We start from the raw sequence: 57,340 nt of genomic DNA, 5'->3' as shown, positions 1-57,340 counted from the left end.
GGACGGTGGCGGCCGGAGTCGAGGGGTCGAAGACCGTGACGTTCGGGCCGAGGTCGGGGGTCCCGGGCGGAGGCGTCGCGTCGACCGGGTCGACGCGGAAGGACTGGGCCGCCGTGCCGTTGCAGGTGTACTGCTGGAGCTGCACGCTGTCCGCGGCGGAGGCGCCCGGGACGTCGAGGCACTTCCCGCTGTTGCGGTTGACGAAGCGGTAGGTCCCGCCGGCCTCGGCCACGGCCTGCCACTGCTGGTTGAGGCCGCCGCTGTACGTCCACAGCTGGACGAGGGCGCCGTCGGCCGTCGAGACGTCGGTGACGTCCCAGGTCCTGGTGCTGTCGGCGCGGTTGCCGATCTGGCTGTAGCCGCCCGAGGTGGCGCTGACGCGCCACTGCTGGGCCTGGCTGCCGTTGCACGCGTACTGCTGGACCGCGGTGCCGTTCGCCGTCCCGGCGGCACGCGCGTCGACGCACTTGCCGCTCGCGGCGCTTACCACGGTGGCCCATCCGGTGGGCAGCGCCGCGGCCTGGGCGGTCGCCTCGCCCGGCGCGGCGACCGCCACACCGGACACCGTCGTCGCCAGGAGGGCGAGGACGGGCAGCACCTTCGCCGTACGGTGGCGGCCGGAGTGTCTGCTGGATCTGGACACGGGTGTTCTCCTGCGGTGGTGGGGGGTGGGAAGGTCAGCCGGTGTACTGGGCGAACACGCGCGTGTAGTCCCAGTCCTGCTGGCTCACTCCGGAGCAGCTGTCGGCGACGCCGCCCGTGCAGGGCCGGTCACGGTTGACGGACCAGAAGGTCAGCCGGGCCAGGTGGTGCTGCTGCGCGTAGCCGAGGATGGTGCGGAAGTCGGCCACGGTGACGGTCTCGTTCTGGTCGGTGACACCGTTCATGGAGGAGATGCCCATGCCGCGGTACGCCTGGTCGTCGCTGTAGCCGTACGCGTTCTTGAGCGCCGTCTTCAGGCCCTCCGCGGCTCGCGTGGTGAGCGTCCCCATGTTCTGGCCCGCGCCGCCGAAGTCGAACGGCATGATGGTCCAGCTGTCCACGGACAGACCGGAGTTGGCCGCGCGGTTGATCAGGCTCGTGTCGGGCCCGCTCTGGCCGGTGCCTATGGTGACGTACACCTTCAGGCCCGGATTGCTCGCCTTGACGGTCTTGAGGGCGTCCACCGTGCGCTGCTGGACCGTCGGGTTGCTGTAGGCGTCGGCCTCGATGTCGATGTCGATCGCCTTGAGGCCGTAGGCGTTGATGACCTTCTGGTAGGCGCCCGCGAGCTCCCCGGCGCTGGAGCACGAGCTCTCCAGCTTGTTGCCGCTGTAACCGCCGAAGGACGGGATGACGTCGCCACCGTTCGCCCGCACGGTGTTCACGGTCTGCTGGTCGACGCCGCCGGCGAGCGGACGGCTCCCGTCCCACTGCGGGTTGCAGTAGCCGTTGCTGAGCACGAAGGCCAGGGTGAACCACTTGACGCCGGTGGCGTTCATGACGGTGGTGGGGCTCGGCGGGTTGCCCCAGCCGTTGTACAGGTACGGGGCGACGGCCATCGGCGCGGCGGGGGCGGGGCCGCCGGCGCCCGGGGCGGTCCACTTCTGGTTGGCGGCACCGGTACAGGTCCACAACTGCACCGGTGTGCCGTTGGCCGAGGTGTTGCCGGTGACGTCGGCGCACTTGTCGGCCTGCGGATTGACGAGGTCGTGGGCCGCGGAGACGGTCCACTTCTGGTTCGCGCCGCCCGTGCAGTCCCACAGCTGGAGCCTGGCGCCGTCGGCGGTCGAATTGCCGGTGACGTCAAGGCACTTGCCGAGCGCACGGACGGTGCCGTCGGAGCCCACGGTCCACTGCTGGGCGGCGGTGCCGTTGCAGTCGTAGAGCTGGACGGCGGTGCCGTTGGCGGAGTTCGCGCCGGCCACGTCGAGGCACTTGCCGGCCAGGCCGGTGATGGTGCCGGTCGCGGCGGAGGCGGGTGCCGCGCTCAGGGCGCCGGCGGAGAGTGCGAGGGCTGCGGTGGTGAGGGTGGTGCGCAGCGCGGTGGAGCGCAGGAGGGATCGACTGGCCATCAGCGGGATCACAGCCCTTCACGGGTGGCGGTGGGGGGTGTACGGGCATGCGTACGCGGATGCGCACGCATGCCCGTGGGCGCGCGGCGAGGCGCGAGCGTTCATGCACTTGAACGTGGGGCGTATGTATGGAGCGCTGGTGATCGGTGAACCTAAAGGTCTGAACCAGACACGTCAAGACATGAAGCAGAAACGCTCTCCAATTCCTGAACTTGCGCAAGGAGTTGAAGAGCGGTTTCGTCGCGGCGCACATCCGGCTCGGGTGAACGGACTGCTCAGCGGGTCACACTCGTGAGTCAGGGCGAAGAGTGGGAGGTGCGGGCGAGTGAAGGGGGGCGCCATTCACTTCTTGAACATCGGGCAGAGCCCGTCCGCCGGTGAGCCGTTGACACGATTCAGTCGCCTGCCCGGGCGCTGCACGAGGGCCGGGGGTGAGGCAGGGCGGCAGGCTTCGCGGACGCGCAGGCTCCCTCCCGCACCATCGCGCGGACGCGCTGACGGGTGGGTGTTCCGGCGTCCCAGGGGCGAGGTGTCAGACTGGCGGCATGGAAGAGCGCGAATTCGGCAGGTCGGGTCAGCATGCTTCGGTCATCGGCCTCGGCACGTGGCAGCTGGGGGCCGACTGGGGCGAGGTGAGTGAACGGGACGCCCTGGCCGTGCTGGAGACGGCGGCCGAGTCGGGCGTCACCTTCTTCGACACGGCCGACGTGTACGGCGACGGGCGGAGCGAGGAGATCATCGCCACGTTCGTGCAGAGCAGGCCCGACCTCCATGTGGAGATCGCGACGAAGATGGGCCGCCGCGTCGAACAGATCCCGGAGAACTACGTCCTCGACAACTTCCGTGCGTGGAGCGACCGTTCCCGGTGCAACCTGGGCGTCGACCGCCTCGACCTGGTGCAGCTGCACTGCCCGCCGACCCCCGTCTACTCCTCCGACGCGGTGTACGACGCCCTCGACACCCTCGTCGAGGAGGAGCGCGTCGCCGCGTACGGCGTGAGCGTCGAGACGTGCGAGGAGGCGCTGACGGCGATCGCCCGCCCGAACGTGGCGAGCGTCCAGATCATCCTCAACCCGTTCCGCATGAAGCCACTGCGGCAGGTGCTCCCGGCGGCGCGGGAGGCGGGCGTCGGTATCATCGCCCGCGTACCGCTGGCCTCCGGCCTGCTGTCCGGCAAGTACACCAAGGACACGGTGTTCGCCGCGGACGACCACCGGACGTACAACCGTCAGGGTGAGTCCTTCGACCAGGGCGAGACGTTCTCCGGCGTCGACTTCGTGACCGGAGTGGAGGCGGCGGCCGAGTTCTCCGCGCTCGCCCCGGAGGGCTTCACGCCCGCTCAGCTGGCGCTGCGCTGGATCATCCAGCAGCCCGGCGTGACCACCGTGATCCCGGGCGCCCGGTCACCCGAGCAGGCCCGTGCGAACGCGGCCGCCGCCAAGCTCCCGGAGCTGACCGCACAGACGCTGGAGGCGATCGACGACCTCTACGAGCGGCGGATCAAGGACCAGGTGGAGAGCCGCTGGTAGGGGCGCCGCCGACCGGCGATCGGGTGGGACGGGCCGGGCTGCCCGGAACCCGTCCCACCGTGTCCGCCGGCGCCCCGCTCAGCTGCCGACGTAGGCCGCGAGGTGCTCACCGGTGACGGTGGAGCGCGTGGCGACCAGGTCGGCGGGCGTGCCCTCGAAGACGACCTGCCCGCCGTCGTGGCCCGCGCCGGGGCCGAGGTCGATGATCCAGTCGGCATGGGCCATGACCGCCTGGTGGTGCTCGATCACGATGACCGACTTGCCGGAGTCGACGAGCCGGTCGAGCAGACCGAGCAGCTGCTCGACGTCGGCGAGGTGCAGACCGGTGGTCGGCTCGTCGAGAACGTAGACACCGCCCTTGTCCGCCATGTGCGTGGCCAGCTTGAGCCGTTGCCGCTCGCCTCCGGACAGCGTGGTCAGCGGCTGGCCGATGGTGAGGTAGCCGAGCCCGACGTCGACGAGCCGTTCCAGGATGCGGTGCGCGGCCGGAGTGTGGCCCTCACCGCTGCCGAAGAAGTCCTCGGCCTCGGTCACCGACATCGCGAGGACCTCGCTGATGTCGCGGCCACCGAGGTGGTAGTCCAGCACCGAGGCGTCGAACCGCTTGCCCTCGCAGTCCTCGCACGTGGTCGCGACGCCGGCCATCATCGCCAGGTCCGTGTAGATGACGCCCGCGCCGTTGCAGGTCGGGCAGGCGCCCTCGGAGTTGGCGCTGAACAGGGCCGGCTTCACGCCGTTGGCCTTCGCGAACGCCTTGCGGATCGGGTCGAGCAGTCCGGTGTACGTCGCCGGGTTGCTCCGCCGTGAGCCGCGGATCGGGCTCTGGTCGACCGACACCACACCCGCTTCGGCGGGGATCGAACCGTGCACGAGCGAGCTCTTGCCGGATCCGGCGACACCCGTGATGACGGCGAGCACCCCGAGCGGGATGTCGACGTCGACGTCGCGCAGGTTGTTCGTGCTCGCGCCGCGGACGCCCAGCTTGCCGGAGGGCGTCCGCACCGTCTCCTTGAGGGCGGCCCGGTCGTCGAAGTGGCGGCCGGTGATGGTGCCGCCGGTCCGCAGCCCCTCGACGCTGCCCTCGAAGCAGACGCTGCCGCCCGCCGTCCCGGCACCGGGGCCGAGGTCGACGATGTGGTCGGCGATCGCGATGACCTCCGGCTTGTGCTCCACGACGAGCACCGTGTTGCCCTTGTCCCGCAGCCGGAGCAGCAGATCGTTCATCCGCTGGATGTCGTGGGGGTGCAGGCCCGCGGTGGGCTCGTCGAACACGTACGTGACGTCGGTGAGCGAGGAACCGAGGTGGCGGATCATCTTGACGCGCTGGGCCTCACCGCCCGACAGGGTGCCCGCCGGCCGGTCGAGCGAGAGATAGCCGAGCCCGATCTCCACGAACGAGTCGAGGGTCTGCCCGAGCGCGGTGAGCAGCGGCGCCACCGACGGCTCCTGCAGTGCGCGGACCCATTCGGCGAGGTCCCTGATCTCCATCGCGCAGGCGTCGGCGATGCTGATCTTCTTGATCTTCGACGCCCGGGCTCCCTCGCTGAGGCGGGTGCCGTCGCACTCCGGGCAGGTGGTGAAGGTCACCGCCCGGTCCACGAAGGCCCGGATGTGCGGCTGCATCGACTCCTGGTCCTTGGAGAGCATCGACTTCTGGATCCGCGGGATCAGGCCCTCGTAGGTCATGTTGATGCCCGCGATCTTCATCCGGGTGGCCTCGTGGTGGAGGAAGTCGTGCAGCTCCTTCTTGGTGTACTTGCTGATCGGCTTGTCCGGGTCGACGAAGCCCGACTCGCTGTAGAGCCGGTGGTTCCAGCCGCCCGCCGTGTAGCCGGGGATGGTGAGCGCGCCCTCGTTGAGCGACTTGGAGTCGTCGTAGAGCTGGGTCAGATCGAGATCGGTGACCGAACCCCGCCCCTCGCAGCGCGTGCACATGCCGCCGGTGCGGGTGAAGGTCGCCTTCACGGCCTTCTTCGCACCGCGCTCCACGGTGATCGCACCGCTCGCCCGGACCGAGGGGACGTTGAAGGCGTACGCGCTGGGCGGCCCGATGTGCGGCTTCCCGAGCCGGCTGAAGAGGATGCGCAGCATCGCGTTGGCATCGGTGGCGGTGCCGACCGTGGAGCGGGGGTCGCCGCCCATCCGCTGCTGGTCCACGGTGATCGCCGTGGTCAGGCCGTCGAGGACGTCGACCTCGGGCCGTGCCAGGTTCGGCATGAAGCCCTGCACGAAAGCGCTGTAGGTCTCGTTGATCAGCCGCTGCGACTCGGCGGCGATCGTGTTGAACACCAGCGAGCTCTTGCCCGAGCCGGAGACGCCGGTGAACACCGTCAGCCGGCGCTTCGGGATCTCGATGCTGACGTCCTTGAGGTTGTTCTCGCGCGCGCCGTGCACGCGGATCACGTCGTGGCTGTCGGCGGTGTGCTGGGCAGGCGACGGCGTGTCCGTCCTCGTGGCCTTGCTCATGGTGTCTCCATCTGTCGGGCGGAGCCGCCTGCGCGGTCTCCGTCGGCGTCGCCCGGCTCGATCCGACCGTCTTCGGGCAGCACGTCCGGTGGTCCTCCGCCGGCGTGGTCGCGGCGACGTCCCCCTGTCTACCTGATCCGCGCCGTCCGCGGGGGCGCTACGGGGCGGGCCGCGATCGCCGGGCGGCTCGGCCGGCCCGCCGCAGCGCCTGGGGTCACCGGCCGTGTCGCGGACGGCACGGCCGCGGACACCGCACGGCTGCCCGGTCGGCTCCGCGTCGGATCCGGCCGGTCGTCCGGACCCGCAGCAAGACGTCGTCCAGGTGCGCGACGGCCATGGCGATCACGCTATCCGCACCACTGTGACCGGGGCTTCTCCATTCCTGACCGGTTCGGCCGGCTGCTCCCGAAGGCCCGCTCCACGATCCGTACGGCTCCGTCGCCGGCCCCGGGCGCTGTGGCACACTCATCGGGTGAAACGGCAGGATCTCGACGACCTCGTCCGGCTGCGGAGGGCGCGCGACCGGATGGACCGCGACTATGCCGAGCCGCTCGACGTCCCGGCGCTCGCACGCGACGCCCTGATGTCGTCGGGTCACTTCTCCCGAAGCTTCCGCGCCGCCTTCGGTGAGACTCCGTACAGCTACCTGATGACCCGCCGCATCGAGCGGGCCAAGGCACTGCTGCGGCGCGGCGACCTCACGGTGACGGAGGTCTGCTTCGCGGTCGGCTGTACCTCGCTGGGGTCGTTCAGCTCGCGCTTCACCCAGCTGGTCGGCGAGAGCCCGAGCGCCTACCGCGGCCGCAGCCACGATCACGCGGCACCCATCCCGGCGTGCATGGTCAAGATCCACACGAGGCCCGTCAGGAACGGAGAAGCGAGCCCCGCCACCCGGCCGTAGCGTGAGCGCCATGGATATCAGGCTCTCCCAATGCTTCATCGCCGTCGACGACCACGACAAGGCGATCGCCTTCTACCGCGACGTTCTCGGCCTGGAGGTGCGCAACGACGTCGGGTACGAGGGGATGCGCTGGGTGACCGTCGGGGCGCCCGCACAGCCGGACGTGAACATCGTCCTGGAACCGCCCGTCGCCGACCCGAACGCCTCACCGGCCGACAAACAGGCCATGGCCGAGCTGATGGCGAAGGGTCTGCTGCGCGGCGTCATCTTCGCGACGGACGACTGCGACGCCACCTTCGAGCGGATCAGCGCCGCGGGCGGCGAGGTGCTGCAGGAGCCGATGGACCAGTTCTACGGCGTCCGCGACTGCGCGTTCCGCGACCCCGCAGGCAACCTCCTGCGGTTCACCCAGCCCATCGAGAAGTAGGCCGTACCGACGGTCCGCCGTCCGCCCGGTCGCCCTTGCCGTTCCCAGGGCCGTGCGCGGGCGACGGGCCGGCCGCCCGGTCCCCCTCACCGTCCCCGCGGCTTCGCGAGGGCGGTGAGCCGGCGGTCGTGCAGCCCGCTCAGCGCCAGGACCGAGACGGTGGCGCCGATCAGGGCGCAGAACATGTCCCACTGGGTGTCCCACGCATCGCCCTGGGTGGCCAGGAAGCCGTCGGCCGCGTGCCCGCCGATCACGGCCGCCGCCCACTCGAACATCTCGAAGACCGCGCTGAAGGCGAGACAGGCGCACACGGTCAGCGGCGCCAGCCAGCGACTGCCGCGCAGCGGTGACGTCCGGCTGAGCAGCTCCCGCACCAGGACGGCCGGCACGAAGCCCTGCATGAGGTGCCCGAACCGGTCGTACGGGTTGCGGTCGAGGCCGAGCGCGTCCCGGACCCAGTCGCCCAACGGCACCTGCGCGTAGGTGTAGTGGCCTCCCACGGCGAGCACCAGCGCGTGCGCCGCGAGCAGGCAGTACAGCAGGTTCGTCAGCGGGAACCGGCGCCGGGTCAGCACCACCAGCGGCAGCCCGACCAGCACCCACACCGTCTCCAGCAGCCAGGTCGTGCGGTCGTGCGGATGCAGGCCGGACACGGCCAGGCCGGCCACGACGACCGCGACGAGCACGGCGGGGAGCGTGCCGCGCGGCTCGCGTTCGCCGGATTCCGGTCGTCGGGCGGGCAGGGCGAGAAGCGAACCGCGCATGCGTGGGCCCCTTGGGTTCCAGGTGGCCCCATGGTGGTCGAGCGCGGGGGCGGGGTCATGAGTACGGCTACTCAGCGCGTAAGCAGAACGAACATGTTCGCCCCGTACTTGTTCGTGACGAACATGTTCGCTACCTTGGCGGAGTGACAGGACAGAACAGGCCTCGCCCCAGCCGTCGCGAGCGCCCGGCGAAACCGGCTCTCACCCGGGACGGGATCATCGAGACCGCCGTCGCGCTGATGCGGGCCGAAGGCCTCCAGCGCGTCACCATGCGCCGGCTGGCGCAGGAGCTCGACACCGGACCGGCATCGCTCTACGTCTACGTGCGCAACACCGCCGAGCTGCACGCGGCGGTCCTCGACGATCTGCTGGGCGCCGTCGACCTGACCCCCGTGGGCGCGAACGGCGACTGGCGCGACCGGCTCGTGCGCGTACTCACCTCCTACACGAACGTGCTGTTCGAGCACCCGGGCCTGGCCCGCTCGGCGCTGGTGGCCCGCCCGTCCGGTGTGCGCTACCTCGATCTGCTGGACGCTCTGCTCGCCCTGCTGGGCGAGGGCGGAGTTCCCCGCGAGCGGGCCGCGTGGGCGGTCGATCTGCTGCTCCAGTTCGCGACCTCGACAGCGGCCGAGCATGCTGCGGGGGAGAAGGGCCCCGCGGACGCGGAGGGCGAATGGGCGGCGCTGGCCGCGGCGCTGCGGGGCGCCTCGGGGGAGCGTCACCCCCATGTCGCCGCGCTCGGCGCCGAGTTGCTCTCCGGACCCGGCGAGGCCCGCCTGGACTGGGGCTTCCAGGTCCTGATCAACGGCGTCCTGCACACGCCCAGGCCCGGGACGCCGGACACGCCCTGACGGCCCCCGGCCGTCGTCGCCCTTCGTCACGTCTCACCTTCGCCTCGTTGCGACGATCACCCCACACAAGGAGCTTTGTCATGCCCGCACTTCGCCATCACCCCATAGCCGTGATCGGCGCCGGCCTCGGCGGCCTGACGCTCGCCCGCGTCCTGCACCTGCACGGCATCGCCGCCGCCGTCTTCGATCTCGACGCCTCGCCCACCGCCCGCACACAGGGCGGGATGCTGGACATGCACGAGGAATCCGGACAGGCCGCACTGCGGATCGCGGGTCTCCACGAGGAGTTCCTCGCCGCCGTGCACGCCGGCGGCGAGGCGATGCGCATCCTCGACAAGCAGGCCACCGTCCACATGGAGGACGACGGTGCGCAGGGCGAGCGGCCCGAGGTCTCCCGGGGCGTCCTGCGCGACCTTCTGCTCGGCTCCCTGCCGGAAGGCGCGGTGCGCTGGGGCGCCAAGGTCACCGGCGCCCGGACGCTCGACGACGGCCGCCACGAAGTGACGCTCGCCGACGGCGAGTCGTTCACCGCCGACCTGCTGGTCGGCGCGGACGGCGCGTGGTCGAGGGTGCGCCCCTTGCTCTCGGGTGCCGTCCCCGAGTACGCGGGGGTCTCGTTCGTCGAACTGCACCTCCTCGACGCCGACGTCCGGCACCCGGAGAGCGCCGCCGCCGTCGGAGGCGGCATGCTCATCGCGCTCGGCGACGAGAAGGGCTTCCTCGGCCACCGCGATCCCGACGGCTCGCTCCACGTCTACGCCGCCCTGAGGGCACCTGCCGACTGGGCCACCGCCGGTGCCCTCGACTTCGCCGACCCCGCGGCGGCCAGGAAGGGTCTCCTGGAGCACTTCGACGGCTGGGACGACCGCCTGCGGGCATTCATCGAGGACGCGGACGGCGCGCTCGTCCCGCGGCCGATCCACGCGCTGCCCGTCGGCCACCGCTGGGAAAGAGTGCCCGGTGTCACCCTGCTCGGCGACGCCGCGCACCTGATGTCCCCGTTCGCGGGCGAGGGCGCCAACCTCGCCATGCTCGACGGCGCCGAACTCGCCCGCGCCCTCGCCGCCCACCCCGGCGACGTCGAGAAGGCGCTGACCGCGTACGAGGCGGAACTCTTCCCGCGCTCCGAGTCCGCGGCCCGCGAGTCCGCGGCGAACCTCGCGCTCTGCTTCGGCCCGGACAACCCGCACGCCCTCGTCGCCCGGATGAACTCGTACCGGCACGAGTCAGTGTGACGGTGCGCCAACTCCCGCTCACACAGCGGGACATGCCGGTGCGCGGCTGATTTTCCGGACTGAAGAAAAGTTCCCCGAAACGGGAACTGTTCTGGGAGGGCGCTGCGTTCATGTCACTGAGGATGAAGCTTTGGCCGAAGGTTTGGGTGTGGGAAGCGCACGCGCAGACCGGATCCGGGCGGACCTCCGAGTGACAAGCAAGCGGCAAACCCAGCAAAACGGAAACGAGCAAGCCGGAATCGACGCGATGTGATGGCCTTCACCCCGATGTGGCAGAAAGTGATGAATTCCTTACGGTCATGACACGTACGGGTGGGCGTCGAGCATTGTGAAACGGCGGGAGGATCTTTCGTGCGACCGTTCACCCTCAACTACGCCTTGCCCACAGGACAGTCGGCCGCAGTGCCCCCCTACCACTTCGACGTGTCCCTGCAGTTGAACGTCCTGCCCGACGGCCGCCCCGCCGTCAGCGACCGCGCGCTCCTCATGGCCACCGGAACCACCACGTCCACGGCCGGTTCACAGACTCATTTCGACGACTGACGGCCGCCCGCGAGCATGACGGTCCTCATTCTCACGGCAGAGCAGGACGTCACCGCCGACATGGTGGTGGCCAGACTGCACGAACGGGGCGTACCGATGGTGCGCCTCGACCCCGCCGACGTGCCCGGCAAGGCGGTGCTGTCGGCCGACTACGCCCACGGCGACTTCGACGGTTATCTGTCGGTCAACGGCCACGTGCTCAGCATGGGCGGCCTGCGGTCGGTGTGGGTGCGCAGGCCGGGTGAGCCGGCGGCGCACGCGCCCGAACCCTCGGCGTGGCTCACCGCGGAGACGCGGCAGGCGCTGTTCGGCATGCTCTACTCCGCCTCGACCCGGTGGATGAACCACCCGCGCCGGGCCGAGCAGGCCCGGCACAAGCCCTGGCAGCTCAGGGTCGCCCACAGCAGTGGCTTCGCGGTGCCGGCCACCATCATCACGACGGCACCGAAGGTGGCGAAGCAGTTCGTCGAGCAGTACCGGGACGTGGTGGTGAAGTCCGCCTCGGGCCCGCCTCCCGGCGAGCCGCCGGTGGCGCTGCCGACCACCCTCGTCGGACCCGGCGCGGACTTCACCGGAGTCGCGGCGGGACCGGCGTTGTTGCAGCAGTACATCCCCAAGCGGGCCGACATCCGGCTGACCGGGGTGGGCACCCGGCTGTTCGCCGCCCGCAAGGCGGCGGTGCCGGGACAGGTCGACGGGCGGTTCGGCGAGACCGGACACACCTGGGAGACCACTGCGGTACCCGAGCGCATCGCCCGGTCGGTCCACGACTACCTGGCCTTCACCGGACTCGCCTACGCCGCCTTCGACTTCGCCGAGGACGAGGACGGCGTCTGGTGGTTCCTGGAGTGCAACCAGGGCGGTCAGTTCGGCTTCGTCGAGCTGGAGAGCGGTCAGCCCATCGCGGAGGAGGTCGCGCTGTGGCTGTCGCAGCGACGACCCGATCCGCGTACGTCCAAGGCGCGTTGAGCCACCTCGGACGTGGGCCCCGGCCGGGACTTCTCGGACAGGGGCCACGTCCGAGGAGCACCGGCCGGGGCCCACGTGCCGGGAGTGTGCCGCAGGACCCGGGTCACGGTGAAGCCGGCCGGAAGGACTGGAGGAAGACCTCCAGCGCCCGCCGGTTGGCTTTGCTCTCCCAGTCGTCCGCGGGGGTCGTCCACCTCAGGGAGAAGCCCGTGCGCCCGCCGAGGAGGAAGCCCCGGCCGAACGTGCGCTCGCGGACCCCTTCGGACTCCGAGAACCACTCCATGTCGGCGCCTCTTCGGCCGCGGTAGTCCACGGCCCGGATGTCACCCACGCGGGCGTAGCCGCTGGAGTCGCCGCGCAGCGACGGCTCCAGTGCGCTCCACACCGCGACGGGATCGGGACCCAGGCGGGTGCTGTAGGTGACGGCCAGGGTGCGCGGATCCCCGCTCGCACCGAAGGTGACCCGGTAGGACCCGTCGCTGGACTTCTCGGTGCCGCGCGGCTTCCAGCCCTCGGGCAGATCGACGGCGAACCCCTGGGGCGCCCGGTAGGTGGCGAAGCCGGCCGGTTTCTTCCCGTCGGCCGTGGCGGACGAGGACGGCGAGGCCGGCCGGGCGGGGAGCGAGGAGCGTCCCGTGGGTGTCCCCGACGGGTCGCCGGGCGTGGACCGGGAGGTGCCGGCACCGGACGCCGACGTGCCGCCGCCGGGCAGACCGCCCGCCGCGGTCAGCGCGGCGAAGCAGGCGACGGTCACGGCGAGCGCCCCGCCCAGCAGGACCGGCCGGCTCACCCACCGACCGCGTACGGTCCACCCCGTACCGCCGCGGGGCGGGCCCGGTGGGTGGAACACGGCCGGCGGGGCCGAATGTGCCGCCGCCGCGTCGCCCTCGTCCTTGAGGACGCGGGTCAGGGACGCGCGTACGACCGGCTCGGGAACTCGTTCCAGCGGATCCCTGCGCAGCAGCCCCTGGATGGCAGGTCCGAGCGGGCCGGCATTGAGCGGGGCCCTGATCGGGAGCCGGTCCACCGCACGGAGCGTGGCGTCGAGCCGTCCGCGGTCCCGGATCGCGGGCCGCCCCTCGACCAGGGCGTACATGATCGCGCCCAGGGCCCACAGGTCCGCGGCCGGCCCGGTGCCCTCACCGCGGGCCTGCTCCGGAGAGGCGTACGACGGTGCCGTGACACGCGGCGAGCCGGTGGCGCCCATCAGCCCGAACCCGCTGAGCGTGACGGTGCCGCGCTCGTGCAGGCACACCTGCCCGGGGCTGAGATCCCCGTGTGTCACGCCCTCCCGGTGGGCGGCCGTGAGGACGTCGAGCAGGCCCAGTCCGATGCGGGCCGCCCGGACGTAGTTCACGGGCCCGTGGCCGAGCAGCGCGGACAGCACGGTGCCCTCGGTGCGCTCGGTGACCGTCCACACGCAGTCGTCCTCCTCGAACACGTCGAGGACCGTGGCGACCCGGCCCGGACAGACCATCGCCAGCTGTTCGGACTCGCGCAGGATGCGACGGGCGGTGAGGTGCTCCGCCTCCTCGCGCCGGTGTTCCGGCAGCCGTGACCGGGTCAGGGTGACCGGCCTTCGGAACTCGACGTCCTGGCCGTGCCAGCCGACGCGGCCCTCCTCCTCGTGGGCGACTTCGATCAGCCTGTACCGTCCGGCCACCAAGTCGCCCGTGGAGTCCTGTACCTCGACCATCGTCATCCCTCGCTGCACACCGGGCTGTCGCTTTCCCGGAAGTACGGCGGGTGTGACATGGAGTGTTCAACGGTCAGCGGCTTCGGAGCCCGGATTTCTCGCGCGGACCGCTGCCGCCGTCCGTGCGTGCGAAGAGTTCAGGCCACGGCCGCACGGTGGTTCACCGTCCCACGCCCTTGCCGATGTAGGAGTTCGCGAAGGCGGTCGCGGCGGCGGGCGAGCCCAGGATCCGCTTCAGCCGCGCGCCCGCGGATCCGGCCCGGTAGGGGTCGCCGGACGACGGCCCGTGGAGCAACTCCGCGAACCACTGCGAGAATTCCTGGTACTCCCAGACCCTTCGCAGGCTCGCACCCGAGTACGCGCTCAGCCCGCTGTCGTCGCCCGCCGTGAAGTGGGCGACGAACGCGTCCGCCAGGAGCAGGGCGTCGTGCAGAGCCAGGTTCATGCCCTTCGCGGCGATCGGCGCCACCAGGTGCGCGGCGTCGCCCGCCAGGAACAGTCGGCCGTACGTCATGGGTTCCACGACATAGCCGTGCATGTCCAGCACCCGCTTCTCGATGAGCCGGCCCTCGGCGAGCGCCGGCGCACCCGCCACCGACAGCCGGGTCCTGAGCTCCGACCACACCCGTGCGTGCGGCCAGTTCTCCGGATCCTCGCCGGGCCGGACCTCCAGGTAGTAGCGGGTCACCTCGGGGCTGCGGGCCATGTGGGCGGCGAAGCCGTTCGGATGGATGCCGAAGACGACACAGTCGCAGGACGGCGGCGCCTCGGCGAGCAGCGCCAGCCACCCGACGCCGTACTCGTACCGGGCGAGCGATCCGTGCTCCTGCGGCACACTGGCCCGGGTCACCCCGCGTGCGCCGTCGCAGCCGGCGACGAACTCGCAGTCGACGCGCCGGCGTTCGCCCGTCTCCGGGTCCGTGTAGAGCACCGAGGGCCGGTCGCCGTCGAGGCCGTGCAGGGCCACGTCCCGCACGCCGAAGCGGATGTCGCCGCCCCGCACGTCGGCGTACTCACGCACCAGGTCGGTCACCAGCAGGGGCTGCGGGTACACGAAGTGGCGGTCGCCGGTCAGCTCGGCGTACCGGAATCGGTGACGCTCGCCGTCGACGCGGAACTCGCACTCGCCGTGGGCCTGCGCCCGCCGCGCGAGGTGTTCGGCGAGCCCTCTCTCCTGGAGGGCGCGGACCGCCCACTCCTCGATGAAGCCGGCCCGGGGCCGCTGTTCGACGAAGTCACGGCTCTCGGTCTCCAGGACCACGCAGTCCACCGAGGCGGCGCGCAGGATGTTGCCGAGGGCGAGGCCGGCCGGTCCCGCGCCGACGATGACGACGGGGACGCGCTGTACGGATGTGGGGGAGGGGGGAATCACCCCAGCATTATGACGGTGGCCTGTCAAGCACTGTCATCCCCCTGGGCGATGGACCGAGTTGACATGACCACGCGTCCGGCCTCGCCCCCCTGCCGGTGCGGGAATCGTAGGCGGGGCCCGTGGTGCGGGCGCCGGGATCCTCCGCGACGCTCGTGGTGCCGGGGCGGGATCCTCCGCGACGCTCGTGGTGCCGGGGCGGGATCCTCCGCGACGCTCGTGGTGCCGGGGCGGGATTTTCCGCGACGCTCGTGGTGCCGGGGGCGGGATCCTCGCCTGCCATGGACAGGTGCGAGTCCGCCCCGGAAAGATGTGACATGCACGCGGTACTGCTTCATGATGTCGCGGTTCCCGCCCCCGGACCCAGCCCACCCTCCCGAGACCGGAGGCCGCCCGTATGAGCGCCCGTCCACTGCCTGTCAGCACGCCCGCCGAACAGGGAGTCGACCCGGCGGGCATCCACGCGTTCCTCGATGCCGTCGAGGCCGCCCCGGACATCGAGCCGCACGGCCTGATGATCCTGCGCCACGGTCACGTCGTGGCCTCCGGCTGGTGGGCGCCGTTCACGCCCGACCGCCTCCACCTGCTCTACTCGGTCAGCAAGAGCTTCACGTCCACCGCCGCGGGATTCGCCGTCGCCGAAGGGCTGTTGAACCTCGACGACCCGGTCGTCTCGTATTTCCCCGAGTTCGAGGCGGACATCACCGACCCGCGCAGCCGGGCCATGCTGGTGCGCCATGTCGCGGCCATGGCCAGCGGCCATCTGGCCGAGACCCACGACGAGGCGGTGCGGAACGACCGACAGGAGATCGTCCGCGGCTTCCTGCGCATCCCGCCGGACCGCGACCCCGGCACCGTCTTCGCGTACAACCAGCCCGCCACCTACACGCTCGCCGCGATCGTGCAGCGGGTGAGCGGCCGGACGCTGACCGAATACCTGAGGCCCCGGCTGTTCGACCCGCTCGGCATCGGCGAGGTCGCCTGGCAGCAGCACCCCGAGGGCCGTGACCTAGGCTTCAGTGGCCTGCACGCCACGACCGACGCGATCGCCCGGCTCGGCCAGCTGTACCTGCAGGACGGCGTCTGGGAGGGACGGCGGCTGCTCCCGGCCTCCTGGATCACCGAGGCCACCCGCGCGCATGTCTCGAACGCGGAGGGTACGGCCGAGGGGGCGCAGTCCGACTGGCAGCAGGGGTACGGGTTCCAGTTCTGGCGGTCCCGGCACGGCTACCGCGGGGACGGGGCGTTCGGACAGTTCTGTGTCGTCCTGCCGGAGCACGACGTGGTGATCGCGACGACCGCGGCGACCGAGCAGATGCAGGACCTGCTCAACCTGATGTGGCGGCACCTGCTGCCCGCGTTCGGCCCCGCGCCCCTTCCGGGCGGGGCGGACGACGGGCTGGCGCGACGCCTCGCGCGGCTCGCCCTGCCGCCGGTGAAGGCGCATCCCGAGCCCCCGGAGCGGGATGCCTGGGCGGGGACGGTGTTCGCACCGGCGGGTGGCACCTGCGCGGCCCAGCGGAGCCTGACCGCCGTCGCCGTCGGGCGTGAGGGGGCCGACTGGAGCCTCACGCTGTCCGAGGGGGACAAACCGCTCGGGCTGCGGCTCGGTGTCGACGGCTGGCGGGTCGAGCCCGGCCGGGTTCCCACCGCGGTGAGCGGGGGATGGGCCGACCGGAACACCCTCGTGGCCGACGTGCTGTTCCTGGAGACCCCGCACCGTCTGACGTTGACCTGTTCGCTTCCCGAACGGACCTTCACCGTGCGGTGGCACACCACCCCGCTGGGCGGCGGCCGGCTGCGGTCGCTGCGTGCCCCCGTGACCGCACCCTGACGGCCCGGTGGAAACGCCAGGTCGCGCCACCCCTTCCGCCAGGTAGAAATATCTACCAACATGCATATGCCGAGGGCCTGATGGGCGACCGCGGGGCCTCCAGGTCATATCGGTCCGCCGCGCTCTGCGAGAGCGGCGGCACGTCCCGGGGGTGGTCCATGACGAACGCGATGTGGATGCAGAGTGTGGAGTGGCTCGCCGCGGCGGCCACGGATCCCCGGTCCTGCAAGCGAGAGTGGGACCAGGGCAACGGCGGTGTACTGCTGGAGGCCGGGCGCTTCTGGGACGTGGTCAGCGTGCCGGAACCACTCGGGCTGCTCGCCCTGGACATCCTGTGGTGCGAACCGTTACGGGTCCCGGGGCCCACCCTGGTGGACTCCGCGGCCCGCCGGGTCGGCTTCTTCCTGCCGCCCGACCCGGCCAGCCACTGGGTGGGGGACGGGCTGCGCCACCTCGGCCGCGGCTCGTGGATCGCCGTGCCACCGCCCTACAGGTCCGCGGGCCCGCTGGAGTGGATCATCCCCCCGGAGGGGACCGGCGCGCTGCACCTCGCCGTCCCCCTGGAGCTGGCGCTGCGTCAGGCCAACGGAACCCTCGCCGTACTGGCGCCCCTCGGCCAGGACTAGGGTCACCAGCCGGGCAGACCCCGGGGAACGGGCACGGCGGGCACGGTGCGCACGGCGGCCACCGCGGCCACGGACTCCGCCTCGTCCTTCTCCGGGACGGGTGCGGCGAAGGAGGCCCACACCACCTGACGGATCGCACGCCGCTCCGGAACCCCCCGGCCCTCGGCCCGCCATTCCGCGACGAGCTGGGCGTAGATCGGCGGATGGCCGCGCTGGTCGTCGATCGCTTCGGCGTACGGGCGGGCCGTGCGGCCACCGGTCGGGACGGGCCGCAGGGCTGTGTGAGTGCTCTCCATGTGGGGGCAACGCGCGTGTACACGCCGGTGGTACGCGACGGTGGCACCGCCCACCGGGTCGGGTGAGCGTGCCCCCCGTTCGGAGCAACGCGACCACCCTGTCGGCCGCACCCGTGCTACAGCGACACGCCGGTCCCGGCGGTGCGCGGCCGGTCGTGGCGCGCTTCCCCGCCGCCTCGCGGTGCCGAGTCGCTACGCGGCTCCGTAGTAGTGGGCCTGGCCCCCGCGCCACTGCACCCACGACGGGTCGTCGAGGACGTCCTCCGCGTCGGGCAGGCCGGCCCTGCCGAGCAGTTCCATGAGGTCCTCGTCCGAGAAGGCCACGCCCAGATTCTCGCCCCGCGCGGTCACCTGGCGGCCGCTGGTACCCAAGGCCGGGTGCACGATCAAAGGAGCCCGTCCGGACATGTTTCCAGGATCGTCCCGTGCGCCGCGACCCGCATCCGGACGGAGTCGTCAGCACGCCCCGCGGCGCGTTCTTGACGGGGAGGGACGGAGGTCTAGAGTAGGCGCAAAGTGGTTGAATTCCCCAACAAGTGGTGGTCACTTCCGGTGTGAGGAGCTTCCGATGGGTGCGGTGGACCTGGCAGCGATCGAGGCGGAACGCCGACGGATCATGGACGCGCATCTCAAGGAGGACAGGCCCGCCAGCTCGGCCCGGGGCGTGCACCACGTCGCCCTGCTCTCCTCGGACGTCGAGCGGACGGTCCGGTTCTACCAGGGCGTTCTCGGCTTCCCCCTCACGGAGATGATCGAGAACCGCGACTACAAGGGCTCCACGCACTTCTTCTTCGACCTCGGCCACGGCAATCTGCTGGCCTTCTTCGACTTCCCCGGTTTCGATCTCGGCCCGTACCAGGAGGTGCTCGGCGGACTCCACCACCTGGCGATCTCGGTCGATCCCACCACCTGGGGACAGCTGCGCGAGCGGCTGGACGCCGCCGGGGTCGAGTACGCCGAGGAGAGCAGCACCTCGATCTACTTCCGTGACCCCGACGGCGCCCGCGTCGAACTGCTCGCCGAACCGCTCGGCGAGATGTACGGCGCCTCGGTCCTCTGAGGCGCGCCGCGTTCCGGCGTGCCGCGTGCCCCGGCCGGCCGGGGCACGCGGCACACCACCGACTCAGCGCAGCGTCTCGGCCCAGTTCGCCGGAACGCGTCCGGCAGGTCCGGGCGTCGGCTGGTCGGCCGGGTGGCACCCCGGGGGCGCGAGGTCGGGCCCCGAGTCGAACAGCTCCGACGTGTCGTAGTTCCAGAACCAGGCCTCACCCGGCTCGAAACTGCGGATGACGGGGTGCCCGGTGCTCTGTGCGTGCGCGGTGGCGTGCTTGGACGGTGAGTCGTCGCAGCAGCCGATGTGGCCGCACTGGGCACAGCGCCGCAGATGGAACCACCATCCGCCCACGGCGTCGCAGTCGCCGCAGCCGGTGCCGCTCGGCGGGACGGACGGGTCGATTCCGCTCGGCGTGGTCATGATGTCTCCTGTGGGGTGTCCGGTGCCGTCAGCGGCAGTCGTACCTGGAAGCGCGTGTCGCCGGGCACGGACTGCACCTGAAGGCTCCCGTGGTGCTTGTTCACGACGATCCGCCACGAGATGTCCAGGCCGAGCCCGGTGCCCTCACCCACCGGCTTGGTGGTGAAGAACGGGTCGAAGATGCGGTCACGGATCTCCGCCGGCACCCCTGGCCCGGTGTCGCCGAACTCGACGAGCAACTGGTCCGCGTCGTGCGCGGTGCGCACCGTCAGCGTGCCCTCACCGTCCATCGCCGAGACCGCGTTGTCGATGAGGTTGGTCCACACCTGGTTCAACTCGCCGGGATAGGAGGGGATCCTGGGCGCGCCGCGGTCGTACTCCTTGACGACCTTGATGCCGGAACCCATCTTCCCGGACAGCATCATCAGCGTGCTGTCGAGGAGTTCGTGCACATCGGCCACCTGGTAGGGCGCCCGGTCGAGCTGCGAGTACTGCTTGGCCGCGTCGACGAGATGGGAGATGCGTGTGGTGGAGTCCGCGATCTCGTTCATCAACAGTTCTGTCTCGACGGTGTAGTTGAGCCATCCGATGGCGCCGGGAAGGATCTCCTCGTCGACGGCCGCGGCGACCTGCTCCAGCCAGTCGACGTCGAGGCCGCCCTGCACGAACGTCGGGGCTATCTGCCAGCCGCCCGTGAGGCCGTGGTCGTCGAGCCAGTCGGTGAGCGCGTCCTCCCGGTCGGAGGCCTCCAGCGGGCTCAGGGACGGCGCCTTGGCGACCCGCTCGGCCGTCCGCTCCTGGATCTCGACGAGGGTCTTGAGCGCGTCGCGCTGGTAGGGCCCGGCGGCGATGACACCGAGCTTGTGCCGCATGTGCCCGACCCGGTCCCGCAGCGTCGAGGTGGCCCGCACGGCCGCCGCGGCAGGGTTGTTGAGCTCGTGCGTGAGCCCGGCGGACAGTGAGCCGAGCGCCAGCAGCCGCTCACGCTGGTTGATGGTCCGCTGGGTGTTCTGCGTGCCGAAGAACATCCCCTCCAGCAGATGGACGGCCATCGGGAACCAGTCCCGCAGGACCGCGGCGAAGGTCTCCGCGGGCAGCACGAAGAACCGCGAGGGCTCCGTGACACGGACGGAGCCCTTGTACCGGGCCTGTTCCCCGCCGGTCAGATAGGCCTGCATGGCCCCCGAGTACGCCCCGCGCTGGGAACTGCGGTTGATCTCCACGTCGTCGCCGCCGACCCGGCGCGACATCACCAGGGTGCCTTCCAGGAGCACGAAGAAGCAGGTGGCGGGTTCGCCCTCGCGGTAGACGTAGCCGGGCTCGAACTCCTCGACCCGGCCCTCCCGGCACAGCCGGTCCAACTGCTCCGGGCTCAGCTTCTCGAACAGGAAGAGCGTGCCCAGTTCCGCCGCGTCGCACGGCAGCGGCCGCCCGCTCACGACTGCTCCAGATAACGGTGGACGAGCATGACGGCCATGGCTCCCTCTCCGACGGCGGACGCGACCCGCTTCGCGGACTCGGCGCGGGCGTCTCCCGCGACGAACACGCCCGGCACATTGGTCTCCAGGTGGTACGGCGGCCGGTCCAGCTCCCAGCCCCGCGGCGGCTGCCCGTCGGGCGTCATGTCCGGGCCGGCCATGATGAAGCCGCGACTGTCCCTGAGCACGGTCCCCTCCAGCCAGTCGGTGAGCGGGGCCGCGCCGATGAACACGAACATCCACTGGGCGTCGACGAGTTCGGTGTGCCCGCTCGTCACGTCGCGCAGTGTGAGCTGCTCCAGGTGGTCCGAGCCGTGCGCCGCCTCGACGACCGTGCCGGTGCGCACGCTGATGTTGGGCGCCTCGTCGATCTGCTGGATCAGGTAGTGCGACATGGACGCGGACAGGGAGTCGCCGCGCACGAGGATCGTCACGGACTTCGCACCCCGCGCCAGATACATCGCGGCCTGCCCGGCCGAGTTCGCGCCGCCCACGATGTACACGTCGTGGCCCTGGCAGGCGGCCGCCTCGGTCAGCGCCGAACCGTAGAAGACACCGCAGCCCGTCAGCTCGTCGAGGCCGGGCGCCTCCAGCTGCCGGTAGGACACGCCGGTGGCGAGGATCACCGAGTGCGCGGAGATCGCGGAGCCGTCCGAGAACCGGATGGTGCGCGACGCTCCGGTGACCTCCAGGGCGGTCACCTCGCGCGCGGTGAGGATCTCCGCGCCGAACTTCGCCGCCTGTCGCCGCGCCCGGTCGGTGAGCTGTGCGCCGGACACGCCGTCGGGGAAGCCGAGATAGTTCTCGATCCGGGAGCTCTGCCCCGCCTGACCGCCGGTCGCCGAGCGCTCCACGAGGACCGTCCGCAGTCCCTCGGACGCGCCGTACACGGCGGCGCCGAGCCCGGCCGGGCCGCCGCCGATGACGACGAGGTCGTAGAACTCCGCGGTCGGTGTCGTGGCCAGGCCGACCTGGGCCGCGAGATCCGGGTCCGCGGGCTCCACCAGCGGCGTGCCGTCCGGTGTGATCACCAGCGGCAGACGGTCCCCGTCCTGCCCGGCCGCGCTCAGCAGCCGCTGCCCTTCCGGCGTGTCGGACGAGTACCAGCGGTACGGCACCTGGTTGCGGGCGAGGAACTCACGGACCCCGGAGGTGCGCGCCGACCACCGGTGTCCGACCACCTTGCAGGTCGGCACCGGGCGGTAGTCACTGGCCCGCCAGGCGTCGAGCAGGTCGTCGAGGACCGGGTAGAGCTTCTCCTCCGGCGGGTCCCAGGGCTTGAGCAGATAGTGGTCCAGGTCGATCACGTTGATCGCGTCGATCGCCGCGTTCGTGTCGGCGTACGCGGTCAGCAGCACCCGGCGTGCGCCGGGATACACGTCGAGCGCCTGTTCCAGGAACTCGATCCCGTTCATCTGCGGCATCCGGTAGTCGGCGAGGATCACCGCCACCTGGTCGCCGCGCAGCTTGAGCTCCCGCAGCGCGTCGAGGCCGGCGTCCCCGGACTCGGCGCGCACGATACGGTGCGTCTCGCCGTAGCGGCGCCGCAGGTCGCGGGCGACGGCGCGCGACACCCCGGGATCGTCATCCACGGTCATAATGACGGTCCGCGCTGGACTGGCGGCCTGTGCCATGCGTCTCCCACCCCGAGCAGGTTTCATGTCTCCGGCCGCGCGGACGCCCCAGGGGGTGCCGGTGGCCGATACACGCCCAATCGTATGTACGATCGGTCACCTTTGCTCAGGAACGGGGAGGGCGCGGCCGGACTGGGCGGTGTCCGCCTGCGTCGGAAGCCCTTCGCGGACCTTGGGCAGGATGTTCGTGACGTAGTCCTCGACGGCGGTGTCCAGGCCGATGTCGTGCTGTGCGCGCTCGGACAGGAACCATCGGTGTTCGAGCAGCTGGTGGTAGATCTCGGCCGGGTCCATGGAGCCGCGCAGCTCCGGCGGGACGGCCCGCACGGTCGGCCGGAACACGTCCCTCACCCAGCGGTGGGCGAGCACTTCGGGCCGGGCCGCGAGGGGATCACCGGGGGCGTAGTCGTCCTGGGTGGCCATCCAGCTCTCCAGGTCGTTCAGGAGCCGGCGCGCCTGGTTCTCCTCCGTGTCGAGGCCGGTCAGCCGCAGCAGCTGCCGCTGATGGTGGCCCGCGTCGACGACCTTGGGCACGAAGGTGACGGTGTCGCCGTTGCCGGAGCTCGCGATCTGCATCTCCGCCACGTCGAACCCGAGGTCGTTCAGGCGGCGGATGCGCCGGTCGATGTAGTGGTGCTTGCCCGCCGGGTAGACGGAGGTACGGGTCAGCTCCTGCCACAGACCCGCGTAGCGGGCGCAGATCTCCATGCCGAACTCGATCGGGTCCACCGACGGGTGCAGCGCCCCGGCCGCCTCCAGGTCCAGCAGCTCACCACTGATGTTGACCCGGGCGAGATCGAGGTCGTACTCCCGCTGCCCCTCGCTGAGCCGCGGATGGAGCTCCCCGGTCTCGGCGTCCACCAGATACGCCGCGTACGCACCGGCGTCGCGCCGGAACAGCGTGTTCGACAGCGAGCAGTCGCCCCAGGCGAATCCGGCCAGATGCAGCCGCACGAGCAGCACGGCGAGGGCGTCCATCAGGCGGTGCATGGTCGCCGGCCGCATCGTCGTCTCGAACATCGACCGGTACGGCATCGAGCCGCCGAGATGCCGGGTGATCAGTACGGACTCCAGGGGCTCGCCCGCCGCGTCGGTGCGGCCCGTGACGACGGCCAGCGGGTCGACCGCGGGGATCGTGAGCCGGTCCAGGGTGAGCAGCAGCCCGTACTCGCGCACGGCCGGCCGCTCGGCGAGCTCCTTGACTGCCACCACCTCGTCCCCGGCGCGCGCGTAGCGCACGACGTGCCGGGAGATGCCGCGGGGCAGGGGCACCAGGAGATGCTCGGGCCACTCCTCCAGCGGAAGCTGCCAGGGCAGTTCGAGCAGGAGCGCGGGGTGCTCCGGATTGGTGGCGCTGATCTGGAAAGCCATCGCTGGGCTGCCCTCACCTCACGGTCGAACACTGTTCCGGGCCCAGCATCTACGAATGATCCGGGCGACGGAAGACGGAGCGGGGTGTTGCCCGACAGGAACAGCCCGGCCGTCTCGTCGTCCAGTCTTAGGGCCGCGAGGCGCTCCGGTGCCCGAGCGGGCGTGATCACGGGACGGTCGGAGTCGAAGGGGACCTTGCGCCGCCCCCGGTCGCGCAGGTGGTCCGCCAGCACGGGCGGATAACGGCGCGCGGTGTACGCGCCGGTGTCCGGTGGATACGTTGGCGTGCTTGTCGGCCGTCGCGATCATCTCCGTGGTCCACGGGCGCCGATGTGCCGCCGCATCCACACGACCACGACCGCCATGTCCCGCGCCTCCCCGATCCGTGACCAAGCGTTTGCTCACCCCGACCCCAGGGTCGGGCGCGCTCCCCGGCTACCGCCCCACGGCGTCCACGAGCGCCGTCAGCGCCGAGGCGACCCGGGCGAACCCCGGGCCCGCCGGGCCACCCGGTTCGCTCATGTACACGTCCCGCCGGATCTCCACCATCAGCGCGGTGACGTCGGGCTCCCGCTCGTAGTGGCGCAGCGGCACATAGGCGCCCGAGAACGGGCTGTCGATGCCCACCCCGCCCAGGCCCGCGAACGCCTTCTCCGCCAGGGTCACCAGCTCCGGCGGCGTGTGGAAGGCGTCGGTGCCCAGACAGACCGGCGGGCGCGGGCCGTCGCCGTGCAGCTCGTACGGCAGCCGGGCGGTCGGGTACGAGTGGATGTCGATGATCACCGCGCGTCCGGTGGCGGTCAGCCGGTCGGCCACTGCCTCCGTCATCGCCCGCGCGTACGGGTGGAAGCAGCGCTCGATCAGCGGCCGCGGATCGACGTCCGCGCGGCGCAGCGCCGCCCGGTGCGTGGTGCGGGTGTAGACCGCGCCCATCCCGACGGCCAGCATCTCCTCCCGCTCGTCCGGGAAGCGCTCGGGGTCGACGACCAGACGGCTGAGCCGGTTGACGAACCGCCACGGCGTCAGCTGCGCCGACTCGGCCACGGCGTCGGCCAGTTCCGCGGTGTGCGCGTCCGTGATGTGGTCCAACTCGCGATCGAGGGCCTCGTCGTCGAGGACGATGCCCTCGCGCACCTGTGCCGGTACGAGCCGCGAGGAGTGCGGCACGTGCAGGATCACGGGTGAATGGGCCGCGCCGGGGAGGAGCTCGAAGGGGGCCGGGGTGTCCAGCGTGTCCGGGCCCTGGGCGGAGGCCGGGGTGCCGGGGGAGGCGGTCGGGTCCGAGGGGCTCAGGGTGTCGTTCATACAGGATTCCTATCCCAACCGGGCCCGGCCCGTCCCTCGGACGGGCCGGGCCCGGTCGGACCGCGCGCCCGCCCGGGCCACGCTCAGTGCCCGCCGCCGTGGCGCGCGTAGTGCTCGATGAGCGCCGCGCGGGTCGTCTCCAGCCGGTGGGCCAGGATGGCGCCGATCGTCCGGGTCAGTGACAGCTCCAGCGTCGGGTCCGCGTCGCACAGGGCCCGCACGTCCGCCGCGTCGAACTCGTAGGCGCGTACGGGGCTGAAGGCCTCGGCACCGAAGTCCCAGGTGTGCGGTGGGAAGAGCCACGACCAGCCGAGCAGGTCACCGGGGCCCAGGGTCGCGACCGAGATCCGTCTGCCCGCGACGACCTGCTGGTAGAGGGAGACCGTTCCGGAGCGGACCACCCAGAAACGGTCGGCGGTTCCCCCTGCCTCGAAGATCCGCCCGTCCGCGGGGAACGACACTTCGCGGGCCACACCCATCAGCTGGTCGCGATGGGCGGGGGAGAGGGCGGGCAGGAGCCGGAGAGCACTGGGCATCGCGGACCTCCATCGCGCCGCCGCGCGACCGACGGGTGCGGCGGCCCGTGTCGTACCGGTGGTGTCCCGTCACCCTCTATTGGAGCCCGATCCGCGGATTCCGTCGCGCCGTGGCCGGTGCGGGCCCGCCATGACGGGCCCGCACCGGCCACGTCAGGACCGTGAGCGCCAGGAGCGTCAGCACCCCGCCGACCAGGAACGTTCCGCGCATCTCGACGTACCCGCACCAGGCGGAGGCGCAGGGGGCCGACGGCCGCGGCGTCCTGCTGATGCCGAGGCGTGTTCGTGCGCCCCGACGTGGTGAGCGGCTTCGCCCGGCCCTGGCAGCCCACGGCGATCTACCCGGCACGCGGCGCGGCCGGTCCCGGACCGGCGGGCGCCGAGGCACCGCGCGTGCCCTGGCCCGGCTGCCGGGGCCGCACCGGGCGGCGATCCTCGCCGTGGCGCACGCGGATCCCGCGCGGCCACCCCTTGGAATCGATCACCCAGTGAGACCGCCACCGTTCGGTACGAGACCGTTCGCGATTCAAGCGGCCGGTTTGTGCGCGGTGGCGTGTCGTCACGCCCTGCTAGTCCTCCGGTTCCCAGGCGCGGAGCAGGTCGAGCAGCTTCGGGTCCCCGTCGAGTTGCAGGGAGTCCGCCGAAATGCGGTCGTACAGGTAGAGGACCAGATCACTGGCCGTGCCGCGAATGGAGACGCCTGCCGCGTCCGGGTCCTCGCCGGCAGCGGGCAGCCGGGTGGTCCGTGCACCGTCGCCGTCGACCGTGAGACGCCAGGAGCGGCCCTCGGTGGCGTGGAAGTCGAAGGCAGTGGGCTTGTGCGGCCAGGCGCTCGTCGTGAAGCAGGTGATGAACAGGGTCTCCTCGACACCGTCGAGCGCCACCTCGACAGGCAGTGAGGCCGGCTCGCCCACGGCGAGCTGGGCGTCGTAGGTGTGCACCGCGATCTCCTGGACCTGGTGCCGGGCGACGCCACCGGCGGTGTGCGGCGTCTGCGTGTCACCCCAGCCGGTGAAGCAGCCCTGGTCCGGACCGGCCTCCCGCAGGGCCGCCAGCAACAGCTCGGTCGAGGCGGCCAGCCAGGCCGGCACGGCCTCGCGCTCCTGCGGCGCGACCGCGTCACCCCGGGCCGGGGTCCTGGACGTGGCGTCCGGCCCGGCGGCGACCGTGGCGGCCCAGCGGCGGCGGCCCTCGCCGATGTGCTGCACCAGGTCGGACAGCGTCCACCCGGGGCAGGTCGGCACGGGCAGGTCGAGGCTGGGCGCGGCGGCGACCGCGGCGCGGAAGGCGGTTGCACGTTCGTCGATCAGCCGCAGCAGATCGGGAAACTCAAGAGTCTTGTGCACGGCGGTAGTTCTATCATCTTGATCCATTTGCCCGACAGCGGTTTCCCAGCCGGTACGGCGGGGAACTCCGGCCCAGGCGAGCCCACGCCCGGGCTTCCGCTACGCCACAGCCGAGCCCCGCGTCCCAGGCGACAGACCCACGATCCACTCGACCGCTCCGGCCGCCTCGGCCGCGGCCAAGATCGCGGTGGAGAGCCGCTCCCAGGTCCCGTCCGACTCCCAGGTCCGGAAGCGGCCGTACACCGTCTGCCGGTGATGCTCATCCCCTGCTGCTGCCGACAACCGCAACAGCAGACCGCGTTCTTGCTGTTCAGCGCCTCAACGCGCAGTCCAGGACCCCTTGGAGTCAATCATCTATTAGACGTTGCCCTCCGACGTCACCGTGAAGTGCGCGCCGTCCGGGTCGGTGAGGACCGCCTCCGTCGAGCCGACGCCCTGCTGGTGGGCCGTGCCTCCGTTGGCACGTGCCGCCCGCGCGCACGCCTCCACGTCGGAGACCGCGAAGTGGATCTGCCAGTGCGGCCGGATGGTGGGATCGGGCGCGGCGCCCACCGCCCCCGAGTGGATCCGGGCCACGATGTCGCCGCGACTGCGCAGCACGACCTCGTTCTCCTCGTAGTCGACCTCGCAGCAACCCGGGGCGGCGGACGCCCAGCCCAGCACCTCCCCGTAGAAGATGGCGGCGTCGAAGGCGTCCCTGGTGTGCAGTCGTACGAAGGCCGGAGCCGCGTGGCGCCAGGCCTCCCAGCCCGAGACGAGCTCACCTTCCCAGATGCCGAAGACCGCTCCGTCCCGGTCGGCCAGCAGCGCGGCCCGCCCGGGCGGCAGCGAGATCGGTCCCACTGCCGTCGTACCCCCGCGTTCCTGGCTGCGGGACACGGTCTCGTCCGCGCTCGACACCGCGAAGTACGGGATCCAAGCGACGGCCGTCTGCGCCACGAAGTCGACCTCGGAGACGCCCGCCACGGGAATCCCGTTCACCCGGGCCACCCGGTACTGATCGCCCATCCGGGTGCCGGAGCGCCACTCCCAGCCCAGGACGGCATGGTAGAAGGCTTCGGCGGCCCGCAGGTCGCGTGTGGTCAGGCTGACCCAGCACGGTGCGCCGAACACCGACCGACTGGTGACGACCTCACGCTTGAGTGTTCCGTCGCTCTTCATGCCGTACCGTCCTGACCTCACTGGCCGGCAGCGGTCGCGGGCGGTACCGGCCGAGGCCCCGGCGCACGTGCACCGAAGTCCCCGGCCTGCGCCGGCCGAGGCCTTCGGTGTGCCGTGCGGCGTCAGCCCAGGCGTATGAGGCCTTCCGCGCGGAAGGCCTCCGACTCCGTCAGTAGCACCTGCGGGTCCGCTGTCCCATCGACTCCAGCATCCCCCGCCTCGGCTCCGCGCGCACCACGCGGCGTTATCCGCGGGGCCGCTCGAAGGTCAGGAGCAGCCCCTCGACCGCGCCCGGACCTATCCGGCCCTTGACGTCGGCGGAGGTGATCGCCTTGAGCGCCCACCCGTCCCCGGCGTGCTTGTTCAGGACCTTCTCCAGCTTGTCGCTGTCCAGCGCATCGCCGATCAGCGACTCACGGAAGGTGACGACCTTGTACTCGTAGGTGTACGGGCTGCTCATGGCTGCGGTGCTCTCCTGCGGGTCGGGCGGCTTGGCCGGGCCCACCCAACCACGCTTCCGCGCCGTGGCACAGAGCCGCACCGAGCCCGCACGCATACCTTGGGTGAAGCCTTACGTGGTGCCGGGCCGCGGCACGCGTCCGACCGGCCCGACCGAGGGGGACACATGGAAGAGTCACGGACCAGCAGCCACATATCGGGCGCCGGGGGAGCCCCGGAACGGACACATGACGCCGGGGACGGCCCCGGCCGCGCACCGGGTACCACGGACACCACGGACGCCTCCGGCGACGACGGCAGCGGCGCCTTCGCCCGGCTGCGGGAGCGCGAGTTCGGCTATCTCGACGAAGGCGGGCACACCTACCTCGACCACACGGGTGCCGGGCTCCCGCCGCGTTCGGTCGTGAGGGGAAGCGCGCGTCGGATCACCGGAGGGCTGTTCGGGAACCCGCACTCGGAGAGCCCGGCCTCGCGCGCCTCCGGCCGGCTGCTCGCCGACGCCCGACGAGCGGTGCTGCGGCACTTCAACGCCGACCCCGCCGAGTACGCGGTGATCTTCACGCCCAACGCGACGGGCGCCCTGCGGCTGGTCGGCGAGGCGTATCCCTTCGCGCGCGGCAGCAGACTCGTGATGTCGCTGGACAACCACAATTCGGTGAACGGGCTGCGTGAGTACGCGCGGGCGCGCGGCGCGGCGACGGCGTACGTGCCGGTGAGCGGGCCCGGCATGCGGCTCGACGAGAAGCGGATGCGGGCCGCCCTGTCCGCGGGGCGCGGGCCCGGCTTACCGTCGGGCAGGCTTCGCCCGTCGCGTGAACGCGCCCGGACCTGGCGGCGCGCGCCGCTGCGGGGCGGGGCGGAGGTTGCCCGCCCGCGCGGCCTGTTCGCGTACCCGGCGCAGAGCAACTTCAACGGGGTGCAGCATCCCCTGGAGTGGATCGAACGGGCCCAGGAGCGCGGCTACGACGTCCTCCTCGACGCGGCCGCCTTCGTCCCCGCCAACACCCTCGACCTGGCCCGGTTCCGTCCGGACTTCACGGTGGTCAGCTGGTACAAGGTCTTCGGGCACCCGACCGGTGTCGGCAGTCTGATCGCCCGCCGGGAGGCGCTCGCCCGGCTACGCCGCCCCTGGTTCTCCGGCGGCACCATCTACGCGGTCAGCGCCCAGGCGCAGTGGCACGTCCTCGCCGACGACGAGGCGGCCTTCGAGGACGGCACGGTGAACTTCCTCGCCATCCCCGACGTGACGGCCGGGCTGGAGTGGATCGACCGCATCGGCATGGACCGCGTGCACGCCCACGTCACCGCCCTGACCGGCCGGCTGCTGGCCGGCCTGCGCGGACTGCGGCACAGCGACGGCTCCCCGATGGTCCGCGTGTACGGCCCCGAGAGCGGCGTGGCGGCCCGCGGCGGAACGGTCGCGCTGAACCTGCTCGGGGCGGACGGCCGGATCGTCGACGAACGCATCGTCACCCGCGACAGCGCCGCCCGCGGCATCTCCCTGCGCACCGGCTGCTTCTGCAACCCGGGCGCAGGGGAGGCGGCGTTCGCCCTGCCGTTGCGCCGGCTGCGCTCGGCCGCCCGCCGGCGACTCGGCTCGCTGGAGGACTACCTGGACCTGCTCGGCCTGCCGACGGCCGGCGCCGTCCGGGTCTCGCTGGGTGTGTCGTCGCAGCCAAGGGACATCGAGACGTTCCTGAATTTCGTGACGGAGACGTACCGGGACCGGGTGCCGGGGGTCGCGGGGCTGGCCGCGCGGGTGGGCTGCTGAGGCGGGACTCCGCGCGTCGCGTGCCGGGAACCCCGTCAGCGTCCGCGGCTCCGGGCCGTTCCCTCCCGGCACTTGCGCACCAGCACGGCCCACGTCACCGCCATGAACGCCAGCGTGAAGCCCGTGAGGACCAGCCAGCCCCGGCTCGCCGGATGAGCGAACGACTCCCCGTACGAGGCCAGCAGGGGCGGGCCGAGAGGGGAGCCGCCCCCGCGCCACAGCGCCTCCAGGCCGACCCCGCTGCCCAGGGCCTCGAACGCCCACCGGTTGGTCATCGCCCAGCTGATCGCCTCCCCGGCCGCGGCCATCCGGGGCACCGGCACGAACGCTCCGGAGAACAACACCTGGGGGAAGCAGAGCAGGGGCAGCATGAGCGTGGCCTGACCGGGCTCCGACACCGCCGCCGACGCCAGCAGTCCCAGCGCGAGCGCCGCCGCCGACGCCAGCAGACTCGACACGAACAGCGAACCGTAGGTGCCCCATCCTGCCCGGGGCAGCCGGTCCAGTGCGCGCAGCACGACGAGCAGCAGCACGTCAGCGGCGGCGAGCACCGGGAGCATGGTGGTGAGTTTGGAGGCGACGTACGGTCCGATCCGCAGGCCCGCCAGCCATTCGCGCCGCAGCACAGGAAGCTCGGTGCAGATCTGGAGCAGCCCGTAGGTCAGCCCGAAGAAGAACGCCCCGAACGCGATCCAGAACATGATCATCGCGGTCGAGCCCGGGTCCGGCGCCGCGGGGTCGAACGCGCCCGCGCGGAACAGCACCGCGAACATCGCCACGATCATCACCGGTGAACCGGCCAGTACGGCGACGGAGAGCCGGTTGTGCAGCAGCAGCGCCGTACCGCGGCCGGTCAGCAGGGCCCACTGGCGCACGGCCCCGATCCGTCCCGGCTTTCCGGGAGCCGGCACGAGGCCGGGCCGGGGAGCCGGCACCGTCCCGAGAACGCCGGGTTCGGCACGCGCGCCGGCCGCCACGGCCTCGTACACGTCCTCGACCGTCCCGACGCCGAACGCCTCGCACAGGGAGCCCGGAGCCCCCGAGTAGGCCACCTCACCGCCGGGCGAGAGGAGCACCACGTGGTCGCAGCGGAGCAGATCGGCCGGGACGTGCGAGGTGAGCACCACGGTGGTGCCGCCCTCGGCCAGCTCCCGCAGGGTCCGCAGCAGGGCCGCCCCGGTCACCGGATCCAGGCCCGACGTCGGCTCGTCGAGGAAGAGCACCCGGGGCCGGGTGAGCAACTCGGCCGCCACACAGGCCCGTTTGCGCTCTCCTCCGCTGAGCGCGCGCACCGCGGTCGCGGCCCGGTGGGAGAGGCCCAGGGTCTCCAGGACCGCGTCCACCCGCGCGGCGACCGCCTCGGCGGGCGTATCCGCGGGCAGGCGCAGGCCCGCCGCGTACACCAGCGTGCGGTGCAGCGGCAGGTCCCGGTGGATGATGTCCTCCTGCGGCACGAACCCGAACTCCGGTCCGGGCGGGCCGGGCCGGGCTCCGTCGTGCAGCACCTGGCCGCCGTCGGGGACACGCAGTCCCGCGAGCGCCTGGAGCAGGACCGTCTTGCCCGCTCCGCTGCTCCCGGCGATCACCGTGAGCCGTCCGGGTGCCGCGTCGCACGACACGTCGTGCAGTACACGCCCCGCTCCGCGCACCTCCACGCCGAGCCGGCGTGCCTGCACGAGCAGGCCCTCCATCTGGGGGGCCGGGCCGTCCGCGGTGACGGGTGGACTCGGCTGCATGGGAGTCGACATGGGGGCAGCATGCCAGGGGACGGCCGTGCCGACCCGCCGTACGGAGCAGGCGGGGAGCATTCGGCCGAACGGCGTCCTCCGTGTCCGCCGCGGGCATCGCCGAGCGGCGCCGTAGCGTTGGGGTGCGGTGGGCGAGTTCATTCCGACGGCGGACCCGGGGTGGCGCGATGTGCTGGAGTGCGACGGCCGACCTGGTGGTGGGCACCGGTGTTGCGGCCGTGGGGGTGGCGTGCGTGGCGCGGGTGCGCCGCTGGGGCGATCTTCCGCTGGCGGCACTGCCGTTGCTGCTCGGTGCCCATCAGATCGTCGAGTCCGTGGTCTGGGACTCGGGAGAGGGAAGCGGTCCCGCCGCACTCGCCTGGGCCGTGATGGCCCTTCCTCTGCTCGCGGTCTGGGTGCCGCTGGGTGTGGTGTGCGCGGTGCCGCGCGAGGTCAGGCCACGGGCGGCCGTCCCGCTCGCGGCGGGAGCGGGGACGGCGGTGGTTCTCGCCCATGCCCTCGCCACCCGCCCGGTGAGGGCCGAGATCCGTGGCCACACCGTCGGGTACGCCGTTCACCTGCCCCACGCGGAGGTCCTCGTCGCGGGGTATCTCGTCGCCACCGTCGGCGCGCTGCTGGTGTCCGGGGACCGCGGACTGCGGCGGCTCGGTGCCGTGGTCGCCGTCGGGGCGGCGATCTGCTGGGCGCTGTGGCGGCTGGAGTTCGTCTCGACGTGGTGCGCGTTCGCGGCGGTGAGCTCGGTGGTCCTGTGGACGTGGCTGCGCGGACGTCCGCGCGAGGGTGGTGCCGCCGTCGGGTGACGGGCGGTGTCGCGCCCGCGCCCGGGGCGGGAGCGTCTCCCTTGGGCTCCGGGGCGAGAAGCGGCTAGCCTGCGCCCGGGCCCCGGCAGCCACTTGGCCGGGTCCGGGCCCGAGCAGTCACTCGGCCGAGTCCGGCCGGTGAGGCCGATGGGCCCGTGGGGGCGGGTATTCCCGGTGACGCTGGTGCCTCTGGTACCAGGACCGGTGTTCCCCCGCTCAGGAGTGATCTGGTTGGGGTGACGCGCATCGCGCAAGGTGTACCCATGAACCAGATCACCGAGCAGCCGGCAGTCAGGAGCCGAGTGACGCCTCTGAGGTCCCTCCTGGGCGGCACGTACCTCCCGGGCCGCGACCGGGCCCGCCCCTTCCGGGTTCACCGGAACACGTTGTCCGAGTCCTCCCAGATCGACGGCTCGGGCGGGTCGTACTCCCGCGGAACCCGCGACGACGTCTGATACATCGCGTCGATCTCGGCGGCGAAGCGGCTGACGATCGCGTCGCGGCGCAGTTTCATCGACGGTGTCAGCAGTCCGTTGGCCAGGTCGAAGGGCTCCGGGAGGACGCGGAACACCCGAATGGACTCCGAGCGTGACACGGTGGTGTTGGCCGCCGCGACCGCGCGTCTGACTTCCTCCCGGAGCTCGTTCTCCTCGCGGGCGTCCCGGGCCGAGGGTTCGCCCCCGGTCCGGGACGCCCGCCAGTGCGCCACGAATTCGGGGTCCAGGGTGATCAGGGCTCCGACACAGGGCCGGTTGTCCCCCACGACGACGGCCTGGTGGATGAGGGGGTGGACCCGGAGACGCTCCTCCAGGGCGGCGGGAGCGACGCTCTTCCCGCCGCTGGTGATGATGACGTCCTTCTTGCGGCCGGTGATGGTCAGATACCCTTCGGCGTCGATCCGGCCGATGTCCCCTGTCGCGAGCCAGCCGTTGCGGAACGAGGCCTGCGTGGTGTGCGGATCGTTGATGTACCCCTGGAACACCGAAGGCCCCCACACCAGGATCTCCCCGTCGTCCGCGACCTGGACCTCCACGCCCGGCATCGGGCGTCCCACCGTGCCGGACTTCTCCCGGCCCACCGGCTGTACCGTGATGCCGCCGCTGGTCTCGGTGAGCCCGTACCCGTCGTGCACGAAGATGCCGATCCCCGCGTAGAAGAGGGCGAGTTCGCGGTTCAGGGGGGAGCCTCCCGACGCCCCGCCGCAGACGCGTCCGCCGAGCGCGGCACGCATCTTGCGGTACACCGTCTTCTCGTAGAGGGAGTGCTGCAGCCGCAGGTCGAATCCGGGGCCCGGCCCGGTGCCCAGCCGGTGTCGCTCCTCGGCGAGCGCGAAGTCCTGCGCGGTGCGCACGGCGCGCTCGAACAGCGCGCCCCGGCCGGCCTGCTGGGCGGTCCGCAGGAAGTTCTTGAAGATCTTCTCGAACACGAACGGGACGGCGTACAGATAGGTCGGCCTGAAGGACAGGAGGGCGGCGGAGAGAGCCTCCTCCCGCAGATCCGGCTCGTGACCCAGGATGATGCCGCCGCGCAGACACAGCCCCTGGATCATCAGCCCGTACACATGGGAGAAGGGCAGGAAGGCGAGGATGGCGGCCTGTTCGCCGGGAGGAGCCGCCGTGTGTCCCCAGCCCGCGAGGAGCGTGTCGCAGGGGCTGGCCAGGCTGCGGTGGGTCAGGGCGCAGCCCTTGGGGTGTCCGGTCGTGCCCGAGGTGTAGGCGATCACGGCGGTGGAGTCGGGCAGCACGATCCGGCGGAGCGAGTCGACCGTCGTCGCCGGTATCGCCTGCCCCCGCTCGGCGAGCTGCGCCAGCGCCCCGGTGTCCAACTGCCAGACATGGCGCAGGAACGGGAGTGACGCGCACGCGGAGCCGACCGTCATGACGCCCTGCTCGTCCTCGACGACCACGGCGACGCAGTGGGCGTCCTTGAGGATCCACGCGACCTGTTCGTGCGACGAGGTCGGGTAGATCGGCACGATCTCGGCGCCCACCGACCAGAGCGCGAAGCTGAGCACCGTCCACTCGTAACGTGTGCGCGCCATGATGGCCACGCGGTCGCCCGGGCGGATGCCGGACGTGACGAGCCCACGGGCGAGGTCGACGACCTCGTCGCGCAGTTCGGCGGCGGTGAAGGGGATCCACTGCGCGCCGGACGCGGAGTCGGCGCGCCGCGCGATCTGCAGCAGGCCGGGTGTACGGCGTGCCGTGTCGAAGAGACTGTCGGCGAGTCCCCCCTGCATCAATGCCGTGGCCGGTGGAGAAACTTCGGACTGGTGCATTTCGCCGCTCCGCAATTCTCCTCGACGTGGCCTCACCCAGGCGCCGGTGCCGAGGAATGCCGAATGTAGCCGACACGGGCGGCCATCGTGCGCGATTCGGTCAGCAGTACGCACCGGCCGAGGAGCCCGGTGGTGCGGCACCCGGCGGGGGCGGCGTCAGCCGCTCACCGGCCCCCCTGTCCGGCTGCCGCCGGACGACCTCGGCCGCGTCTCACGAGGACGCCAGGTCCTCGGCGAGTTCGGCCCTCCAATGCGCCGTCGTCCGCTGGTGGATGATGCCCGCCGCCGCTTCGGGGACCGGTCGCAGGATGAACGCGCGCAGCGCGCCGGCCGCGCCGTGGCGTATCCACCAGGCGTTCGTGTCGTCCTGCGAAAGCGGCGCCCCGTCGTCCCGCCAGGAGGGCCGGGTCAGCTGCCGGGCCGCCCACGCCTCGGCGGCGAGGGTGCGCAGACGCAGGTCCAGGGCATCGTCCGCCGCGAGCGGGACGCGCTCGCCCCGTCCGATCAGCTCCAGCGCGTCGGCGACTTCGGGGTAGGTGTCGATGTGTGTCTCCGCGGCCAGTCGCGTCAACTGCGCGGCGAAGGCCGCGCGCAGCCGGTCCGCTGGTGTCCGTCCGACGAGCGCCGCGAGATCGAAGTCCCGTACGAACGTGACCGGATGGCCGGTCTCGGGGATGTCGTCGAGCACGGGCAGCAGCAGTGCGCTCGTCAGCTCCGCGGAAACGTCGTCGTCGGGCCGGTGGACGATGCCGAACTCCCCTTCCAGCGCGGCCAGCAGCCGGACGTAGGCGGCCTGTGAGCCGGGGAAGGGGTCGGTTCCGACCCGCCGGGCGGGCCGGTCCGTGCCGGGGAGGTCCACCTGGTCCTCGCGGGGCGACAAGACGTGGTGCAGGGCCTCCGGCCGCACCACGGCGTCCTCGGCCAGAGTGACGGTCACCTCCGGGCCCCGCTTCGTCAGGGCGACGGCCCGGGTGCCCGCGGAGACCCGGCGCAGCACCTCGGGCCGGCCGAACTGCGCGGCACCCGCCTCCTGCACCGCGTACGCCCATGCGCCGGCGGTGCCCGCCCGGACCAGCGGCCGGTGCGCCGCCCAGAGGGACTCGGCGGATTCCTCCGCGTGCTGCCGGGTGCGGGCGAGGACCGTCCCGGGAACCGCGCCGAGCCTCTCCAGCAGCTGGTCCGCACCGATGCCCTCGGCGAAGACCGTGTCGGGCTGGTACGGCGGTGGCGCGGGCGGTTCGCCCTGACGGACCCGGACGAACACGAGGCGCGGACCGTCCGCCTGCCGGGGCTCCGCGGGCGGCTCGGCGGATGCGGGCGGCGTCGGCCGGGGCTCGCCGGCCGCGGCGGCGAGCGCGAGGGGCGAGCGCGGCTGTGGGACGACGGACCTCTCGTCGTCCCACAGCAGCGTGCCGTCCGCCACCACCGGTGTGCGGCCGTCGAATCTGCTGCCCTGCTCCAGGGCGTCGGCGTAGTCCGCGAGGACGTGCCGCAGGCTGGGCCACGAGGTGAAGGACGGCGCGTCCTCGTCGAAATAGCGTCCGACGCGGCCCCAGTGGGCGCCCGCGTGGCAGGTGAGGAACAGCCCGTCGGAGGACTGCCGGCCGATGCCGAGCGTGATGAGCAGCCAGTCCTTGTGCCAGTACGACGCCAGCTCGTCGTAGTCCTCGTCGTCCTCGTCGAGGTTCTCGTCGATGTCCGCGCCGATGCCGCGCAGGAATTGTGTGCTGCGGACGATGTCGGTGACGCAGGACAGCGGTCCGTAGTACGCGAGGACGGGGGCGCCGTCCTCCAGCTCCACGCCGTCGTGGCAGCGCAGCGACGCCTTCAGGTCGGGGTGGAACGCGACATCGAGCGTGCGCTGGGCGGCCTCGATGTCGGCCTGTGACGCCGGAGGCCGGAGCCGGGCGTGGCTCACCGGGGCGTGCGCGGCGAGCCAGGCGTCGATCCGTGCCCATGAGTCCTCGATGCTGGGAATGCTCATGGCCGGGACACTACGACGCGCCACTGACAATCCACCGGGCGGCGGCCGCCGGGTGCCGCGGACGGCGATCGGCCGGCGAACACGTCCTCGGCGGCGGGCAGTCGGCCGGCGACGACGGGAGGGGCGCGGATGCCTCGGCGTCTCATTCCGAGCGGTGGCGGACGGCCGAGAGCAGGCGCCGCACCCCCACCGCATGGCCGCCGGTCCCCACCACGAGCCGTCGGTACAGCCCGCCGGCGAGTCCGGGGAACGCGGCCCGCGTCTCGGCCCTCAGCCGTGTCCGGCCGTGGCCGACGTCCTCCAGGCGGAAGATCAGGGCGTACGAGGAGAAGCGATGGCGGCCGGCGAGCACGAGTTCGCGACCCGGCACCGCGGCGACCACCCGGAAGCCCGGGAGCGTCGAGCCCTCGGCGAGGGGGCGCGGTCCGCGGGAGGTGCTGTCGGCGCAGCGCACGAGCTTCGCGTATCCGGCGGCCCCCGGACGGGAGAACGTCCGGCTCAGCACGGCGTCGAGTCCGCGCCAGACGTCGTCGGTCTCCGCGGCGATGACGGTCATGTGCTCATCGACGCAGGGCAGTACGGCGGTCTGCATCAACGCCTCCGTGAGGTCCGGCCGTCGCGGCGAGCGCGGCGCCCTCCCATTGGATGATGCCACCGCCCGCCGGCCTCCCCGCCGAGGGGGCTCCTGCTCCTGCGGTACGGCCGCGGCGCCCGGAGCGTGGCGGCGACAGGGCGCCGGGGCGGCGTCGCGCGGGGCCCATGGCGTTGCCGGGACGGCGGCGTCGAGAGGGGTCCGTGGCGCGCCGGACGCCGGCGGCGCGCGGGGTGCCATGACCTGCCGGGACGACGGCGCGCGGTGGCATCGGGGTCAAGTCACGTGAATGATCCTCGGTTCACCCTTCCGGGGGATGGCCTCGGGCTGCAAGACTCCGGAGCGTGCCCGACTTCGACATGCTCGTCATCGGATCCGGCCCGGGCGGCCAGAAGGCCGCCATCGCCGCGGCCAAGCTCGGCCGTCGGGTCGCCGTCATCGACCGCCCCGACATGGTCGGCGGGGTCTCCATCCACACCGGAACCATCCCCTCGAAGACCTTGCGCGAGGCGGTCCTCTATCTGTCCGGCCTCACCCAGCGCGACCTGTACGGCCAGAGCTACCGGCTCAAGGAGGACATCACCGTCACGGATCTGACCGCGCGCACGGAGCACGTGGTCGGCCGGGAGGTCGACGTCATCCGCAGCCAGTTGTCACGCAACCACGTGTCCCTCTTCGCCGGCACCGGCCGCTTCCTGGACGACCACACCATCGGTCTGCGCGAAGTGAACGGCGACGAGAAGCAGTTGACCGCGGATCGCATTCTCATCGCCACCGGCACCCGCCCGGCCAGGCCCGCGAGCGTCGAGTTCGACGGCCGGACGATCCTCGACTCGGACAACGTGCTGAACCTGGAGCGGGTGCCACGCTCCATGGTCATCGTCGGGGCCGGCGTGATCGGGATGGAGTACGCCTCCATGTTCGCGGCCCTCGGCAGCAAGATCACGGTGGTCGAGAAGCGGTCCGGGATGCTCGACTTCTGCGACGTCGAGGTGATCGAGTCACTGAAGTACCACCTTCGGGACCTGGCCGTGACCTTCCGCTTCGGGGAGACCGTGGCCGCGGTGGAGCGCCATCCACGGGGCACGCTCACGGTCCTGGAGAGCGGCAAGAAGATCCCCGCGGACGCCGTGATGTACTCGGCGGGCCGCCAGGGCCTCACAGACGAACTCGACCTCGACAAGGCGGGCCTGACCGCCGACGCACGCGGCCGGATCAAGGTCGACGAGTACTACCGCACAGAGGTGCCGCACGTCTACGCCGTCGGCGACGTCATAGGCTTCCCCGCGCTGGCGGCGACGTCGATGGAGCAGGGGCGGACGGCGGCGTACCACGCCTTCGGCGAACCGGTGAGCCGGATGCACGACCTCCAGCCGATCGGCATCTACACCATCCCGGAGATCAGCTTCATCGGCCGGACCGAGGACCAGCTCACCGACGACTGCGTACCGTTCGAGGTCGGCATCTCGCGCTATCGCGAACTGGCCCGCGGGCAGATCATCGGGGACTCGCACGGCATGCTCAAGCTGCTGGTCTCGCCCGACGACCGCAAACTGCTCGGCGTCCACTGCTTCGGCACCGGTGCCACCGAACTCATCCACATCGGCCAGTCCGTGATGGGCTGCGGCGGCACCGTCGACTACCTGGTGGACGCCGTCTTCAACTACCCCACGCTCGCCGAGTCGTACAAGGTCGCGGCCTTGGACGCGACCAACAAGATCAGGCAGATCGACCGCCTCAAGGACTGAGCGGGCCGTCACGCCCGCGTCACCCCGAGGCCCTGATCACTGCCCGGAGAAAGCCGAGATGAGCAGCGCAGCACCGATCGACCTGCGATCCGACACCGTGACCCGGCCCGATGCCGAGATGCGTGCCGCGATGGCCGCCGCCGACGTCGGCGACGACGTTCTCGACGGCGACCCCACGATGCGCGCCCTGGAGGACCGGGCCGCCGAACTCCTGGGCGTGGACGCGACCTTGTGGGTGCCGAGCGGCTCCATGGGGAACCTCGTCGCGCTCTTCCTCCACCTGCGCAGAGGTGACCGCTTCTTCGCCCCGCAGCGCGCGCACGTGCTCGACAGCGAGGTCGGCACGGCGTCCTGGCTCGCCGGGGGCATGCCGCAGCCGCTGCCCTGGACGGCGGGCCCGGGGCGGATCACCGCGGAGGACATCCGAGCCTCGGCGCTCGGCGGCGGAGCGTACTTCGCCCTGCGCAACCGGTTGTTGTGCCTGGAGAACACGCACAACGCGGCGGGCGGTACCACCACCTCGCCGCAGGAACACGCCGAACTGGTCGCCGCGGCCCGGGAGGCGGGACTGCTGGTCCATCTGGACGGCGCCCGCGTCTGGAACGCGGCGGTGGCCCTGAAGACCGCGCCCGCCGATCTCACCCGCGGCGTGGACACGGTTCAGGCGTGCCTCAGCAAGGGGCTGGGCGCCCCCGTCGGATCGGTGGTCGGCGGCAGCGCCGACTTCGTGCACGAAGCCCGGCGGGTGCGCAAGATGCTCGGCGGGGGAGTGCGCCAGGGCGGCGTACTGGCCGCGGCCGGACTCGTGGCGCTGGAGCGCGTCGACCGGCTCGCGGAGGACCACGACAACGCGCGGTTCCTGGCGAGCGGGCTGCGCGAGCTGGGCTGGGACGCCGCGGCACCCGAGACGAACATCGTCATGGCAGAGGTGCCGGACCCGGCGGGTGCGGTCGGGCGGCTTCGCCGGGCCGGTGTGCTCGCCCTCTCCCTGGGTGGCCGCCTGCGCCTGATCACGCACCGCGACGTCTCACGGGACGACATCCGGCAGGCCCTCGACCGTATCGCCGCACTGTCCGACTGACCTGCCGGGCGGCACCGGGAGCGCCGGCCCCGTTCCGCCCGGACCGACCCGGAAGGACACCCATGGCAGCCGCGCGCTTCCCGCTGGAACCCGTGCCCCTCCATGTCCCCGACGCGGTCCTCGACGACCTCAAGGCACGCCTGCGGCTCACCAGATGGTCCGACGACGCGGGCAACGAGGACGAGTACTACGGCGTGGGCCGCCAACGCCTTCGGGAACTCGCCGACCACTGGCTCCACCACTACGACTGGCGCGAGGCCGAGGCGGCGATGAACGCCTACGAGCATTACAGGACCGAGATCCAGGGCGTGCCCGTGCACTTCATGCGCAAGCCCGGCGTCGGCCCCGACCCGGTGCCGCTGATCCTCACCCACGGGTGGCCCTGGACGTTCTGGCACTGGTCGAAGGTCATCGGCCCGCTCGCCGACCCGGCTGCCTTCGGGGGCGACCCCGCCGACGCGTTCGACGTCATCGTCCCCTCCCTGCCCGGCTTCGGCTTCTCCACCCCGCTGACGGGCCGTCCGGACATGAACTTCTGGAAGGTCGCCGACCTCTGGCACACCCTGATGACCGGCACACTGGGGTACGAGAAGTACGCCGCCGGAGGATGCGACGTCGGCGCCCTCGTCACCGGCCAGCTCGGTCACAAGTACGCCGCCGAACTGCACGGCATCCACATCGGCTCCGGCCTGAAGCTCACGTTCTTCAACGGCGACCGGGCCTGGGACCTCAGCGGCGGGCAGCCCCTCCCCGAGAATCTGCCCGAGCACGTCCACCGCCAACTGGTCGCCTACGAAAGGCGGTTCGCTGCCCATCTCGCCGCCCACGTGCTGGCGCCCAGCACCCTCGCCCATGGTCTGTCCGACTCCCCGGTCGGACTGCTCGCCTGGATCCTGGAACGCTGGACAAAATGGAGCGACAACCACGGCGACGTGGAGAACGTCTTCTCCAAGGACGACCTCCTCACCCACGCCACGATCTTCTGGGCCGGCAACTCCATCGGCACCTCGATGCGCTACTACGCCAACGCCAACCGTCATCCCTGGACGCCCTCCCACGACCGTCACCCGGCCGTCGAGGCACCCACGGGCATCACGTTCGTCGGCTACGAGAACCCGCCCGGCGTCTCCACCGGGCAGCGCGTGGAGCACTGGCTGTCCACGGACCGTGCCGCCTGGTACCACCACGTCAACCTCACGGCACACGACGAAGGCGGCCACTTCATCCCCTGGGAGGTCCCCGACGCCTGGGTCGACGACCTGCGCCGCACCTTCCGCGGCCGACGCCGCACCTCCCAGGCGAGTCCGCCACAATGACCGGATGATCGGCAGACGGACCACCTACCGCATGGCGGACGGCATACGCATACCCGGAACCTGGCGGCACGCCTTCATCCGCAACGGCGACTACCACCTCACCGACCTGTTCATCTACGCGGACGGACTCATCGACTGCTGGGGCCTGGTCACCCTGGAGGAGTTCGAGGAGAAACTGCGCAGCGGCTGGGTCGCCACCGAACTCCCGGACGGCGCCCGGGCGTCCGGCTTCGAGCTGGCCGCCTGGAAGTTCGGCGAGCCGCGCAGCTGGCACACGCCTGAGCTGCTGCTCGCCGAGGTGCGCGACACCATCGACGAACTCAACGGGCGTCCGGACTCCACGGACCGGTGCCTGGCCGCGGTCGACGCCTTCCTCGCCGACCGCACCGAGGAGAAGCGGGCCGCCGCCCGCGCCGCCTACCTCGCCATCCCCGCGACGCAGCGCCACTACGCGCTCGGCGACATGGACCGCAAGGACTGGCCGCTCCAGGTCCTGGTGGCCGGAGTCGGCGGACGCACGGAGAGAAACCCCGAGGCGGAGGTCACGCAGGAGGTCCACGACGAGGCGATCGCCTACTTCGAGGAGCGCGCCCAGTGGATCGCGGAACGGCCCTCACGGGTCCTCGCCGACGGTCCCGCGGAGCCCGTGGCGCCCGCGATCCACCTCTACCAGAGCTATCCGCTCAGGCCGTCGGACGACCCCGGCACCAAGGGGCTGCGCAACGATTATCCGGCCCCCGTCGCGGTCGACGGCGTCACCTACCCGTCCGTCGCACACGCGTACTGGGCCCTGTCGATCGCCGACCCGGCCGTCGGCTCGGCGATCACCGCGGAGAGCAGCGTGTTCGAGGCCCGGAAGCTGGCCGTCGGCGCCCCGCTGCGCGACGGCTGGGAGCACGCCCGCACGGCCGTCCTGACCGCTCTGCTGCGCGCCAAGTACGCGCAGCACCCGGCCCTGGCCGGGGCCCTGCTGGCCACGGGCGACGCCACCCTGATCTACGACGACAGCGACTCCGCGTTCTGGGGTGACAAGGGCGGCCGGGGCCGCAACTGGACCGGGCGACTCCTCGAACTCGTCCGCTCCGAACTGCACGCCGGGAGCGCGGGCGTCCTCCCCGGGGCGACGGCCGCGACCAGGCACTAGGGGGGCGTCGTTCGGATCGGTCCGGATCCGAACGGCATCCCCGGAGCCCGGGGGTGCCCTGGCCCGGCGGCACCGGGTCAGGGCAGCGGGATGACCACCTCGTCCTCGACCGGCGGGTCGATCTCCTGCTCCCGGTTGCCGGTGGCGGCGAAGCAGCGCAGACGGACCGAGGACGGGGTGACGTCCAGACGCAGGAACGACTTGAAGAAGGGCGGGCTGTAGGTCGCCGAACCCGGGGAGAAGAGCTGGGTGTACGCCTTGCGCACCGGGAGGCGGAAGCGCGAGGTGCGGTCGGGCCGTCCGCCCGCCCCCAGCAGGGAAGCCACCAGCCGGGTGCGCCGGGTGACGCGGACGGGCGCACTCGCGGATCGGGTCGGCGGGATGCCGAGCCGCTCCGCCATGACGGCCATGGCCTGCTCCTCGGTGAGGGTGAAGAAGCGACGCATCCGCAGCCGGCGCCCGTAGAGCCTGCTGTAGAAGGCCAGTGAGTCGCCGCGCAGCGGGTAGCAGCGGAAGTCCGCTTCGGTGACCCGGGCGACGGAGACGCGGGGGATGGTGTGCGTGGCGTGCATGAACGCCCCGCCGCCACCGGCGACCACGTACTGCAGGGTGCGGTCGCCGACCTTGACGGGATAACGCTGGTAGTTGTGGATGTCGCCCCCTATCGCGGCGACGTAGTGGTGCGCGGGGTCGCGCACGATGTCGTCGACGGTGCCGCCGCCCTCGATCTCGCACGGATGGTGTTCCGCGTCCACGTACAGGGGCGAACCGGTGATCAGGATCTTGGGGGTGTCGCCCGCGGAGACCTCGCGCAGCCAGCGTCCCTGCTCGGCGTCGATCGTCCCGAGGAGACCGGTGTCTATACCGATGATCCGCACCGGACCGGCGTCGACGGCCCAGTACGGCCCCGGCTGGACGGCCTGTTGGGCCGGTGCCGAGCGCAACCTGCGTGCCTCGGCGAGCCGTTGCTCGTCCGCCTTGCGCGGCGTGTGCCACAGCAGCGAACGCAGCCGGGCCCGCAGGGTCCGTCGCTGCCCGTTTTCCGGCGCGAGGGGTGGCGCGTCGCAGAAGACCCGCATGAAGCCGTGCAGGTCCTCGTACCAGTCGTGATTGCCGGGTATGGCGTATATGGGGGCCGGGTAGTCCCGGTACGGACCGTGGAACTTCGTGCCGTAGTCGTCGGTGCTGCCGACCGGATAGATCACGTCACTGGCGAGGACCGCGAAACTCGATCCCCGACTGGCTTTCAGGAAGCCGGGGACGACGGCGTATTGAGGCGCGTCGCCCTCGCCGGTGTCCCCGATCACCATGAAGGAGAAGTGGTCGGGATCGTCGCGCCGCACCACCGCGTCGGCGGGCGCGCCGGCGCTCCTGCGCTGTTCCACCCAGCGGGCGCGGGTACGGCCCGTGGGGTCTCCGAACCACGAGGCGAGCACGCCGTTGCGCGCGGGCCACAGCGTCCTCGGGTCGAGCCACGAGAGTTTCTCGACGCGGGAGGGCATCAGGCGCCGGTAGTCGCCGGGTTCCGGAGTGCCCCAGCCGGCGCCCCGGGCGGTGTCGCGTGAAGAGTCGGACATCGGTGAACGGTAACAACGATCTTCCCGGACGCGGGAGGGGGGCGGGCGGTCGCCGCCCCGGCACCGTCCGAAGGCCCCGCGCACGGCGATCCCGCGAACGGCACGTGCGGGAAATAGGGGTGCGCGTGGCGCCGACCGCTGACAGGCTGCGCCGGTGAATCGCGAACAACTGTCCGGCATCGCCCACGCCGACCACCCGATCAAGGCGCCGCTCGACGACGAATCCGTGCGCCGACTACTGGAACAAGCCCTGCCGCGCGGCGACGAGCGCGTGCTGGACCTCGGCTGCGGCGGAGGCGAATGGCTGCTGCGAGCCCTGGCCGGCAACCCGCGGCTGCGCGCCGAGGGCGTCGACACGTCCGAGGAGGCCCTGGCCCAGGCGCGCCGGGGTGCGACCGCACGGGACGTCGGGGAGCGTCTGGCACTCCATCACCTGCCGGCCTCGGACTTCTCCTCGCCCCACCCGTTCGACCTCGTGCTCAGTGTCGGTGCCACCCATGCGTTCGGCGGCCTGCTGCCCACCCTGGCCGCGGCGCGCGAACACCTCGCGCCGGGCGGGCGCGTGCTGATCGGGGATGCCGTCTGGGACCGGGAGCCGTCCCCGGAGGCGGTCGAGATGCTGGGGGAGTACGACGACCTGGCCACCACGGTCGAGCGTGTCGTCGCCGACGGCTGGACCCCGGTCCACGGGCACGTCAGCACCCGCCGGGAGCTGGACGACTACGAGTGGGCCTGCTGGGGTTCGCTCGCCTCCTGGGCCCTCGACCACCCCGCCGACCCGGACAGCGCCCAGGCGCTGGCCACGGCCACCGAGCGGCGGTCCGAGTGGCTGCGTGTCTACCGGGACTGCTTCGGGTTCGTCTGCCTGGTCCTGCGCCGCACGCCGAGCTGACCGGCGCGGGGCCCGCACACCGAGGCGTCCTCGCGCGGCCGGCCTGGGCATCCGGCCCGGCCGGCCGCGCGAGCGGCGATGTCGGTCCTACGACGCGTCGTGCACCTTCCCCGTGAACGGCGGCCCCTCGTGCGGCTCGCCGGTGTCGTCGTGGACGGTCGGCCGCAGGCGTACCGTCTCCTCCGGCTCGGCCACCCGGTCCACGACGGTGGGAAGGGTCAGCTCGGCGGCGGTGCGCCCTGCGGGCACGTCGACGAGGAGGTACAGCTGCTCCACCGACGACAGGGGCCGTGGCGGCTGAGGCTGCGCGCCGGAGTGGTCCCGCAGCCACCGCGGGTCGACGTCCGTGGTGGACAGTTCGGTGCCGCCCGTGACGGGAAGGACTCCGAAGTAGGCCTGGATGTCCGCGTCGGCCACCTCGGACAGGGAAACCTTCCACGTCAGGCTCCGGCCCTCGGTGACCTGGTCGGCGACCGGTGTCACCCGGACTGCGGGCGCCGGGTCGTCGTTCACCGCGACGACGCCGCCGAGATGCGCGCCGACCACCGCACCCCGGACCGCCTTCACGAACACGTCGTGCGCGACGTCGTAGCCGAAACGGGTGTTGCCCCGTACCCGGACCCGTACGTCGATGCCGTGAGCGCCGGGCCGCACGGTCACCTCGCGCGCCGTCGCCTCGCCGGTCCCCGGATCGGCGACGAACAACCGGACGGTTCCCCTGCGGTGCCCGGACACGGACACCGGCACGTGGTAGGTCCGTGTGCCCGAGTCGCCCTCGGCGACCGACAGGCGGCCCACGTCGACACGGGGCATCTCGGCCGCCCTGACGGCGGGCAGCCCGGCACGCCAGCCCCACGCGTCCATCAGCCGCGCCTGTCCCGACCGGCTGCGCGGCACCAGCTCCAAAACCGTCACCCTGCGCAGATCGAGCCCGGCGCGGGTGGCGGCGGCCAGCGGCACACGGACCTCCTGCCCCCAGAAGGAGGCGGTGCGATCCGTCCCCGGCAGCCCGTCGAGCTCCAGCCTCCCCAAGAGGGCCCGGCGGCCCGAGGCGTCGGCCACCGCCACATCGAGCCGGGCGTCCCTGCTGTCGGGCGGCACGATCACCCGCAGTGCCAGCGCGTCGGACCCGGCCACGTCCACGGCGCGCGCCGCACGGACGCGTGTCGTGGTGCCGGGCGCCGTCCAGCGCAGTGCCACGGCGTGCCGGCCGGGTTCCTTCGAGGTCTCCCACATCACGAAGTGCGGGGAGCCGCCCCGCTCGCCGGGTCCGAGGCAGGCGGTGTCCACGTCGGTGTCCACCTGGTTGCAGAGCCGTCCGCCGTCCACGGTGACCCGGGCGTCCGGCAGGAACGCCGGTATGCGGCGTCCGCCGACCGCGTGCGTGAGCACCCGTGCGGGGCCCGCCGAGGGCGCACGCCGGTTCGATCCGTCGAGCAGCGGCCGCACCCGGTCGTCACCGGCGACGAACACCCGTGCCGCCACGGCCAGGTACGTCGCACCGGCGGCCTGCTGCTGCCGTGCCGTCAGCCTGGTCGAGGCGGAGCGCGAGCACACCCGGTCCGGCTCGTCCCCGGTCCCCCGTGCGTCCCGGAAACATCGCGGGACGCTCTCCGCCCCACGAGGACGGGAGCGGAGACCGAGGGGTTGCCTGACGGCACAGGTACAGGCGAAGGCCCGGACAGAGGTATCGACGGAAAGTCAGGACCGGGGCGCGTTCCGAGTGTCGCGGGCGCGGGTGTACGGCCCGGCGTGCGCGGCCCGCGGGAGCTCGCGCCCCGCGTATGAGGGGACCGGCCGCTCGCGTGGGCGAGTGGGCCACGGACCATTGCGCCGGCCGGCCGGGTTGCCGTCCGTCGCCACCCGGTCGGCGTACACGCACGGACGGGTGCGCCGGCCGAGTGACGGTTCGGGTCGAGTTGTGCAACTCCCGGCGCTCCGCGTGCGGTGGAGGCTCCCGGACGGGCCACACACCCGCGTGAGTCCGTTTTAGAAGGAATGTCACCTCTTATGCGGTTAATTAAGAATCAATCTATCCTGATGCCGTTAGGGCTCCGGCAGTCGACGGCCGGTCATATGTGGCCGGTGGGAAAGCGGGCTTCCATGGCTGATCGACTTAAAAGGTTGGGGTTGGTCGGCGAGATGTCGGCCGAGTTCCTCGGCACCATGATCCTCATCCTCTTCGGCGTCGGCGTGGTGGCCCAAGTGGTCGCCGGTGGAGGGCTCACCGTCCCACCGGGCGGCCTCGGAAACCACGACAGCATCGCCTGGGCCTGGGGCATCGGCGTCACGATGGGTGTCTACGTCGCGGCCCGGCTGAGCGGTGCGCACCTCAACCCGGCGGTCACCCTGGCCCTGGCCGCCTTCAAGGGGTTTCCCTGGAAGAAGGTGGCGCCCTACGTGGTCGCCCAGACGGCAGGCGCCTTCGTGGCGGCCCTCATCGTGCGCTGGAACTACACCGAGGCACTGGCCAAGGTGGACCCCGGGCACACCGTCAAGACGCAGTTCGTGTTCTCGACCCTGCCCGCCAACGGAAACACCAACCTGCCGGTCCACGAGTGGGGCGCCTTCCGCGACCAGGTCATCGGCACCGCCATCCTGCTGCTGCTGATCCTGGCGATCACGGACCTGCTCAACCAGCCGCCCGGCGCCAACATGGGGCCGTTCATCATCGGCCTGGTCGTCGTGGGCATCGGTATGGCCTGGGGCACCCTCGCGGGTTACGCGATCAACCCGGCGCGTGACTTCGGCCCCCGGCTGGCCAGCTTCATCACCGGATACGGCGGAGCCTGGCGAGATCAGTACGGCGCCATCTATTTCTGGGTGCCGATCGTCGGCCCGTTCGTCGGTGGACTGCTCGGCGCGGGCATGTACAAGGTCTTCATCGGCAGGTTCCTGCCCACGGCTGAGCCGGAGCCCCCCGGACGCGTCCCGGCCCCCGAGGACTGACCCCACACAAGAGGCGGCACACCATGGCGGACTTCGTGGGCGCGGTGGACCAAGGGACCACCAGCACTCGATTCATGATCTTCGACCACGCCGGCAACGAGGTGGCGAAGCACCAGCTGGAGCATGCCCAGATCCTTCCGCGCTCCGGATGGGTCGAGCACGACCCGGTGGAGATCTGGGAACGCACCAACTCGGTGATGCAGAACGCCCTGCGGCACGGAAACCTCTCTCCGGAGGACCTGGCGGCGATCGGGATCACCAACCAACGCGAGACCACCGTCGTCTGGGACCCGCGCAACGGCCGTCCCTACTACAACGCCATCGTCTGGCAGGACACCCGCACCGACTCCATCGCCGCGGCCCTGGAACGCTCGGGCCAGGGCGACGTCATCCGCCGTAAGGCGGGGCTGCCACCGGCGACGTACTTCTCGGGCGGCAAGATCCAGTGGATCCTGGAGAACGTCGACGGCGTCCGGAAAGCGGCGGAGCAGGGACACGCCCTCTTCGGCAACACGGACTGCTGGGTGCTGTGGAACCTGACCGGCGGCCCGCACGGCGGCATCCACGCGACCGACGTGACCAACGCCAGCCGCACGATGCTGATGGACCTGGAAAACCTCGACTGGGACGACGAGTTGCTGGGATTCTTCGACATCCCGCGATCGATGCTGCCGACCATCAACCCCTCGTCGCACCGCGAGGCCTACGGCGTGACGCGGACCACCCGGCCGCTGCAGGCCGCCATCCCCGTCACCGGAGTGCTGGGCGACCAGCAGGCGGCCACCGTCGGACAGGTCTGCTACTCGCCCGGCGAGGCCAAGAACACCTACGGAACCGGCAACTTCCTGGTGCTCAACACCGGCACGGAGCTGGTCCGCTCACAGCACGGCCTGCTCACCACCGTGGCCTACCAGTTCGGCGACAGCCCGGCGGTCTACGCCCTGGAGGGCTCCATCGCGGTCACCGGGTCCGCAGTGCAGTGGCTGCGTGACCAGATGAAGATCATCAAGAACGCGGCCGAGAGCGAGACCCTGGCCCGCACCGTCGAGGACAACGGCGGCATGTACTTCGTGCCCGCGTTCTCGGGCCTGTTCGCCCCGTACTGGCGCTCCGACGCCCGCGGCGCGATCGTCGGGCTCGCCCGCTACAACGACAACGGCCATCTGGCGCGGGCCACGTTGGAGGCCATCTGTTACCAGAGCCGCGACGTCGTCGAGGCCATGGAGCAGGACTCCGGAGTCCACCTGGACGTCCTCAAGGTCGACGGCGGCGTCACGGCCAACGACCTGTGCATGCAGATCCAGGCCGACGTCCTCGGCGTACCGGTCAGCCGGCCCGTCGTGGCCGAGACCACGGCGCTCGGCGCCGCCTACGCGGCGGGGCTCGCCACCGGCTTCTGGCGGGACACCGACGAACTGCGCACCCACTGGCAGGAGTCCAGGCGCTGGGAGCCCCAGTGGTCGGACGAGCAGCGGGCGGAGGGATACGCCAACTGGAAGAAGGCGGTGGAGCGCACGCTCGACTGGGCCACGGTCGAATAGCAGGCCAGTCCGGCTCACCCTTCCCCTCTGCCGAGCACGTCGCAGTCCGGTGGCACGACGGATCCCCGACGGAATCCGTGTCGGGGACTCGCCTGTTCGGGGCGGGACGGGGGTGGCCGCCGCGCGGACCGAATGGGCGGGAGGTGTGTCGTGGTGCCCGAGGTCCGAAGGAGGGGGGGAGGGCTGTCGTGGTGCCCGCGGTCCGCAGGGAGCGGACGGCCGCCGCCGTGCCCGCCGTTCCCCGAGGACGGCCGGATACCGTCGTCCCTCCCGGGGTGCGATTGTCCCGTCGGCCAGGCGCTGCACTAAGGTGCTCGCCGGGCACGAGGGGGATCATGAAGACCGCGGCAGACTCACCGACGATCCGCAGCGCCCCACTGAGGGTCCCGGCCTTCCGGCGGTTCGTCCTCGCCAACCTGATCTCCGTCACAGGGTCAGCGATGGCTCCCCTCGCGCTCGCCTACTCCGTGATCGAACAGGGTGGTGGCGCCGGAGCCCTCGGCATCGTCCTCGCCATGAACACCGTTCCGACCGTCGTCTTCCTCCTGATCGGCGGAGTCCTCGCGGACCGGATGTCCCGGAGCCGGATCCTCTTCCTCGGCAATCTGCTGGCCGCCGCCGCGCAGGGAGCACTGGCAGCGACCGTCGCCACCGGCCACGCGACCACGACGTCCATCGCCCTGTGCGGCTTCGCGTCCGGAACCGCCGTGGCCTTCACCATGCCCGCCGCCCAGGGCGCGGTGGGCCAGATCATCCCCGCGGAGCACCTCCAGCGGGCGAACGCCCTGCTCAGACTGCCGAGCAACGCGGTCAAGGTGCTCGGACCCGTCGTCGGCGGTCTCGTCGTCGCGACGGCAGGACCGGCCTGGGCCCTGGCGTGGGACGCGCTCACCTTCGCCGTCGCGGCCCTGCTCCTGCGGGGCCTGCGGCTGGACGCGCCGACGACCGCGCACAGCGCCCTGGACGATCTGCGCGCGGGGTGGCGCGGTTTCCGGTCGCGCACCTGGCTGTGGACCTACACGGCCGCCGGAACGGTCCTCGTGGCCGCCTGGCTGGCCGGTTTCCAGCTCCTCGGGCCGCTCGTCGCGGCGGAAGGGTACGAAGGGGCCCGCGACTGGGGACTCGTCCAGGCGGCCTTCGCCTCGGGCCTGCTCGTGGGAACGCTCGTGTGCCTGCGCTGGAAGCCGTATCGCCTGCTCACCGTGGCGGTCATGGCGAGCTCCGTGCTCGCCGTCCCGCTGTTCGCCCTGGGCTGGGGGCTGCCGCTGCCGTTCGTCCTGTCGGCGGCCCTGCTCGCGGGCATCGGTCTCGATGTCGCCATCGTCGCGTGGACCACCGCCTTCCAGCACCATGTGCCGCAGGCCGAGCAGGGCCGGATGAGCGCATTCAACAGCGTCGGGGAACTCCTCGCCATCCCCCTCGGCTATCTCATCACCGCCCTCGCGTCCGGCGTGTGGGACAACCGGACGATCCTCGTGGCGTGCGCCGCACTCGTTGTCGCGGCCGCCGTCCTCAACCTCTGTGTGCGCGACGTGTATCGCGTCAACCGCCCCGCGGACGCCACGTGACATCGCCGCCGGGTGCGTGGCGGGCCGGCCTCACCTGGCCGGGCGGTCCACGGCCTGCGGCTGCTGCTCCAGATGCGAGGCGAGGACCGCCGCCTGGACCCGGCGCTGCACCCCCAGCTTGGCCAGCAGCCGGGAGATGTGGTTCTTGACCGTCTTCTCCGACAGAAAGAGCCCCTCGCCGATCTCGCGATTGGTGAGCCCGTCGCCGATCAGGACGAGGATCTCCCGCTCGCGTGGGGACAGACTCGCCAGCTCGGGCGGCACACCGGGGCTCTCGGCCGGATCGGCGCGCAGGGAGCGCATCAGGCGGGCCGTCGTCGCGGGATCCAGCATCGACTGTCCCGAGGCGACGGTGCGCACCGCCGAGACCAGGTCGGAGCCCTTGATCTGCTTGAGGACATAGCCCGCGGCCCCCGCCATGATCGCGTCGAGCAGGGCGTCCTCGTCGTCGAACGACGTCAGCATCAGGCAGGCCAGGTGCGGCATCCGGCTGCGCAGCTCGCGGCAGACCGTGATGCCGTCGCCGTCCGGGAGACGCACGTCCAGCACCGCGACGTCCGGGCGCAGCGCCGGCCCGCGGGTGAGCGCGTGCTCGACCGTGTCGGCGTCGCCGACCACCGAGATGTCGGGCTCCGAGTCCAGCAGATCGGTGAGTCCGCGGCGTACGACCTCGTGGTCGTCCAGCAGGAACACGCGGATCGGGTTCTGCTGTGTGAAAGTGCCTGGCTCGGTCATGACGACCCCTGGTTCCCCGACGGCGGACGGACTGTGGACCCTCCCTCACGATCATTGCTCGCGTGGGCCGGATGCACCAGGGCTGACCGGCCCCACACGCACCGCGGAACCCGGCCGCTCACCGGTCGCCGCACCATGTCCGGTAGGCGGCCACGGCGGTGGGCAGCGTCGGGAAGACGAGGTCCGGCCCGACGGAGTCCGCGAGTCCGTACGCCGTCAGATCGTCGAGGAGGTCCTGCTTGACGCGGGCCAGGGCGAACACGATCCCCCGGTCGGTGAGTTCGCGGCGTACGGCGTCGACGGCGTCGAGCGCGGTGATGTCGACCTCGACATTGGCCTCGGTGTTGAGGACGAACCAGCGGACGGGCTCGGTCTGTTCGTCGACGGCGGCCAGGGCCCGGCGGCGGAAGTCCTCGGCGTTGGCGAAGAAGAGCGGCGAGTCGTAGCGGTAGACCAGGAGGCCGGGGACGGTGCGCGCCTGCGGATAGTCGTCGACGTCGTGCATGCCCGCCATCCCCGGCACCAGCCCCTCCACCGCGTCGTGCGGACGCGCCACCCGGGTCAGCAGCTCCGCCACGGACAGCCCCACGGCGACCAGCACCCCGTACAGGATGTTCAGGGCGAGGACGCCCGCGAGACAGCCGAGCGCGAGCACGAGTTCGCGCCGCCGGAAGGATGCCAGCCGGCGGAAGCCCGCCAGATCGATCATGCGGATCGCCGCGTAGACCACGAGCGTCCCCAGCACGGCGGACGGGGTGCGGGTGAGCAGCGGGCTGAGGAAGAGCAGTACGGCCAGCACCACGGCCCCGGCCACCAGGGAGTACGCCTGGCTCCGGGCGCTCGCCGAGGAGGCGAGTGCGGTGCGGCTGGCGCTGCTGCTGACCGGGAAGCCGTGCACGGCCCCCGCACCCAGGTTCGCCGCGCCCAGCGCGAGGAACTCCTGGTTGGCGTCCAGCCCCGGTCCCTCGTCGTCGCGGTCCGTGAAGGCGCGGGCGGTGAGGATGAAGTCGGTGTACGCGACCAGGAGCACACCGAGGGCGGGCAGTACCAGCTGTGGCAGTTCACCCAGGTCCGGCACGGCGAGGCCGGGCAGCCCCGACGGGACCTCGCCGATCACCTGGACGCCGTACCGGTGATCGAGATCGAAGGCCACCACGGCGGCGGTGCCGAGCACGACGGCGAGCAGCGGTCCGGGCACCGCGGGGAACCGGGGTGCCACCACGAACAGGAAGACGAGCGCGGCCGCGGACAGGACGACGGTGGCGGGCCGGGCATCGGGCAGGTTCCCGAGGAAGGACCACAGCTGGGGAAAGAAGTCGGTGCCGGTCATGCCGGCGCCGGTCAGCTTCGGCAGCTGATCCACCATCATGATCAGGGCCACGCCGGCGAGATAGGCGATCAGGACGGGCCGCGAGAGCAGGTCGGCGAGGAAGCCCAGCCGCACCGCCCGCGCCACCAGACACAGCAGCCCGACCGTGGCCGCGAGGGCCGCGGCCAGCGTGGCGTAACGCCCGGGGGATCCGGCGGCGAGCGGGCCGACGGCGGTGGCGGTCATCAGGGCGGTGGTGGACTCGGGCCCCACCGAGAGCAGACGTGAGGAGCCGAGCAGCGCGTACAGCGCGAGGGCCGGCAGGATCGCCCACAGCCCGGCGACCGGAGAGAGCCCGGCGACACCCGCGTACGCCATGACCTGGGGCACGAGGTACGCGGCCACGGTCACGCCGGCCCGCAGGTCCCCCCTCAGCCAGGAGCGGCGGTAGCCGAGGAGGACGCCGAGGCCGGGCAGCAGACGTCTCCACCCCCGAACGCTCACGGGCGCATCGTGGGTCATGTGCCGCCTTCCGTCCTGTGACATCAGCATCCACCGAGGTGCCCCGCACCGCGAGACGCGTACCCCTCCCGCGCGTCCCGCCGCACCAACACGCCGTGCGAACCGGTCCGTTCGGTCCCCGGGCGGTCCCCTCGGGCCGACACTGCCCGGCCCCGTCCACGAGGCCCATGGGCCGGACGGCCCCGGCCCGGGGCCAGTGGCCCCTGCAGCCGCGGGCCCCCGGAACGTGACGCTGGAGCCGGATCCCCCGTCCCAGAAGGTGAGGGTCGTGCCGCGCACCGTCGCGGCGGGCCTCGACGGCACGCCGGAGAGCCGGGCCGCCTTCGACGCCTCCGTCCGCCGCGCCACGACCCTGCGGGTCGTGCGATGCTGGAAGCCGGCGCCGTACCGGGCCTGCGGCACGTCGGCCGATGTCGGCTTGCGCGCGGGCCGCGGCGCTGCACGAGTCCGCCGCCCTGGCCGAGACCGTCGGTCCGTGGCGGCGGAAGTTCCCGGATGCGGACGTCGTCGAGGATCCCGCTGCGGCAGCCCCGCGATGTGCCTGGTCGAGGCCTCCCGCGAGGCCTCGCGGGTCGTCGTCGGACGGCAGGCCCGCCGCAGCGCCTTCGGCGCCCACATCGGTGACGTCACCCACGCCGTCCTGCACCACTCCGCCGCTCCCGTCGCCGTCGTGGCCCACGGCTGACCGACCCACGAGGAGAAGGAACCGATGAAGGCAGCGGTCGTACGAACCGTCGGCACGCCCCCGGTCTCGGCGGAACGCCCGGGCCCGTGCCGGGGCGGCGTCCATGTCGCCGTCCGCACCGGGCGGTGAGGACGGTGGACCTCCCGATCGTGGTCGGTGTCGACGGTTCCGAGGCCACCCTGCGGGCGGTCGACTGGGCGGCCGACGAGGCCGCCCGCCGCAAGGTGCCCCTGCGGCTCGTGCACGCCTCGCTGTGGGAGCGCTTCGAGGGTGCCGCGCCCGCCGGCCTGGCCCAGAAGCCGGCAGAGCAGGTGATGGCCGAGAACATCGTCGAGGCCGCCGCGCAGCGCGCCCACCGACGCCAGGCCGGCGTGCCCACGTCCACCGATGTGCTGCCCGAGGAGCCGGCCTCCGCGCTCGTGCGGGAGAGCCGGAACGCCACCGCCGTCGTGCTCGGCACGCACGGCCGCGGCGGCCTCGCCGAACTGCTCCTCGGCTCCGTCAGCCTGAGCGTGGCCGAACGGGCGAGCTGCCCGGTGATCGTGCTGCGCGGCAGCGCCGACGACCGGGCCCGCGCCGACGAGCCCGGCCTCGTCGTCCTGGGAGTCAAAGAGGCGGCGGCCGACTCGGCGGCGGCACGGTTCGCGCTCCGGGAGGCGGAACTGCGCGGAGTGCCCCTGGAAGCCGTACGGGCCTGGCGCGCGCACGGGCACGCACGGCCCGCTCCTTCGGCTCCCCAGGAGGGTCCGGCCCCCACGCACGAGCAGCAGGCCGTGGAGGCGCTGAGGACGGCGGTGCACGACGCGCCGAAGGCCGTGGAGGTGTACCGGCACGCCGTGCAGGGCGCCCCGCGCCCCGTGCTCCTGGCCGCCTCGCAGGACGCGGACCTCCTCGTGGTCGGTGCCCGGCGCGAGCGAGGACGCGCGGGGCTCCGGCTGGGCCGCGTCGCCCGCGGCGTCCTGCACCACTCCGCCTGCCCCGTCGCCGTCGTCCCCGAGCCGCCGTGAAGGCGGCGAAGGGCCTCTCAGAGGGTCGCCGCGTGATCGGGCACGTACGTCTGCAGATCACGCGGCGGGCGCTGGTAGCCGGTCGACGCCGGCCGCTCCGGCAGTTCGAGGAACGGTGGCGGGACCTCGTGGTATGGCACGGAACCCAGCAGGTGGGCGATCATGTTGAGGCGCGCCCGGCGCTTGTCGTCGCTCTCCACGACATACCAGGGCGCCTCGCTGACGTCGGTGTGCACCAGCATGTCGTCCTTGGCCCGCGAGTACGCCTCCCAGCGGGTGAGCGACTCCAGGTCCATCGGCGACAGCTTCCAGCGCCGCAGCGGGTCCTCCAGCCGCCGCCGGAAGCGCTCCTGCTGCACGGCGTCGCTCACCGAGAACCAGTACTTGCGCAGCAGGATGCCGTCCTCCACCAGCATGCGCTCGAAGATCGGGCACTGGCGCAGGAAGCGCTGGTGCTCCTCCTTCGTGCAGAAGCCCATCACGTGCTCGACACCGGCCCGGTTGTACCAGGACCGGTCCAGGAGCACGATCTCCCCGGCGGCCGGCAGCTGCTCCACGTACCGCTGGAAGTACCACTGCGTGCGCTCGCGCTCGGTCGGCTTGGGCAGCGCCACGATCCGCGCCGAACGCGGGTTCAGGTGCTCGGCCACCCGCTTGATCGTGCCGCCCTTGCCCGCCGCGTCGCGCCCCTCGAAGATCACGACCAGTCGGGCCCCCTCGGCCCGCACCCACCCCTGCAGTTTCACCAACTCCGTCTGAAGACGCAGCAGTTCCTGCTCGTACACCTTGCGCGGCAGCTTTGCCGCCTCATCGTCGGCCATGCCGCCTCCACCACCCGATGACCTAGTCGATGACTCCGGAGGGTCACCCATGCCCAAGGTCGAACACCAGGACGCCACCGTACTTTCCGACGAGGAACTGCGCACCCTGGACGCCCACTGGCGCGCCGCCAACTACCTGGCGGCAGGACAGATATACCTGCTGGCCAACCCGCTGCTGAGCGAGCCGCTGCGCCCGGAGCACATCAAGCCGCGGCTGCTGGGGCACTGGGGTACCTCGCCCGGCCTCAACCTGGTGCACACCCACCTCAACCGCGTGATCAAGGAACGCGGACTGGACGCGGTGTGCGTGTGGGGGCCGGGGCACGGCGGGCCGTCCGTGGTCGCCAACTCCTGGCTGGAGGGCAGCTACAGCGAGACCTACCCGGACGTGTCGCGGGACGCCCCGGGCATGGAACGGCTCTTCCGGCAGTTCTCGTTCCCGGGTGGCGTGCCCAGCCACGTCGCCCCGGAGACCCCCGGCTCGATCCACGAAGGCGGCGAGCTCGGCTACTCGCTCGCCCACGCCTACGGCGCCGCCCTCGACAACCCCGGCCTGCTGGTCGCGTGTGTGATCGGTGACGGGGAGGCGGAGACCGGGCCGCTGGCCGCCTCCTGGCACTCCAACAAGTTCCTCGACCCGGTGCACGACGGCGCCGTCCTGCCGATCCTCCACCTCAACGGCTACAAGATCGCCAACCCGACGGTGCTGTCCCGCATCCCGGAGTCCGAACTCGACGCGCTGCTGCGCGGATACGGTCACGAGCCCATCCACGTCACCGGCGACGACCCCGTCCAGGTGCACCGGGCCATGGCCGCGGCGTTCGACGCGGCGCTGGACCGCATTGCTGTGATGCAGCGGTCGGCCCGAGAGGACGGCGTCGCCGAGCGTGTCCACTGGCCGGTGATCGTACTGCGCACCCCGAAGGGCTGGACCGGACCCGCCGAGGT

General features: G+C 71.9%; 48 protein-coding genes and 1 pseudogene (1 of these 49 cut by a window edge). 23 read left to right on the top strand and 26 right to left on the bottom strand.

The features are described from left to right. Window positions 1-577, bottom strand: partial view of an RICIN domain-containing protein gene (locus H305_RS0132685; RefSeq protein ID WP_028804159.1) — the 5' end (the start) only. The gene continues 1,574 nt to the left of window position 1, outside the view; the window shows 577 of its 2,151 coding nt (coding positions 1-577); it begins with the start codon at window positions 575-577; its stop codon lies off the left edge, out of view. A gap of 100 nt (window positions 578-677) precedes the next feature. Next, entirely contained in the window at window positions 678-2,054 is a 1,377-nt protein-coding gene (locus H305_RS0132680) for an RICIN domain-containing protein (protein WP_051371209.1), read from the bottom strand. Window positions 2,055-2,599: 545 nt separating this feature from the next. Here H305_RS0132680 and H305_RS0132675 point away from each other — a divergent pair. Further along, on the top strand, window positions 2,600-3,583 hold the full coding sequence (locus H305_RS0132675; protein WP_028804157.1) for an aldo/keto reductase: 984 nt from the start codon (window positions 2,600-2,602) through the stop codon (window positions 3,581-3,583). A 78-nt stretch (window positions 3,584-3,661) separates the two neighbouring features. Here the strand turns inward: H305_RS0132675 and H305_RS0132670 are convergent, their stop codons facing one another. Beyond that, a complete protein-coding gene (locus tag H305_RS0132670; protein ID WP_028804156.1) occupies window positions 3,662-6,049 on the bottom strand; it encodes an ATP-binding cassette domain-containing protein in 2,388 nt (795 codons plus the stop codon). A gap of 526 nt (window positions 6,050-6,575) precedes the next feature. On the opposite strand from H305_RS0132670, the gene H305_RS0132665 reads away from it, so the two are divergent. After that, entirely contained in the window at window positions 6,576-6,950 is a 375-nt protein-coding gene (locus tag H305_RS0132665) for a helix-turn-helix transcriptional regulator (protein ID WP_199791488.1), read from the top strand. 10 nt (window positions 6,951-6,960) lie between these two features. Next, on the top strand, window positions 6,961-7,377 hold the full coding sequence (locus H305_RS0132660) for a VOC family protein (protein ID WP_028804154.1): 417 nt from the start codon (window positions 6,961-6,963) through the stop codon (window positions 7,375-7,377). 86 nt (window positions 7,378-7,463) lie between these two features. Here the strand turns inward: H305_RS0132660 and H305_RS0132655 are convergent, their stop codons facing one another. Continuing rightward, entirely contained in the window at window positions 7,464-8,141 is a 678-nt protein-coding gene (locus H305_RS0132655; RefSeq protein WP_028804153.1) for a DUF2238 domain-containing protein, read from the bottom strand. A 143-nt stretch (window positions 8,142-8,284) separates the two neighbouring features. Here H305_RS0132655 and H305_RS0132645 point away from each other — a divergent pair, with 143 nt between their 5' ends. From H305_RS0132645 to tgmB, 4 genes are all read left to right on the top strand, one after another. Then, complete coding sequence (locus tag H305_RS0132645; protein WP_028804152.1) at window positions 8,285-8,992, top strand: TetR/AcrR family transcriptional regulator; 708 nt, start codon at window positions 8,285-8,287, stop codon at window positions 8,990-8,992. Window positions 8,993-9,072: 80 nt separating this feature from the next. Next, complete coding sequence (locus H305_RS0132640) at window positions 9,073-10,227, top strand: FAD-dependent oxidoreductase (protein ID WP_028804151.1); 1,155 nt, start codon at window positions 9,073-9,075, stop codon at window positions 10,225-10,227. Between the two features lie 351 nt (window positions 10,228-10,578). Further along, a complete protein-coding gene (gene tgmA, locus H305_RS0132635; RefSeq protein WP_028804150.1) occupies window positions 10,579-10,770 on the top strand; it encodes a putative ATP-grasp-modified RiPP in 192 nt (63 codons plus the stop codon). 15 nt (window positions 10,771-10,785) lie between these two features. Beyond that, window positions 10,786-11,739: an ATP-grasp ribosomal peptide maturase gene (gene tgmB, locus H305_RS0132630; protein WP_028804149.1), complete on the top strand. Its 954-nt coding sequence runs from the start codon at window positions 10,786-10,788 to the stop codon at window positions 11,737-11,739. 103 nt (window positions 11,740-11,842) lie between these two features. On the opposite strand, the gene H305_RS0132625 is transcribed toward tgmB, so the two are convergent. Further along, window positions 11,843-13,435: a serine/threonine protein kinase gene (locus H305_RS0132625; RefSeq protein ID WP_078629368.1), complete on the bottom strand. Its 1,593-nt coding sequence runs from the start codon at window positions 13,433-13,435 to the stop codon at window positions 11,843-11,845. Between the two features lie 160 nt (window positions 13,436-13,595). Then, window positions 13,596-14,807 carry a 4-hydroxybenzoate 3-monooxygenase gene (locus H305_RS0132620; protein ID WP_028804147.1) on the bottom strand — a complete coding sequence of 404 codons (1,212 nt, stop codon included), beginning with the start codon at window positions 14,805-14,807 and terminating at the stop codon, window positions 13,596-13,598. 394 nt (window positions 14,808-15,201) lie between these two features. Between H305_RS0132620 and H305_RS0132615 the strand changes: the two genes are divergently transcribed. Together H305_RS0132615 and H305_RS0132610 are read left to right on the top strand one after the other, a co-directional pair. Further along, entirely contained in the window at window positions 15,202-16,638 is a 1,437-nt protein-coding gene (locus H305_RS0132615) for a serine hydrolase domain-containing protein (protein ID WP_028804146.1), read from the top strand. 158 nt (window positions 16,639-16,796) lie between these two features. After that, the gene (locus tag H305_RS0132610) at window positions 16,797-17,264 is read left to right on the top strand and encodes a hypothetical protein (protein WP_028804145.1); all 468 of its coding nucleotides are present in this window, start codon (window positions 16,797-16,799) and stop codon (window positions 17,262-17,264) included. Between the two features lie 2 nt (window positions 17,265-17,266). Here the strand turns inward: H305_RS0132610 and H305_RS47695 are convergent, their stop codons facing one another. Continuing rightward, window positions 17,267-17,560 (bottom strand): hypothetical protein, encoded by a 294-nt coding sequence (locus H305_RS47695; RefSeq protein ID WP_051371199.1) that lies wholly within the window; start codon window positions 17,558-17,560, stop codon window positions 17,267-17,269. Between the two features lie 192 nt (window positions 17,561-17,752). Continuing rightward, window positions 17,753-17,968 carry a hypothetical protein gene (locus H305_RS0132600; protein ID WP_028804144.1) on the bottom strand — a complete coding sequence of 72 codons (216 nt, stop codon included), beginning with the start codon at window positions 17,966-17,968 and terminating at the stop codon, window positions 17,753-17,755. A 160-nt stretch (window positions 17,969-18,128) separates the two neighbouring features. Between H305_RS0132600 and H305_RS0132595 the strand changes: the two genes are divergently transcribed. Further along, complete coding sequence (locus H305_RS0132595; protein WP_028804143.1) at window positions 18,129-18,620, top strand: VOC family protein; 492 nt, start codon at window positions 18,129-18,131, stop codon at window positions 18,618-18,620. Between the two features lie 63 nt (window positions 18,621-18,683). On the opposite strand, the gene H305_RS0132590 is transcribed toward H305_RS0132595, so the two are convergent. The 9 genes from H305_RS0132590 to H305_RS0132540 all read right to left on the bottom strand — a co-directional run bounded on the left by H305_RS0132590 (window position 18,684) and on the right by H305_RS0132540 (window position 28,325). Further along, on the bottom strand, window positions 18,684-19,034 hold the full coding sequence (locus H305_RS0132590) for a UBP-type zinc finger domain-containing protein (RefSeq protein ID WP_028804142.1): 351 nt from the start codon (window positions 19,032-19,034) through the stop codon (window positions 18,684-18,686). After that, complete coding sequence (locus H305_RS0132585) at window positions 19,031-20,473, bottom strand: ATP-binding protein (RefSeq protein WP_028804141.1); 1,443 nt, start codon at window positions 20,471-20,473, stop codon at window positions 19,031-19,033. Before H305_RS0132585 ends, H305_RS0132590 begins: the two co-directional genes overlap by 4 nt. After that, the gene (locus H305_RS0132580; RefSeq protein WP_028804140.1) at window positions 20,470-22,146 is read right to left on the bottom strand and encodes an FAD-dependent oxidoreductase; all 1,677 of its coding nucleotides are present in this window, start codon (window positions 22,144-22,146) and stop codon (window positions 20,470-20,472) included. Before H305_RS0132580 ends, H305_RS0132585 begins: the two co-directional genes overlap by 4 nt. Window positions 22,147-22,242: 96 nt before the next feature. Beyond that, on the bottom strand, window positions 22,243-23,517 hold the full coding sequence (locus tag H305_RS47690) for a DUF4032 domain-containing protein (RefSeq protein WP_051371197.1): 1,275 nt from the start codon (window positions 23,515-23,517) through the stop codon (window positions 22,243-22,245). Window positions 23,518-23,952: 435 nt separating this feature from the next. Beyond that, complete coding sequence (locus tag H305_RS0132570) at window positions 23,953-24,822, bottom strand: N-formylglutamate amidohydrolase (protein ID WP_078629366.1); 870 nt, start codon at window positions 24,820-24,822, stop codon at window positions 23,953-23,955. An 83-nt stretch (window positions 24,823-24,905) separates the two neighbouring features. Further along, window positions 24,906-25,358 carry a cyclic nucleotide-binding domain-containing protein gene (locus H305_RS0132565; RefSeq protein WP_028804138.1) on the bottom strand — a complete coding sequence of 151 codons (453 nt, stop codon included), beginning with the start codon at window positions 25,356-25,358 and terminating at the stop codon, window positions 24,906-24,908. A gap of 569 nt (window positions 25,359-25,927) precedes the next feature. Then, the gene (locus H305_RS0132555) at window positions 25,928-26,704 is read right to left on the bottom strand and encodes a maleylpyruvate isomerase family mycothiol-dependent enzyme (protein WP_028804136.1); all 777 of its coding nucleotides are present in this window, start codon (window positions 26,702-26,704) and stop codon (window positions 25,928-25,930) included. 357 nt (window positions 26,705-27,061) lie between these two features. Continuing rightward, window positions 27,062-27,865 carry a VOC family protein gene (locus tag H305_RS0132545; protein WP_028804135.1) on the bottom strand — a complete coding sequence of 268 codons (804 nt, stop codon included), beginning with the start codon at window positions 27,863-27,865 and terminating at the stop codon, window positions 27,062-27,064. Between the two features lie 244 nt (window positions 27,866-28,109). Beyond that, window positions 28,110-28,325 carry a DUF4177 domain-containing protein gene (locus H305_RS0132540; protein ID WP_028804134.1) on the bottom strand — a complete coding sequence of 72 codons (216 nt, stop codon included), beginning with the start codon at window positions 28,323-28,325 and terminating at the stop codon, window positions 28,110-28,112. Between the two features lie 165 nt (window positions 28,326-28,490). Between H305_RS0132540 and H305_RS0132535 the strand changes: the two genes are divergently transcribed. Then, on the top strand, window positions 28,491-30,095 hold the full coding sequence (locus tag H305_RS0132535; RefSeq protein WP_028804133.1) for an aminotransferase class V-fold PLP-dependent enzyme: 1,605 nt from the start codon (window positions 28,491-28,493) through the stop codon (window positions 30,093-30,095). Between the two features lie 35 nt (window positions 30,096-30,130). Here H305_RS0132535 and H305_RS0132530 read toward each other — a convergent pair whose 3' ends face one another. Beyond that, a complete protein-coding gene (locus H305_RS0132530) occupies window positions 30,131-31,843 on the bottom strand; it encodes an ATP-binding cassette domain-containing protein (RefSeq protein WP_234021293.1) in 1,713 nt (570 codons plus the stop codon). A gap of 167 nt (window positions 31,844-32,010) precedes the next feature. Between H305_RS0132530 and H305_RS0132525 the strand changes: the two genes are divergently transcribed. Continuing rightward, a complete protein-coding gene (locus H305_RS0132525; RefSeq protein ID WP_028804131.1) occupies window positions 32,011-32,643 on the top strand; it encodes a DUF6629 family protein in 633 nt (210 codons plus the stop codon). Window positions 32,644-33,016: 373 nt separating this feature from the next. On the opposite strand, the gene H305_RS0132520 is transcribed toward H305_RS0132525, so the two are convergent. The 3 genes from H305_RS0132520 to H305_RS0132510 form a co-directional block, all read right to left on the bottom strand. Continuing rightward, the gene (locus tag H305_RS0132520) at window positions 33,017-34,921 is read right to left on the bottom strand and encodes an AMP-dependent synthetase/ligase (RefSeq protein ID WP_028804130.1); all 1,905 of its coding nucleotides are present in this window, start codon (window positions 34,919-34,921) and stop codon (window positions 33,017-33,019) included. A 211-nt stretch (window positions 34,922-35,132) separates the two neighbouring features. Beyond that, the gene (locus H305_RS0132515) at window positions 35,133-36,905 is read right to left on the bottom strand and encodes an SMI1/KNR4 family protein (RefSeq protein ID WP_037766048.1); all 1,773 of its coding nucleotides are present in this window, start codon (window positions 36,903-36,905) and stop codon (window positions 35,133-35,135) included. Window positions 36,906-37,047: 142 nt separating this feature from the next. After that, complete coding sequence (locus tag H305_RS0132510) at window positions 37,048-37,497, bottom strand: hypothetical protein (protein ID WP_028804128.1); 450 nt, start codon at window positions 37,495-37,497, stop codon at window positions 37,048-37,050. Between the two features lie 344 nt (window positions 37,498-37,841). Between H305_RS0132510 and sthA the strand changes: the two genes are divergently transcribed. The 4 genes from sthA (at window position 37,842) to H305_RS0132490 (ending at window position 42,786) form a co-directional block, all read left to right on the top strand. Continuing rightward, the gene (gene sthA / locus H305_RS0132505) at window positions 37,842-39,245 is read left to right on the top strand and encodes a Si-specific NAD(P)(+) transhydrogenase (protein WP_028804127.1); all 1,404 of its coding nucleotides are present in this window, start codon (window positions 37,842-37,844) and stop codon (window positions 39,243-39,245) included. A gap of 58 nt (window positions 39,246-39,303) precedes the next feature. Then, entirely contained in the window at window positions 39,304-40,326 is a 1,023-nt protein-coding gene (locus H305_RS0132500; protein WP_028804126.1) for a threonine aldolase family protein, read from the top strand. A gap of 62 nt (window positions 40,327-40,388) precedes the next feature. Beyond that, the gene (locus H305_RS0132495; protein WP_028804125.1) at window positions 40,389-41,642 is read left to right on the top strand and encodes an epoxide hydrolase family protein; all 1,254 of its coding nucleotides are present in this window, start codon (window positions 40,389-40,391) and stop codon (window positions 41,640-41,642) included. Window positions 41,643-41,646: 4 nt separating this feature from the next. Then, window positions 41,647-42,786: an NADAR family protein gene (locus tag H305_RS0132490; protein ID WP_028804124.1), complete on the top strand. Its 1,140-nt coding sequence runs from the start codon at window positions 41,647-41,649 to the stop codon at window positions 42,784-42,786. 77 nt (window positions 42,787-42,863) lie between these two features. Here H305_RS0132490 and H305_RS0132485 read toward each other — a convergent pair whose 3' ends face one another. Beyond that, window positions 42,864-44,363, bottom strand: a complete 1,500-nt coding sequence (locus H305_RS0132485) for a metallophosphoesterase family protein (protein ID WP_028804123.1) — start codon at window positions 44,361-44,363, stop codon at window positions 42,864-42,866. A 154-nt stretch (window positions 44,364-44,517) separates the two neighbouring features. Between H305_RS0132485 and H305_RS0132480 the strand changes: the two genes are divergently transcribed. Beyond that, window positions 44,518-45,255, top strand: a complete 738-nt coding sequence (locus H305_RS0132480; protein WP_028804122.1) for an SAM-dependent methyltransferase — start codon at window positions 44,518-44,520, stop codon at window positions 45,253-45,255. Between the two features lie 87 nt (window positions 45,256-45,342). Here the strand turns inward: H305_RS0132480 and H305_RS47685 are convergent, their stop codons facing one another. After that, on the bottom strand, window positions 45,343-46,812 hold the full coding sequence (locus H305_RS47685; RefSeq protein ID WP_051371192.1) for a hypothetical protein: 1,470 nt from the start codon (window positions 46,810-46,812) through the stop codon (window positions 45,343-45,345). A 546-nt stretch (window positions 46,813-47,358) separates the two neighbouring features. Between H305_RS47685 and H305_RS0132470 the strand changes: the two genes are divergently transcribed. From H305_RS0132470 to H305_RS0132460, 3 genes are all read left to right on the top strand, one after another. Continuing rightward, complete coding sequence (locus tag H305_RS0132470; protein WP_028804121.1) at window positions 47,359-48,204, top strand: MIP/aquaporin family protein; 846 nt, start codon at window positions 47,359-47,361, stop codon at window positions 48,202-48,204. Between the two features lie 23 nt (window positions 48,205-48,227). Beyond that, window positions 48,228-49,745 carry a glycerol kinase GlpK gene (gene glpK, locus H305_RS0132465; RefSeq protein WP_028804120.1) on the top strand — a complete coding sequence of 506 codons (1,518 nt, stop codon included), beginning with the start codon at window positions 48,228-48,230 and terminating at the stop codon, window positions 49,743-49,745. Window positions 49,746-50,080: 335 nt separating this feature from the next. Next, a complete protein-coding gene (locus H305_RS0132460; RefSeq protein WP_051371190.1) occupies window positions 50,081-51,313 on the top strand; it encodes an MFS transporter in 1,233 nt (410 codons plus the stop codon). A 30-nt stretch (window positions 51,314-51,343) separates the two neighbouring features. Here H305_RS0132460 and H305_RS0132455 read toward each other — a convergent pair whose 3' ends face one another. Together H305_RS0132455 and H305_RS0132450 are read right to left on the bottom strand one after the other, a co-directional pair. Further along, window positions 51,344-52,048, bottom strand: a complete 705-nt coding sequence (locus H305_RS0132455) for a response regulator (protein WP_028804118.1) — start codon at window positions 52,046-52,048, stop codon at window positions 51,344-51,346. Window positions 52,049-52,166: 118 nt separating this feature from the next. After that, entirely contained in the window at window positions 52,167-53,879 is a 1,713-nt protein-coding gene (locus H305_RS0132450; RefSeq protein WP_028804117.1) for a SulP family inorganic anion transporter, read from the bottom strand. A gap of 268 nt (window positions 53,880-54,147) precedes the next feature. Between H305_RS0132450 and H305_RS53610 the strand changes: the two genes are divergently transcribed. Both H305_RS53610 and H305_RS0132440 read left to right on the top strand, forming a co-directional pair. Further along, window positions 54,148-54,564, top strand: coding sequence for a universal stress protein (locus H305_RS53610; RefSeq protein WP_158690609.1), 417 nt, complete (start codon window positions 54,148-54,150; stop codon window positions 54,562-54,564). A 134-nt stretch (window positions 54,565-54,698) separates the two neighbouring features. Next, window positions 54,699-55,571, top strand: coding sequence for a universal stress protein (locus H305_RS0132440; protein WP_028804116.1), 873 nt, complete (start codon window positions 54,699-54,701; stop codon window positions 55,569-55,571). A gap of 17 nt (window positions 55,572-55,588) precedes the next feature. On the opposite strand, the gene ppk2 is transcribed toward H305_RS0132440, so the two are convergent. Further along, window positions 55,589-56,392, bottom strand: coding sequence for a polyphosphate kinase 2 (gene ppk2 / locus H305_RS0132435; protein ID WP_028804115.1), 804 nt, complete (start codon window positions 56,390-56,392; stop codon window positions 55,589-55,591). Window positions 56,393-56,441: 49 nt separating this feature from the next. Here ppk2 and H305_RS0132430 point away from each other — a divergent pair. Continuing rightward, window positions 56,442-57,340, top strand: a pseudogene (locus H305_RS0132430) (phosphoketolase); the annotation flags it as partial.

The sequence above is a fragment of the Streptomyces sp. 142MFCol3.1 genome, from assembly GCF_000424945.1.
Classification (GTDB): domain Bacteria; phylum Actinomycetota; class Actinomycetes; order Streptomycetales; family Streptomycetaceae; genus Streptomyces; species Streptomyces siamensis.
This window is presented reverse-complemented; position numbering and strand designations above follow the sequence as displayed.

Bases quoted from the DNA above. Each gene is read 5' to 3' on its own strand.
- H305_RS0132680 (WP_051371209.1), bottom strand. From the start codon at position 2,054: ATGGCCAGTCGATCCCTCCTGCGCTCCACCGCGCTGCGCACCACCCTC.
- H305_RS0132675 (WP_028804157.1), top strand. From the start codon at position 2,600: ATGGAAGAGCGCGAATTCGGCAGGTCGGGTCAGCATGCTTCGGTCATC.
- H305_RS0132670 (WP_028804156.1), bottom strand. From the start codon at position 6,049: ATGAGCAAGGCCACGAGGACGGACACGCCGTCGCCTGCCCAGCACACC.
- H305_RS0132665 (WP_199791488.1), top strand. From the start codon at position 6,576: ATGGACCGCGACTATGCCGAGCCGCTCGACGTCCCGGCGCTCGCACGC.
- H305_RS0132660 (WP_028804154.1), top strand. From the start codon at position 6,961: ATGGATATCAGGCTCTCCCAATGCTTCATCGCCGTCGACGACCACGAC.
- H305_RS0132655 (WP_028804153.1), bottom strand. From the start codon at position 8,141: ATGCGCGGTTCGCTTCTCGCCCTGCCCGCCCGACGACCGGAATCCGGC.
- H305_RS0132640 (WP_028804151.1), top strand. From the start codon at position 9,073: ATGCCCGCACTTCGCCATCACCCCATAGCCGTGATCGGCGCCGGCCTC.
- tgmB (WP_028804149.1), top strand. From the start codon at position 10,786: ATGACGGTCCTCATTCTCACGGCAGAGCAGGACGTCACCGCCGACATG.
- H305_RS0132625 (WP_078629368.1), bottom strand. From the start codon at position 13,435: ATGGTCGAGGTACAGGACTCCACGGGCGACTTGGTGGCCGGACGGTAC.
- H305_RS0132615 (WP_028804146.1), top strand. From the start codon at position 15,202: ATGAGCGCCCGTCCACTGCCTGTCAGCACGCCCGCCGAACAGGGAGTC.
- H305_RS0132610 (WP_028804145.1), top strand. From the start codon at position 16,797: ATGACGAACGCGATGTGGATGCAGAGTGTGGAGTGGCTCGCCGCGGCG.
- H305_RS47695 (WP_051371199.1), bottom strand. From the start codon at position 17,560: ATGGAGAGCACTCACACAGCCCTGCGGCCCGTCCCGACCGGTGGCCGC.
- H305_RS0132600 (WP_028804144.1), bottom strand. From the start codon at position 17,968: ATGTCCGGACGGGCTCCTTTGATCGTGCACCCGGCCTTGGGTACCAGC.
- H305_RS0132595 (WP_028804143.1), top strand. From the start codon at position 18,129: ATGGGTGCGGTGGACCTGGCAGCGATCGAGGCGGAACGCCGACGGATC.
- H305_RS0132590 (WP_028804142.1), bottom strand. From the start codon at position 19,034: ATGACCACGCCGAGCGGAATCGACCCGTCCGTCCCGCCGAGCGGCACC.
- H305_RS0132580 (WP_028804140.1), bottom strand. From the start codon at position 22,146: ATGGCACAGGCCGCCAGTCCAGCGCGGACCGTCATTATGACCGTGGAT.
- H305_RS47690 (WP_051371197.1), bottom strand. From the start codon at position 23,517: ATGGCTTTCCAGATCAGCGCCACCAATCCGGAGCACCCCGCGCTCCTG.
- H305_RS0132570 (WP_078629366.1), bottom strand. From the start codon at position 24,822: ATGAACGACACCCTGAGCCCCTCGGACCCGACCGCCTCCCCCGGCACC.
- H305_RS0132565 (WP_028804138.1), bottom strand. From the start codon at position 25,358: ATGCCCAGTGCTCTCCGGCTCCTGCCCGCCCTCTCCCCCGCCCATCGC.
- H305_RS0132545 (WP_028804135.1), bottom strand. From the start codon at position 27,865: ATGAAGAGCGACGGAACACTCAAGCGTGAGGTCGTCACCAGTCGGTCG.
- H305_RS0132540 (WP_028804134.1), bottom strand. From the start codon at position 28,325: ATGAGCAGCCCGTACACCTACGAGTACAAGGTCGTCACCTTCCGTGAG.
- H305_RS0132535 (WP_028804133.1), top strand. From the start codon at position 28,491: ATGGAAGAGTCACGGACCAGCAGCCACATATCGGGCGCCGGGGGAGCC.
- H305_RS0132530 (WP_234021293.1), bottom strand. From the start codon at position 31,843: ATGTCGACTCCCATGCAGCCGAGTCCACCCGTCACCGCGGACGGCCCG.
- H305_RS0132525 (WP_028804131.1), top strand. From the start codon at position 32,011: ATGTGCTGGAGTGCGACGGCCGACCTGGTGGTGGGCACCGGTGTTGCG.
- H305_RS0132520 (WP_028804130.1), bottom strand. From the start codon at position 34,921: ATGCACCAGTCCGAAGTTTCTCCACCGGCCACGGCATTGATGCAGGGG.
- H305_RS0132515 (WP_037766048.1), bottom strand. From the start codon at position 36,905: ATGAGCATTCCCAGCATCGAGGACTCATGGGCACGGATCGACGCCTGG.
- H305_RS0132510 (WP_028804128.1), bottom strand. From the start codon at position 37,497: ATGCAGACCGCCGTACTGCCCTGCGTCGATGAGCACATGACCGTCATC.
- H305_RS0132500 (WP_028804126.1), top strand. From the start codon at position 39,304: ATGAGCAGCGCAGCACCGATCGACCTGCGATCCGACACCGTGACCCGG.
- H305_RS0132495 (WP_028804125.1), top strand. From the start codon at position 40,389: ATGGCAGCCGCGCGCTTCCCGCTGGAACCCGTGCCCCTCCATGTCCCC.
- H305_RS0132490 (WP_028804124.1), top strand. From the start codon at position 41,647: ATGATCGGCAGACGGACCACCTACCGCATGGCGGACGGCATACGCATA.
- H305_RS0132485 (WP_028804123.1), bottom strand. From the start codon at position 44,363: ATGTCCGACTCTTCACGCGACACCGCCCGGGGCGCCGGCTGGGGCACT.
- H305_RS0132470 (WP_028804121.1), top strand. From the start codon at position 47,359: ATGGCTGATCGACTTAAAAGGTTGGGGTTGGTCGGCGAGATGTCGGCC.
- glpK (WP_028804120.1), top strand. From the start codon at position 48,228: ATGGCGGACTTCGTGGGCGCGGTGGACCAAGGGACCACCAGCACTCGA.
- H305_RS0132460 (WP_051371190.1), top strand. From the start codon at position 50,081: ATGAAGACCGCGGCAGACTCACCGACGATCCGCAGCGCCCCACTGAGG.
- H305_RS0132455 (WP_028804118.1), bottom strand. From the start codon at position 52,048: ATGACCGAGCCAGGCACTTTCACACAGCAGAACCCGATCCGCGTGTTC.
- H305_RS0132450 (WP_028804117.1), bottom strand. From the start codon at position 53,879: ATGACCCACGATGCGCCCGTGAGCGTTCGGGGGTGGAGACGTCTGCTG.
- ppk2 (WP_028804115.1), bottom strand. From the start codon at position 56,392: ATGGCCGACGATGAGGCGGCAAAGCTGCCGCGCAAGGTGTACGAGCAG.